Annotated in this window: 60 protein-coding genes (1 of these 60 running past the window's edge); 23 read left to right on the top strand and 37 right to left on the bottom strand. The window is 56.6% G+C overall.

The genetic code is table 11. The features are described 5' to 3' along the window. Positions 1–920, top strand: the 3' portion of a protein-coding gene (locus A4E19_12100; protein ID OQW37912.1) for a hypothetical protein. The gene continues 85 nt to the left of window position 1, outside the view; only the last 920 of its 1,005 coding nucleotides appear in the window; its start codon lies off the left edge, out of view; it ends in the stop codon at positions 918–920. Then, positions 914–1,336 carry a hypothetical protein gene (locus tag A4E19_12095; protein OQW37911.1) on the top strand — a complete coding sequence of 141 codons (423 nt, stop codon included), beginning with the start codon at positions 914–916 and terminating at the stop codon, positions 1,334–1,336. The genes A4E19_12100 and A4E19_12095 overlap by 7 nt, the downstream gene beginning before the upstream one ends. A gap of 93 nt (positions 1,337–1,429) precedes the next feature. On the opposite strand, the gene A4E19_12090 is transcribed toward A4E19_12095, so the two are convergent. Beyond that, positions 1,430–1,609 carry a hypothetical protein gene (locus A4E19_12090; protein ID OQW37910.1) on the bottom strand — a complete coding sequence of 60 codons (180 nt, stop codon included), beginning with the start codon at positions 1,607–1,609 and terminating at the stop codon, positions 1,430–1,432. Between the two features lie 49 nt (positions 1,610–1,658). On the opposite strand from A4E19_12090, the gene A4E19_12085 reads away from it, so the two are divergent. Further along, complete coding sequence (locus A4E19_12085) at positions 1,659–2,090, top strand: hypothetical protein (GenBank protein ID OQW37909.1); 432 nt, start codon at positions 1,659–1,661, stop codon at positions 2,088–2,090. 74 nt (positions 2,091–2,164) lie between these two features. On the opposite strand, the gene A4E19_12080 is transcribed toward A4E19_12085, so the two are convergent. The 5 genes from A4E19_12080 to A4E19_12060 all read right to left on the bottom strand — a co-directional run bounded on the left by A4E19_12080 (position 2,165) and on the right by A4E19_12060 (position 5,924). After that, on the bottom strand, positions 2,165–2,668 hold the full coding sequence (locus A4E19_12080; GenBank protein ID OQW37908.1) for a hypothetical protein: 504 nt from the start codon (positions 2,666–2,668) through the stop codon (positions 2,165–2,167). A 404-nt stretch (positions 2,669–3,072) separates the two neighbouring features. Further along, positions 3,073–3,903 carry an ABC transporter gene (locus A4E19_12075; protein ID OQW37907.1) on the bottom strand — a complete coding sequence of 277 codons (831 nt, stop codon included), beginning with the start codon at positions 3,901–3,903 and terminating at the stop codon, positions 3,073–3,075. Between the two features lie 12 nt (positions 3,904–3,915). Then, positions 3,916–4,707, bottom strand: coding sequence for a hypothetical protein (locus A4E19_12070; GenBank protein ID OQW37906.1), 792 nt, complete (start codon positions 4,705–4,707; stop codon positions 3,916–3,918). A 38-nt stretch (positions 4,708–4,745) separates the two neighbouring features. After that, a complete protein-coding gene (locus tag A4E19_12065) occupies positions 4,746–5,681 on the bottom strand; it encodes a hypothetical protein (GenBank protein ID OQW37905.1) in 936 nt (311 codons plus the stop codon). Between the two features lie 45 nt (positions 5,682–5,726). Then, positions 5,727–5,924 (bottom strand): hypothetical protein, encoded by a 198-nt coding sequence (locus A4E19_12060; GenBank protein ID OQW37904.1) that lies wholly within the window; start codon positions 5,922–5,924, stop codon positions 5,727–5,729. Positions 5,925–6,031: 107 nt separating this feature from the next. On the opposite strand from A4E19_12060, the gene A4E19_12055 reads away from it, so the two are divergent. After that, positions 6,032–7,231: a hypothetical protein gene (locus A4E19_12055; GenBank protein OQW37903.1), complete on the top strand. Its 1,200-nt coding sequence runs from the start codon at positions 6,032–6,034 to the stop codon at positions 7,229–7,231. Then, the gene (locus tag A4E19_12050; protein ID OQW37902.1) at positions 7,228–7,737 is read left to right on the top strand and encodes a hypothetical protein; all 510 of its coding nucleotides are present in this window, start codon (positions 7,228–7,230) and stop codon (positions 7,735–7,737) included. Before A4E19_12055 ends, A4E19_12050 begins: the two co-directional genes overlap by 4 nt. 37 nt (positions 7,738–7,774) lie before the next feature. Here A4E19_12050 and A4E19_12045 read toward each other — a convergent pair whose 3' ends face one another. After that, positions 7,775–8,266, bottom strand: coding sequence for a hypothetical protein (locus A4E19_12045; protein OQW37901.1), 492 nt, complete (start codon positions 8,264–8,266; stop codon positions 7,775–7,777). A 271-nt stretch (positions 8,267–8,537) separates the two neighbouring features. Between A4E19_12045 and A4E19_12040 the strand changes: the two genes are divergently transcribed. Beyond that, positions 8,538–9,329, top strand: a complete 792-nt coding sequence (locus A4E19_12040) for a hypothetical protein (protein OQW37900.1) — start codon at positions 8,538–8,540, stop codon at positions 9,327–9,329. A 40-nt stretch (positions 9,330–9,369) separates the two neighbouring features. On the opposite strand, the gene A4E19_12035 is transcribed toward A4E19_12040, so the two are convergent. Then, positions 9,370–10,287 (bottom strand): hypothetical protein, encoded by a 918-nt coding sequence (locus tag A4E19_12035; protein OQW37899.1) that lies wholly within the window; start codon positions 10,285–10,287, stop codon positions 9,370–9,372. A 1,036-nt stretch (positions 10,288–11,323) separates the two neighbouring features. Between A4E19_12035 and A4E19_12030 the strand changes: the two genes are divergently transcribed. Both A4E19_12030 and A4E19_12025 read left to right on the top strand, forming a co-directional pair. Beyond that, positions 11,324–12,562 carry a hypothetical protein gene (locus A4E19_12030; protein ID OQW37898.1) on the top strand — a complete coding sequence of 413 codons (1,239 nt, stop codon included), beginning with the start codon at positions 11,324–11,326 and terminating at the stop codon, positions 12,560–12,562. Then, positions 12,559–13,191: a hypothetical protein gene (locus tag A4E19_12025; protein OQW37897.1), complete on the top strand. Its 633-nt coding sequence runs from the start codon at positions 12,559–12,561 to the stop codon at positions 13,189–13,191. The genes A4E19_12030 and A4E19_12025 overlap by 4 nt, the downstream gene beginning before the upstream one ends. 126 nt (positions 13,192–13,317) lie before the next feature. On the opposite strand, the gene A4E19_12020 is transcribed toward A4E19_12025, so the two are convergent. From A4E19_12020 to A4E19_12000, 5 genes are read right to left on the bottom strand one after another with little or no spacing between them, the layout of a single operon-like run. Further along, positions 13,318–14,124, bottom strand: coding sequence for a hypothetical protein (locus A4E19_12020; GenBank protein OQW37896.1), 807 nt, complete (start codon positions 14,122–14,124; stop codon positions 13,318–13,320). Between the two features lie 2 nt (positions 14,125–14,126). Further along, positions 14,127–14,444, bottom strand: coding sequence for a hypothetical protein (locus tag A4E19_12015; GenBank protein ID OQW37895.1), 318 nt, complete (start codon positions 14,442–14,444; stop codon positions 14,127–14,129). Then, entirely contained in the window at positions 14,434–15,516 is a 1,083-nt protein-coding gene (locus A4E19_12010; protein ID OQW37894.1) for a hypothetical protein, read from the bottom strand. The genes A4E19_12015 and A4E19_12010 overlap by 11 nt, the downstream gene beginning before the upstream one ends. Next, a complete protein-coding gene (locus A4E19_12005) occupies positions 15,506–16,507 on the bottom strand; it encodes a hypothetical protein (protein ID OQW37893.1) in 1,002 nt (333 codons plus the stop codon). Before A4E19_12005 ends, A4E19_12010 begins: the two co-directional genes overlap by 11 nt. After that, complete coding sequence (locus A4E19_12000; protein OQW37892.1) at positions 16,504–17,670, bottom strand: hypothetical protein; 1,167 nt, start codon at positions 17,668–17,670, stop codon at positions 16,504–16,506. Before A4E19_12000 ends, A4E19_12005 begins: the two co-directional genes overlap by 4 nt. Positions 17,671–17,892: 222 nt before the next feature. Between A4E19_12000 and A4E19_11995 the strand changes: the two genes are divergently transcribed. Next, complete coding sequence (locus tag A4E19_11995; GenBank protein ID OQW37891.1) at positions 17,893–18,444, top strand: hypothetical protein; 552 nt, start codon at positions 17,893–17,895, stop codon at positions 18,442–18,444. A 22-nt stretch (positions 18,445–18,466) separates the two neighbouring features. Here A4E19_11995 and A4E19_11990 read toward each other — a convergent pair whose 3' ends face one another. Further along, positions 18,467–19,222, bottom strand: coding sequence for a 1-(5-phosphoribosyl)-5-amino-4-imidazole-carboxylate carboxylase (locus A4E19_11990; protein OQW37890.1), 756 nt, complete (start codon positions 19,220–19,222; stop codon positions 18,467–18,469). Next, entirely contained in the window at positions 19,219–20,241 is a 1,023-nt protein-coding gene (gpsA, locus tag A4E19_11985) for a glycerol-3-phosphate dehydrogenase (protein ID OQW37889.1), read from the bottom strand. Before gpsA ends, A4E19_11990 begins: the two co-directional genes overlap by 4 nt. Before the next feature lie 248 nt (positions 20,242–20,489). Here gpsA and A4E19_11980 point away from each other — a divergent pair, with 248 nt between their 5' ends. Together A4E19_11980 and A4E19_11975 are read left to right on the top strand one after the other, a co-directional pair. Continuing rightward, positions 20,490–21,221: a hypothetical protein gene (locus A4E19_11980; GenBank protein ID OQW37888.1), complete on the top strand. Its 732-nt coding sequence runs from the start codon at positions 20,490–20,492 to the stop codon at positions 21,219–21,221. A 90-nt stretch (positions 21,222–21,311) separates the two neighbouring features. Beyond that, positions 21,312–21,668 carry a hypothetical protein gene (locus tag A4E19_11975; protein ID OQW37887.1) on the top strand — a complete coding sequence of 119 codons (357 nt, stop codon included), beginning with the start codon at positions 21,312–21,314 and terminating at the stop codon, positions 21,666–21,668. A 68-nt stretch (positions 21,669–21,736) separates the two neighbouring features. Here the strand turns inward: A4E19_11975 and A4E19_11970 are convergent, their stop codons facing one another. Genes A4E19_11970 through A4E19_11960 form a run of 3 tightly spaced genes read right to left on the bottom strand, consistent with a single transcriptional unit; the run spans position 21,737 to position 24,893 of the window. Then, complete coding sequence (locus tag A4E19_11970; GenBank protein ID OQW37886.1) at positions 21,737–22,537, bottom strand: hypothetical protein; 801 nt, start codon at positions 22,535–22,537, stop codon at positions 21,737–21,739. After that, positions 22,534–23,805, bottom strand: coding sequence for a hypothetical protein (locus tag A4E19_11965; GenBank protein ID OQW37885.1), 1,272 nt, complete (start codon positions 23,803–23,805; stop codon positions 22,534–22,536). The genes A4E19_11970 and A4E19_11965 overlap by 4 nt, the downstream gene beginning before the upstream one ends. A 44-nt stretch (positions 23,806–23,849) precedes the next feature. Beyond that, the gene (locus A4E19_11960) at positions 23,850–24,893 is read right to left on the bottom strand and encodes a hypothetical protein (protein OQW37884.1); all 1,044 of its coding nucleotides are present in this window, start codon (positions 24,891–24,893) and stop codon (positions 23,850–23,852) included. A gap of 145 nt (positions 24,894–25,038) precedes the next feature. On the opposite strand from A4E19_11960, the gene A4E19_11955 reads away from it, so the two are divergent. After that, positions 25,039–25,860, top strand: a complete 822-nt coding sequence (locus A4E19_11955; protein ID OQW37883.1) for a hypothetical protein — start codon at positions 25,039–25,041, stop codon at positions 25,858–25,860. A 13-nt stretch (positions 25,861–25,873) separates the two neighbouring features. Here A4E19_11955 and A4E19_11950 read toward each other — a convergent pair whose 3' ends face one another. Further along, on the bottom strand, positions 25,874–26,515 hold the full coding sequence (locus tag A4E19_11950) for a hypothetical protein (protein OQW37882.1): 642 nt from the start codon (positions 26,513–26,515) through the stop codon (positions 25,874–25,876). A gap of 224 nt (positions 26,516–26,739) precedes the next feature. On the opposite strand from A4E19_11950, the gene A4E19_11945 reads away from it, so the two are divergent. Genes A4E19_11945 through A4E19_11935 form a run of 3 tightly spaced genes read left to right on the top strand, consistent with a single transcriptional unit; the run spans position 26,740 to position 31,340 of the window. After that, positions 26,740–27,102, top strand: coding sequence for a hypothetical protein (locus A4E19_11945; GenBank protein OQW37881.1), 363 nt, complete (start codon positions 26,740–26,742; stop codon positions 27,100–27,102). Positions 27,103–27,157: 55 nt separating this feature from the next. Next, positions 27,158–30,556 carry a guanylate cyclase gene (locus A4E19_11940; GenBank protein OQW37880.1) on the top strand — a complete coding sequence of 1,133 codons (3,399 nt, stop codon included), beginning with the start codon at positions 27,158–27,160 and terminating at the stop codon, positions 30,554–30,556. A gap of 28 nt (positions 30,557–30,584) precedes the next feature. After that, on the top strand, positions 30,585–31,340 hold the full coding sequence (locus A4E19_11935) for a hypothetical protein (protein ID OQW37879.1): 756 nt from the start codon (positions 30,585–30,587) through the stop codon (positions 31,338–31,340). 131 nt (positions 31,341–31,471) lie between these two features. Here the strand turns inward: A4E19_11935 and A4E19_11930 are convergent, their stop codons facing one another. The 4 genes from A4E19_11930 to A4E19_11915 all read right to left on the bottom strand — a co-directional run bounded on the left by A4E19_11930 (position 31,472) and on the right by A4E19_11915 (position 34,881). Continuing rightward, on the bottom strand, positions 31,472–32,329 hold the full coding sequence (locus A4E19_11930) for a hypothetical protein (protein OQW37878.1): 858 nt from the start codon (positions 32,327–32,329) through the stop codon (positions 31,472–31,474). A gap of 101 nt (positions 32,330–32,430) precedes the next feature. Next, the gene (locus A4E19_11925) at positions 32,431–33,210 is read right to left on the bottom strand and encodes a hypothetical protein (protein ID OQW37877.1); all 780 of its coding nucleotides are present in this window, start codon (positions 33,208–33,210) and stop codon (positions 32,431–32,433) included. Between the two features lie 9 nt (positions 33,211–33,219). Next, positions 33,220–34,191, bottom strand: a complete 972-nt coding sequence (locus A4E19_11920; protein ID OQW37876.1) for a hypothetical protein — start codon at positions 34,189–34,191, stop codon at positions 33,220–33,222. Next, the gene (locus A4E19_11915; GenBank protein ID OQW37875.1) at positions 34,192–34,881 is read right to left on the bottom strand and encodes a hypothetical protein; all 690 of its coding nucleotides are present in this window, start codon (positions 34,879–34,881) and stop codon (positions 34,192–34,194) included. Positions 34,882–35,101: 220 nt separating this feature from the next. Here A4E19_11915 and A4E19_11910 point away from each other — a divergent pair, with 220 nt between their 5' ends. Further along, entirely contained in the window at positions 35,102–36,193 is a 1,092-nt protein-coding gene (locus A4E19_11910) for a hypothetical protein (protein ID OQW37874.1), read from the top strand. 656 nt (positions 36,194–36,849) lie between these two features. Here the strand turns inward: A4E19_11910 and A4E19_11905 are convergent. The 4 genes from A4E19_11905 to A4E19_11890 all read right to left on the bottom strand — a co-directional run bounded on the left by A4E19_11905 (position 36,850) and on the right by A4E19_11890 (position 39,303). Beyond that, entirely contained in the window at positions 36,850–37,035 is a 186-nt protein-coding gene (locus A4E19_11905) for a hypothetical protein (GenBank protein OQW37873.1), read from the bottom strand. 48 nt (positions 37,036–37,083) lie between these two features. Further along, positions 37,084–37,857 (bottom strand): hypothetical protein, encoded by a 774-nt coding sequence (locus A4E19_11900; protein ID OQW37872.1) that lies wholly within the window; start codon positions 37,855–37,857, stop codon positions 37,084–37,086. 581 nt (positions 37,858–38,438) lie between these two features. Next, on the bottom strand, positions 38,439–38,786 hold the full coding sequence (locus A4E19_11895; protein ID OQW37871.1) for a DNA-binding protein: 348 nt from the start codon (positions 38,784–38,786) through the stop codon (positions 38,439–38,441). A gap of 79 nt (positions 38,787–38,865) precedes the next feature. Continuing rightward, on the bottom strand, positions 38,866–39,303 hold the full coding sequence (locus tag A4E19_11890) for a hypothetical protein (GenBank protein ID OQW37870.1): 438 nt from the start codon (positions 39,301–39,303) through the stop codon (positions 38,866–38,868). A 194-nt stretch (positions 39,304–39,497) separates the two neighbouring features. Here A4E19_11890 and A4E19_11885 point away from each other — a divergent pair, with 194 nt between their 5' ends. Further along, positions 39,498–40,538 carry a hypothetical protein gene (locus tag A4E19_11885; GenBank protein OQW37869.1) on the top strand — a complete coding sequence of 347 codons (1,041 nt, stop codon included), beginning with the start codon at positions 39,498–39,500 and terminating at the stop codon, positions 40,536–40,538. On the opposite strand, the gene A4E19_11880 is transcribed toward A4E19_11885, so the two are convergent. Next, complete coding sequence (locus A4E19_11880) at positions 40,532–41,056, bottom strand: hypothetical protein (protein ID OQW37868.1); 525 nt, start codon at positions 41,054–41,056, stop codon at positions 40,532–40,534. The genes A4E19_11885 and A4E19_11880 overlap by 7 nt on opposite strands. A gap of 23 nt (positions 41,057–41,079) precedes the next feature. Between A4E19_11880 and A4E19_11875 the strand changes: the two genes are divergently transcribed. After that, entirely contained in the window at positions 41,080–41,424 is a 345-nt protein-coding gene (locus A4E19_11875; GenBank protein ID OQW37867.1) for a hypothetical protein, read from the top strand. 151 nt (positions 41,425–41,575) lie between these two features. Here the strand turns inward: A4E19_11875 and A4E19_11870 are convergent, their stop codons facing one another. Beyond that, complete coding sequence (locus A4E19_11870) at positions 41,576–42,193, bottom strand: hypothetical protein (GenBank protein ID OQW37866.1); 618 nt, start codon at positions 42,191–42,193, stop codon at positions 41,576–41,578. A gap of 288 nt (positions 42,194–42,481) precedes the next feature. On the opposite strand from A4E19_11870, the gene A4E19_11865 reads away from it, so the two are divergent. After that, positions 42,482–43,225: a hypothetical protein gene (locus A4E19_11865; protein OQW37865.1), complete on the top strand. Its 744-nt coding sequence runs from the start codon at positions 42,482–42,484 to the stop codon at positions 43,223–43,225. Between the two features lie 24 nt (positions 43,226–43,249). Here the strand turns inward: A4E19_11865 and A4E19_11860 are convergent, their stop codons facing one another. Both A4E19_11860 and A4E19_11855 read right to left on the bottom strand, forming a co-directional pair. After that, positions 43,250–44,095 carry a hypothetical protein gene (locus A4E19_11860; GenBank protein ID OQW37864.1) on the bottom strand — a complete coding sequence of 282 codons (846 nt, stop codon included), beginning with the start codon at positions 44,093–44,095 and terminating at the stop codon, positions 43,250–43,252. A gap of 128 nt (positions 44,096–44,223) precedes the next feature. Beyond that, entirely contained in the window at positions 44,224–44,688 is a 465-nt protein-coding gene (locus A4E19_11855; GenBank protein OQW37863.1) for a hypothetical protein, read from the bottom strand. A gap of 616 nt (positions 44,689–45,304) precedes the next feature. On the opposite strand from A4E19_11855, the gene A4E19_11850 reads away from it, so the two are divergent. The 4 genes from A4E19_11850 to A4E19_11835 all read left to right on the top strand — a co-directional run bounded on the left by A4E19_11850 (position 45,305) and on the right by A4E19_11835 (position 48,747). Next, positions 45,305–45,988: a hypothetical protein gene (locus tag A4E19_11850; protein OQW37862.1), complete on the top strand. Its 684-nt coding sequence runs from the start codon at positions 45,305–45,307 to the stop codon at positions 45,986–45,988. Between the two features lie 103 nt (positions 45,989–46,091). After that, positions 46,092–47,267, top strand: a complete 1,176-nt coding sequence (locus A4E19_11845) for an LL-diaminopimelate aminotransferase (protein OQW37861.1) — start codon at positions 46,092–46,094, stop codon at positions 47,265–47,267. A gap of 80 nt (positions 47,268–47,347) precedes the next feature. Continuing rightward, positions 47,348–47,902, top strand: a complete 555-nt coding sequence (locus tag A4E19_11840; GenBank protein ID OQW37860.1) for a hypothetical protein — start codon at positions 47,348–47,350, stop codon at positions 47,900–47,902. Then, positions 47,899–48,747, top strand: a complete 849-nt coding sequence (locus A4E19_11835) for a pantoate--beta-alanine ligase (protein ID OQW37930.1) — start codon at positions 47,899–47,901, stop codon at positions 48,745–48,747. Before A4E19_11840 ends, A4E19_11835 begins: the two co-directional genes overlap by 4 nt. 126 nt (positions 48,748–48,873) lie before the next feature. Here the strand turns inward: A4E19_11835 and A4E19_11830 are convergent, their stop codons facing one another. The 6 genes from A4E19_11830 to A4E19_11805 form a co-directional block, all read right to left on the bottom strand. After that, on the bottom strand, positions 48,874–49,320 hold the full coding sequence (locus tag A4E19_11830) for a hypothetical protein (protein ID OQW37859.1): 447 nt from the start codon (positions 49,318–49,320) through the stop codon (positions 48,874–48,876). A 62-nt stretch (positions 49,321–49,382) separates the two neighbouring features. After that, positions 49,383–49,814, bottom strand: coding sequence for a hypothetical protein (locus A4E19_11825; GenBank protein ID OQW37858.1), 432 nt, complete (start codon positions 49,812–49,814; stop codon positions 49,383–49,385). Positions 49,815–49,828: 14 nt separating this feature from the next. Further along, entirely contained in the window at positions 49,829–51,196 is a 1,368-nt protein-coding gene (locus A4E19_11820; protein ID OQW37857.1) for a recombinase RmuC, read from the bottom strand. Between the two features lie 124 nt (positions 51,197–51,320). Continuing rightward, entirely contained in the window at positions 51,321–53,957 is a 2,637-nt protein-coding gene (locus A4E19_11815) for a hypothetical protein (protein ID OQW37856.1), read from the bottom strand. Positions 53,958–53,972: 15 nt separating this feature from the next. After that, positions 53,973–55,310, bottom strand: a complete 1,338-nt coding sequence (locus A4E19_11810) for a glycerate kinase (protein OQW37855.1) — start codon at positions 55,308–55,310, stop codon at positions 53,973–53,975. A gap of 11 nt (positions 55,311–55,321) precedes the next feature. After that, on the bottom strand, positions 55,322–56,374 hold the full coding sequence (locus A4E19_11805) for a hypothetical protein (protein OQW37854.1): 1,053 nt from the start codon (positions 56,372–56,374) through the stop codon (positions 55,322–55,324). Positions 56,375–56,480: the final 106 nt, after the last annotated feature.

Raw genomic sequence — 56,480 nt, 5'->3', positions numbered from 1 at the left:
GGTCGGCGTTGCAGCGTTTGATCGAGTTGGGGCGCATCCGTATCAACGAGCAGGTGGTGAAACCGAGCCACAAGATCAAGCCCGGTGATCGGATCACCATGGATGTGCCAAAGCCGGAACCCCTTTTGATCCAGGGTGAGGCGATTCCCTTGGAAGTGCTGTTCGAAGACGATTTCCTCCTGGTCCTGAATAAACCGCCCGGTATTGTCGTCCATCCCGCCCCGGGAAACTGGACCGGCACGCTGGTCAACGCACTGCTCCATCATTTTCAAACGTCAGGCGGAGCGATGTCGACCATCGGGGGGAAGGAACGCCCCGGTCTTGTTCACCGGTTGGACAAGGAAACATCCGGCGTCATGGTGATTACCAAAACCGACTCGACACATCGTGCGCTTGCGGCACAATTCAAGCTCCATACCATCACCCGCGTCTATGAGGCCCTGGTCTGGGGGGTTCCCAAAAAAGCTCGGGGATTGATCGAACTGGCTATTGGCCGGGATATCAAAGACCGGAAGAAATTTTCAGCGAGAACGACCAGCCCCAAGGCATCCGTGACGGAGTACGTGGTGGATCGGCGGTACGGGAAAGTGGCCGCCCATGTGTTGCTCTACCCTCGGACCGGCCGAACTCATCAGCTCAGGGTTCACCTGGCTTCCTTGGGACATCCCATTCTGGGAGATCACACGTACGGCGGGCGAAAGGTTTGTACGATCAACGAATTGGAAATTCCCCGCGTAATGCTCCATGCCAGAACCCTCGGCTTTACGCATCCCGCGACGGGCAAGGCGGAAGACTTCACCAGGTTGGTGCCGAGCGATATGGAGAAGGTGATGCAAGGCCTTGAACAGCTCATCAACCCTGGTAGAAAGAGTTTAGCTGAACCGCCCGCCGGTAGGCACATTATGGAGGACACATGCTGACCGGGGAGCTGCTCGATGCGATCGGTGGTTTGACCGCTCACATCAAGTCGTATGCCGCCAAGCTGCCTGTCGTGGTTCACTTAGGCGCGCTGCCCTCTGGAGTGAAACCGTCCTTCGAGGCGGTGGACAGCTATGAAACCATCGTCACACGTGTCAGAAGCCTGAGTGCCGGAACGCCGTACAAGGCCTTGAATGAATCCTTGGTCTTGTCCTTGGAAGCGTTTGAAATCGGGAACCTCCTCGGGACCATTCAACCGCTTCTCGCTGTTTTGGATCATCTCGAACGGATGCAACGCGATCGAGATATTGAAGTCGGCGGAAGAGACGAAAAGCGTCTCACGGAGTATCGAGTCGCATTACATAAGGTTCTTCCTGGAAATCGGCCGGAATTGGATGGCGCGGGTGGAGGCCTGTAAGTTCTGGTTTTGATGACGAGTGGTGAGTACTTAATTTTTCGGACCGCGCCCGGCCCGTCACTCAAGCGTAGAACACAAAACTGTTTGGGGTGGTCAGTGGCCCATCTTGGGGCCCAACGCGTTCGGGCCTACAGCGACGAGTTTGAAGCGGACCAGGTTTCCACAGTGAGGGCACTTTGCCCGCACGGTCTCCTCGTCGAGTACTTCATACTCGTCGGTCTTCAGCCACATGAGTTGAGAGCACTTTGGACAGGTTCGGACTTGCGTTGCCATCGGTTTCCCCGTACACTTTGTGACAATTCGGGGGATACTCTAGTACAAGATGCCTCCCACCCTCAAGCCCGCTGTCACCTACACTCATCACGAGCCTCCTGACGCGTCCCAACTTCTGCGCCTGTACCAACAGGCCCCATGGGCCAAGGGTCGATCGCTCGAGGACGCCAAAGAAATGCTCCGTCATACCGACGTGACGCTCTGTGCATGGGACGGCGACCATCTCGTGGGGTTTGGACGAGTACTCACCGATTTCATCTATCGCGCGACCATTTGGGATGTGATCGTCGACAGGAGCTATCAAGGTCACGGGGTGGGGACGGAGATCGTCCGCCGCATCCTCACTCATCCGCGCCTCGATCGAGTGGAGCTTTTCTGGCTCTGTACCAGGCGGCCGGGCTTCTATGAAAAACTCGGTTTCAGCTCAAAGGAACAAACAGGCATGGTCTGGAGCCGAAGCAAGAACAGTAAACTGGAATAAGGTATGTCACCCACGAGAGCCAACCCTTCTCTACTCGAAGGCGAAGGGTTGGCCGCAGTGAGTGTCGTGCAGGACTAGAAGAACATTTTTCCACCGAAGAGGAACCCAAACGAAGACGCGTTCCAATCATCATTCCGGCCGCCGGTACCGGTGGTATGGCCGTCGTTTCGTTTGTAAGCCCATTCCACATTGAGAGCGAACCGTTCGTTGAGCTTGTAATCTCCTCCCCAGCCGAGTCGCCAGGCAAACGTATTGCTGGGGCTGATGCGAATCGCCGTATCTTCTCCAAAACTGTTCACGTTCACGCCGAAACTCATATTCACGTATGGAGTGATCCGCCCAAGTTTCACGGGACGCAGTTCCACCGTTGGAAGAACCGAGACCGTGTCTTGATGTCCCAGGTCCACGTCAGGTCGTTCAATACTGACTCCGTGTCGCTCCCATTCGAGCATCATCCCGACCAACAGCCAAGTGTTGAGGCTATACAGACCTTGAAAATTGACCAACGGCCCGATGGAGGTTGAGGTGTTGTCCGAAAGCTGTTGAGTCAACGGGGAAAATCCTGCCCGAAACCCCACTATCCATCGGCCCGGTTCAGTTCCACCGAACTCCTCCGCCAAAGTTGGAGCGGGAAGGGGACTTAATATGGTGAGTACAGTGAGCCATACTCCGATCAATCCCGCTGAGGGCAACTGTCTATGCATGAATCTCCTCCTCTCGTACAATGTGTGCCATGGGTGGGTACAACGGCTCTCACTGATTTCTGCGATCGCGTGCCGCTTCTGGTTTCCAGGACGAACGAATCGTCTCAGAACTTGAAGAGTCTCTACTTTCGATGGCCCAAGCAATGACGGTCCGGCTCTAGGCTGGTTACCCTAGGCGGATCCCACCAACCACAGGCCGACCTACTGGTGGCCAAGACACTTAGACTACCCCATCACGCTAAAGAGCATAGCCTTATTGGAGTGCTGGAGCAAGATACTTAGTGGGAATGGATGAGCTGTGTGCGTCGCAGGCGCTTAGGCGAAAAGAGGACTGCGAGAAAAAAAATGGAGGTCGCGAGCAGTACGATGGCTGGTCCTGAGGGGACATCCAGCACCGCGGAAATCAGGACGCCTGTTATTGAGGTGAGGACACCGATTGACGCCGAGTAAAGAGTCAGTGCCGCGAGACTATGGGTGAGCTGATAGGCCGTCGAAGCGGGAATCAGAATCATCGCAAACACCAAGATCGCGCCGACGGTCTTCAATGAGACCACCACCGTCAAGGCTACAAGCGTCAGGAGGAGAAAAAATATCTGTCGGGCCGGTATGCCCGAGGCTTCGGCCATCTCTTGGTCGAAGGCGATGAAATAGAGTTCTTTTGCAAACAACAGGAGCAGGCCCAACACTAGCACACTCAGCGCTCCGATAATCTGTAATTCCTCTGGAGTGACAGACAGGACGCTGCCGAATAAGTACCCGTACACCTCGGCATTATAGGTCTTCATCAGTCCGATGAAGAGAATGCCCAGTGCCATCGTCGTGGTGTAGAGAATACCGACCGAGACATCCAGCTTCATCCTGCCCCGTTCTTCGACCCAGCCGGTAATCCAGACCGTAGCCAGGCCAAACAGAATGGCCAGCAACAAAGGGGGCCACCCCATCAAGTAGCCGAGAGCCACGCCTGCAAACGCGGCATGCGACGTTCCGGCTCCGACAAACGCCAATCCGCGCAGGACCACAAACACGCCAATAACCGAACAGAGCCCGCCCACCATCGCCGCGGCCAGGAGGGAGCGTTGCATGAAGTCATAGGCGAGGAGATCGAACATGGCCTGATATTCCTAGTGGTGGTGATGGTAGTCTTCGACGATGACGAGATCTTTTTCTGTAATAACAAGGTCTTTGCCGTACACTTGGTGGAGAATTTCTGGCTTGAGGACGTCGGCTGGAGGGCCGGCGGCGTAGAGCTTGGTTTTGAGGAGAACCAATCGATCCACCCGTGAGCGAATCATATTGATATCGTGTGTAATCAGAAGCACCGTCAAGTTCAGCTCGTCGTGGAGGTGTTGGATTAACTCAATGACATTGTGTTGCGTGGTGATATCCAGACCCGTTGTCGGTTCATCCAATATGAGAACCTTAGGTTGCTGTGCCAGAGCCCTGGCAATGAAGACGCGTTGCTGCTGACCGCCGGACAGATGGCCGAGCGCGTGATCGCGGTGCGAATCCATTCCAACTTGGGCCAGGGCTTCCAGCGCGATGTTCTGATCTTTCTTTCCCGGTCGTTTGAACAAGCCCAGCGCTCCGTAACGGCCCATCATCACGGTTTCAAGGACGGTTACCGGAAAATTTCGATCGACGACACCTTTCTGTGGAAGATAGCCGATCTTGGCGCGGTGGTGGCAGCGAAGCTCGTCACAGGCACAGTCGAAGATATGAAGGTGTCCCTCCACGGGAGCGAGCAGTCCCAACACGGCGCGACACAGCGTCGTCTTGCCGGACCCGTTCGGTCCGATGACTCCGATGAACTCGCCCTCGTAAAGGGTCAACGAAATGTCCTGGAGGGCAATGAGTCCGGGGAATCCGAAGGATGCGTGGTCAAAACGGATGATCGGCTCGCGGAGATCTGACACGGAATTTGAGGCTCCTTCCGGGGGTCATCCGAGTAAGGCTACGAGGCTGCTTCCAACGCACCGGCCAATTGGAGCACATTATAGCGGAGCATGTCGAGGTAGGTGTCAGTTCCTGCCACTCCTCCCGGCATCGTCGTCAAGACGACGACATGGGCGTTGGTTTCCTTCGCCAGAAGGTCCGGGAGTCGCTGGCTGAGTTGAATCTCGGACACGACCACCTTGATCTTCTCTTTTCTCATCTTCTCGATGAGGGACTGGAGGTGATGGGCGGAGGGTTCAATGCCGGCCTGGAGATGAATCGTGCCGGCAATATCCAGGCTGAAACGTTTCGCCAAATAGGGCCACGCCGAATGATGGGCGATGAAACGCCGGTCGGGTAGTTGCCGCATGCGCTGGGACAGTTCCTTCCGGACCTGCTCCAGCCGTTGAAGATATGCCGCTTGGTGAGATCGAAATTCAGCTGTATGGCCGGGGTCCACTTCGATGAGCGCATCGGTGATGTGACGCAGCATGATGACGACATTCTCAGGATCCAGCCAAACATGGGGGTTCCCTGCTGCTTCCCCTTCATGATGCGCTCCGTCATGCACATCCGCCTGATCATGAATCAACTCGACTCCTCGAGAAGTCGTGATCACGCGGAGCGATGGGCCTCCCGCGTTCTTCACCAACGACGACACCCAGACTTCGAGTCCCATGCCGATCTCCAACAACAGCCTGGCCTTCCGGACGGCAACCAGATCGGTGGGCTTGGGGGAATAGGTATGTTCATTCTCGTAACCGTTCAACAAAGACGTGACCCGCACATGGGGGCCGCCGACTTGCTCCGCCAAATCCTTAAGAACGGGAATCGTGACCACGACAGGAATCGGACCGCGAACTTCCGCGACGGCCTCCACGGAGAGGAGGAAGCCGACCAGTGCGGCGAGAAGAGGGCAAACCGGCCACTTCCATGCGTGGTTGAGGGAAAACATCGGCGGGGACGGTATCATCCGCATCGTACAGTGTCAACGACATCATCAGGGCTGCTCGATAGCGGGCTGTTGAAACGTCTGTGAGATCCTGACGCGAGAGAAGATTACCCATACAGAAACGCTGTCAGGACGTTCAAAGAGGCCGTCGTTCTCACCCACCCGCGCTGCTCTCGCAGCTCTTGCCCGGTCGTACGTTGAGCCTTTGAGCGATGCGAGAACGCCCCGGGCGGAACTTTTCAACATTCTGTTAGGCCATGGCCATTCGACTCCTTGACCATAGGGCAAAGTTCGATTAGCGTAGCACACCCGGAGCTGAGGCATTCCGGATTACGAGCGAAAGGATACCGGAGATGAATGTCGTCGGATTGATGTCGGGGACGTCGGCCGATGGAGTTGATGCGGCGCTCGTCAGCATCGCCCGCCAAAGAGCCGGTCTTCGAGTCGGGATGGTGGCGTTCCATTCGCTTCCTTATCCACGTTCGCTGCAGCAGCGGATTCTTTCGGCGTCGGTTTCCGGAACGGTGACCGATATTTGCCACCTGAATGCGCTCCTAGGCGAATGGTTCGCCGATGCCGCCTTAGGAGTCATTCGGTCGGCTCAACTGTCTCCGGATGATGTCGACCTGATCGGATCGCATGGCCAAACGGTGCACCACTTGCCGCATGGCATCAAGGATACCGGAGTCGGCGCCATACGATCGACGTTGCAAATCGCTGAACCGGCCGTGATTGCCGAGCGCACGGGTATTACCACCGTGGCCAATTTCAGGCCGCGCGATATTGCTGCCGGCGGGCAAGGAGCGCCGCTTACTCCCGGGGTCCACGCGCTGCTGTTTCGGCATACGCGCCGCGCGCGACTTATCGTGAATCTGGGCGGGATCAGCAACGTCACCTATCTTCCTCGCGGGTCGGATTCGGCGGAACTCGTCGCGTTCGACACAGGCCCGGCGAATATGGTTCTTGACGGACTCATGTCTCGCACCACGAACGGCAGGGCCACGATGGATCGTGAAGGGCGATTGGCGGCCAAGGGACAAGTCGATTCCAGATTGTTAGCCAAACTTCTCGCCCATCCGTATCTTTCCCAGGCACCCCCCAAATCGACAGGACGCGAGGCGTTCGGGGGGAAGATGCTCGATGAGTTACTTCAGTGGCAGCAAACACGTCAATTGTCGATCGAGGATCTTCTCGCTACCTGCAGCCGTTGGACTGCGGAAGCAGTCGGAACAGCCAGACGGTGGATCAAAGGGCGGATCGATGACGTGATCGTGGGCGGAGGCGGTGTGCGAAACCGCGCGATCATGGGACATTTGGCGGACATCTTTGCACCGGTGCCCGTCACGTCATTTGAATCGCACGGTTGGGACAGTAAGGCGTTGGAGTCGGTGGCATTTGCCGTCCTGGCTTATCAGACCGTGATGGAACAGTCCGGGAATGTGCCCTCGGTTACGGGCGCGGCGGCCCCACGGTTATTGGGTTGCATCGTCCCAAGTGGGCCCCGCTGGTTTGAGCGGCTGCGTCCACGCAAAGGCGGCGGCAGGAATAGATGAAGCTTCTTCTGGTCGGCGCGATCGGTCTCGTCGTGATCATCTTGCTTTGGCGGTATCTGACGAAGGCACGTCGAAGAAAGACACACACATTGCCGTTTGCCGTTCCTTCAGGCGTCACCCTCGGTCCAGCTCGGTTGCTTACCGATGAAGAGGTCGCGTTGTATAGCCTTCTGCGAATGGCTGTCCAGGAGCATTACCTTGTGTTCAGTCAGGTGCCGCTATGGTCTTTCGTGTCGGTTGAAGCGGCGGGAAAAATGCGCACCCATATCTTGCGTAAGATTGCGCTCAAGCGGGTCGATTTTGTCTTGGTTCATCCGGGGTCCTGTCGAGTCGAACGAGTCGTACAAATCGAGCGGGATTCAACCCCCTCTCATCAGGATGAACGGCAGTCGGTCATCGAGTCGGTGCTCGAGGCGGCGGGGATCAAACTGACGAAGTTACAACTCAAAAAAACCCATTCGCTGCCAGATCTTACGGCACGCTTGGGGATTACCGCGGAGGAGTGACGAGGCGCTCGACGCTCACTCAAACAAACCCACGGTCCTACGGCGTCTGATTCGGTGAATCTTCGGTGCTTGATGACGCCTCGATGGCTTGGCGAGCCACCTCCGCTTCCGCGCTGTCCGGATATTGATCCACGACCCGGTCGAACATCAACCGTGCCTTCTCGTGGTCGCCCAATTTCGTGTATGTCTGACCGAGCTTCAGCGTGGAAGCCGCCACTTTAGGGCTGAGCGGATAATTTGACACGACATCATAGAACGACTTGAGGGCGTCTCGATATCGTCCCATCCGATATTGACACTCTCCTATCCAATATTGCGCATTAGCTGCCAAGGCGGATTCGCCATGCAGCTCGATGAAGAGTTGGAAACCGGCCATCGCTGCTTTGTAGTCACGGTGCTTAAATTCATCCATGATGCGATCGTATAATCGACGAGTCGTGTCCTGTCGCTGAGTTGGGGCCGCCAAGGATTGGCCGACAGAGAAGAACGTGGATAGGAGCAGGACGATTCCAATACATTTGTGGAGCATAGCGGGCCTCCATCTTCCAATACGGCAATCGAAGGTCTCACGCACGCAATCAGTATGCCAGAGCTCTGAGCATTCACGAATGAGAAACGCTGAAAAAACATGCTTTTGTTCCATCTCAGCGGCAAGCAACTCGCAGGGTCTCTAAGAGCGTGTAGACGAAGACACAGATTTGTACAAAGTGGTTCGATGACCTTAACCGGCTTGTTGCGTCGCAAGATCTCCGCTCTTCGTTCATGCCCAATAGGAGCACGCATCTCCACAGGAGTCCAGGGTGAGTGAAGAGGCCATACCGACGAATCCCTTGGGTGGACGAACCTTGGTTGTCGATCCGGTTGATCCGTGTTGTTATCCGACTCCAAGCGCAGCCTTGAAGGATGTCGGAGAATCGGACCAGGTCTATGTCCGTCCTGGAATCTATGAGGATAAACTGGTCGTGACTCAACGGCCGGTACGGCTGGTCGGTGCCGGCCGGGATAGGGTCCAGATCTTCAGCCGCCGCGGAGGGCCGTTGTATTTACAAGAGGTGCCGGAAGGGTGGATTACCGGCATCACGTTCCGTTATGTCGGCAGCGACCAACATTCGGCTCTCAACATACTCAACTCCACGTGCATGATCACACAGTGCCGAGCAATGGAGGGGATCTTGTCGGGAGTGGTGTTGTATGGACCCGAATGTCGAGTCACATTTTCAGACAACGACGTGTGCCGTAATCGTGAGTCCGGCATTTTCGTCTTTGCCGGGGCTCAACCGCGGGTGGCGGATAATCGCTGCCGTGAGAACCACCATTTTGGCATCGCGGTCCGGGATCCGGGCAGTCGACCTGAACTCGTGCGGAATCTGTGCGAAGAAAATATGCTGAGCGGAATCCTGTTGTTCCAGCATGCCGAAAGTTTGATCGTCGACAATGTCTGTCGGAACAATCAGCACTGGGGCATCCTCATGACACCCGATTCGCATCCCAACCCGACACCGTCGGAGCTTTCTGCGATGAATCGACTCGAGCCGAATCCTGCCGGGGCGTATGCTGTTTCCGATCAACCGCTTTCACAGATCGGTCGATGAGGACGGCCGGACGTCGCAGGGGTGGATGAAGCCGTGAACTTCAGCGAGGGGAGGGTGTCGAATCATCGGGGATGTGAAACTGAAAAGAGCCGCCCCCTTGTTGTTTGGCCCGATACATGGCGACATCGGCGTGTTTCAGGAGCTCATCGACTTCATGATCATCGGTCGGATACACGGTAATGCCGATACTGACTCCGATCACCGCCCTGTGTTCCCCAAGGTGAAACGGATCCCCCAGCGACTTCGTGATGCGCTGCGCGACGATCGTAATATCCTCTTCGCACGTCAGGCCCTCCAGAACAATGGTGAACTCATCTCCTCCCATGCGGGCGACCGTGTCCACCTCGCGGACACACTCTTGCAGTCGTTCCGCGACGGCTTTCAGGAGTTGATCGCCGACATCATGACCCATGGTGTCGTTCACCGGTTTGAACTTATCCAAGTCGAGCAACATGAGACCGAGAGGTTGTTGAAGCCGTTTGCTGCGCGCCATGGCTTGAATGAGGCGATCGCGGAATAGGGTACGGTTCACCAGGCCCGTCAATTGATCATACTGAGCGAGGTAGGTCAGACGCTCTTCCGCCCGTTTGCGTTCGATGGCGTAGCGAATTGATCGGGCCAACAGCTCAGACGGTCCTTGTCCCTTGACGAGATAGTCCTGTGCCCCGTTCTGGACAGCCTGTAGCGCGAGTGTCTGATCGTTGAGTCCGCTCAGCACAATGATCGCGATCCTCGGGTTCGCGACATGCATTTGACGCACCGTCGAGAGTCCGTATCCGTCCGGAAGCGATAAGTCGAGCAGGACGGCATCAAACCGTGCGCGGGCCAGGCGGGTCACAGCGTCGCTGAGGCGGGTCACATGAATGATATCGAATGCTTCCAGGCTCCATTCGGCAAGAATGTCTTGAGTCAGGCGTGCATCGACGTCATTGTCTTCGACCAATAAAACTTTGATCATCGTGCCCTGAACCTGAGCGTTCCCTGAACCCCCTTCCCATCACGACGGCGCACACATCATAAGTATAGCGGAAGACCTTGAATCAACAAGCGAATCAACGAAGTGGCGACATGCACCGACCATAGGCCGAGAGCGTGCGAAACAAGGTTCGTGAGTTTGCCGATGCAGATAAGTCCAAGCGTGAACAAAGCCGCGGCACCATGGAGTATGTGTACAGAGCGCAAGAGGATTGGCGGAAATCTTATCGATCTCAGACCAGCATCCGACCATTGGCATGGAGATCAAGCCGGACGCAGAACATGAAGAAATGCTCGAAGAGTTCAATCATGAGCGGCGCGGGAGAATGCGATGAGTAGGGTAACTGCCGATGGGGCCCTGCTCAGGGCCGATGGCCGCCTCGCAGGCGTACCCCGGCTCAAAGGGCCAGAGTAACGAACGGCCGACGGCGCTTCCCCGGATATGAACATATCGCAATGTCACACCCATGCGAGCGGCCTCGTCCTTCACCGTTTGCGTGCATTCCATCGGTGAATACCCTCGACGCGAAATCAAAAGTGGCTCGCCGGATGCGCTGAAAATGGAGAATTCGCTCGCGCATCCTGTCACCGATAGCAACGCACAGAGCATGTAAGCAGGTCGACCGATCAGGCGCCATAGACCCATTGGAATCCTCCACCTTTCCTCGCATGAAGCGGAAATCGGTTCTCAAGGACAACAAACCATAGCATGAACTGCCTCCTTGAATCGACAGAATGACAGATCGGTCCATGATGCCGCGACAACCAAAGCTTTGGTGACAAAACCGAACTGACGCGGCGTCGATACTTCAGCTACCCTGCCTTCACGACAGTTCCACCGGTTCATGCAGAACTTGCCGCTCCTTCGGCAAGAATTTCCCCTTTCCGCTGGCGCTAGCTCAATCGTGTCGCGATACAAGGCCAATTGTCGAAGCCTTCTTCTGGCACAGAAGTTGAGGGAGACGGCAGTGCTTCACTTTTGGTGAGAAGAGCGTACAGGCCTGCAGCGAGGTCTTCAGATGGATGAAGTGGATTCGTTCACTGCGGTCGGGGAATGGCTCACTCGTGATGTATCGGCTGTCGGTGGGCTTCAAAGTCCGATGCTTAGCTGGATCGGTGCGGCGGGGATCCTCATCCTTTGTCTTTGGCATGGAGGGGTACTCCTCCGAGGCCTGCTGCAGATTGAAGAAACGCTCTTGCGGATCCATTCTTCCGTCTCGCCTCTTGTGCAGGCCCGTCAAAAGGTTTCCCAGGACTGGCTGGCCATCCCGGCTCTCGCGAAAAGACGGGCGCGTCTCGATGCATCGTCGGAGACCCGTCGTGATCTTGACGACTTGCAAGCGCTGGATCGAGTGATACGGTCGGAGCAGGCCTTTGCCAGAGGATGGCTTTCCTATCGCAAGACTCTCACCGTAGAGCAATCGGCATGGTTTCTCGAACCGACCGTCCACAGTCAGCGCTCCGCGAGCGAATTTTTCTCCTTCGAATCCCTTTGCGCCGCCCATCTCAATGTGCGCTTTTATCGACAGTTGCCCGCCTTTCTGACCGGTATGGGATTGATGTTCACGTTTCTTGCTATTCTGATCGGCCTCAGCAAGCTCCATGCGAATGGGTCGGAAATCGAAGGGATTCAAGGATTGATCAACGGACTTTCTGGAAAGTTTGTGACATCCATCGTGGGCTTGGGATGCGCCAATGCTTTCTCTCTTCTCGAACACTGTCTCTGGCACCGGCTGGACAATCGACACCGTGAGTGCCTCTCTCTCCTGGACGAGATGTTTCCTCAAAAAACTGCCGGGCCGCACACTCAGGCGTCTCCATTGCCGAGCGGATCCCCGACGACGATCGTCGCTCCTCTCCAACACGAGACCACACACCAACTCCTCGATATCGTACAGCAACGCCTCGGATCGACCGTCGCGGCGCTGAGCTCCGCCTCAGAGGCGCTTACGGCTCTGAACGCCAAACAGACACCGATGAAGCTCGATGGTCTGTCGACGGAGATCGGTCATGAAGTCCAACGGGCGTTAAGGCCCATGATGAACCCCTTACTGGAGGCCATTCACGATCTCAACCGCTTGATCAAGGAGCCACGCGCTCCGGTGCAGCTGTCTCAATCAGAGATGGAAACGATGATCAATCAGCTCAAGAGCCATGCCTCTGCGACGAATGAACTGGCGCGTCCGTCGAAGAAAGACAGTGAGCCAGGAAAGCCACCCCGTTCCATCTCGATTGAGGTGTCGAGGCGAGAGAAATGAAGTCGGACTCCTCTGAAGATATTCGTGACAGCTCAGCCGTCGTCACGAGTGGGGTTGCGGATCTTATGACCTCCCTCGCCGTCATCTTTATCCTATTGTTCGTGACGTATGTGACTCGTGTTGAAAATGGAAATGTCGATCCAGCCAAGAGCCGCGCCACGCCGATAAACGTAACGGCGAGTTCCGATCCACGTCCGCCAGCACCGGAATTCAAGAAGCCGAACGTCCGCACGATCGTGGTGCCGGATGCGGCGATCACCTTCGAGTTCGGAAAGAGCACGTTGCTGCCAGCCGCCGAAACCTTCCTGTCCGAGGCCATGCCTCACTATGCCTCACTTGCCTGCGGAACAAGTGAGCAGGAAGTAGAGGCCTTTGTCATCGAAGGGTACACCGATGACCTGGGTGACGATATCCGCAACTTGCGACTCAGTCAGGAACGTTCTTTTGCCGTTCTGGCGAAAAGCTTGGAAGTAATTCGCGAGAAGCTGCCATGGGCCTATGAGTGCTTCCTGCAGAAAGCCACTGCGAACGGACGAGGAAAACAGAACCTCTTACGCAATGACGCCGGATATACGGACCGCGATAAGAGCCGACGCGTCGTGTTCAAAATCCACATGCGACCGATATAGGGCCTCCAGTCTTCGCAACGACGGATTTCTGATCGTCAGCATCTCGTATGGCGCACAAGGCGCTGGGTCGCCTCGGATCCAGACTGCGCGCGGCTGATCATATCCGTAGTCTCCCATGGCTGATGTTTAAGAAATCCGTGGGCACATGCGGCGGGCCAGTTCGGCAAACTGCTCGAGAGAAAGAGTTTCCGCGCGGACGGAAGGAGAGAGAGCCAATGTGTCCAACGCTTCTGCCAATAGCTTCTGATCGCATCCTTGATCCTTCAGTGAATTGACCAGCGTCTTTCGGCGGTGCGCAAAGGCGGCTTTTACGAGTGCGGCAAACTTTGGCTCATCCTCGCGGTTCAGCGCTCTCTGATGCTTGGTTTTTAAAAGAACCACGGCAGAACCAACTTCCGGTCTCGGTCTGAAACACTGCGCAGAGACTTGGAACGCTTTCGTGATCTCCGCCCCATACTGCGCCATGACGGAAAGCACTCCGTAGTCGGAGCTGCCGGGTTTGGCAACCAATCGGTCGGCGACTTCGTTTTGCAGCATGAGCACCATGCGGGGGAAGCGGTCGCGCTGATTGAGAAGCCGGAAGAGTAGGGGAGTGGATAAATAATATGGAAGATTGGCGACGACGATGGTGCCGATCGGAAGCTGTTCGATCGGATAGGTCATTGCATCACCGAGGACGAGCGTGAGATTCAAAAACTGGAGCTGTCGTTCGGCCAGGTAGGTGTGGAGTCGTGGATCGATTTCGATTGCCGTTACCTGGCCGGCCGCGCGGCACAGCGCTTCCGTGAGGATGCCACGCCCGGGCCCGATCTCCAACACGGCATCGGCCGGCGTAAGTTCGGCCAGTGCGACGATCTTGCGGACAATGTTCGGGTCGATGAGAAAATTCTGTCCGAGACGTTTGATCGCTGCAGGAGGGAAAGAGGACTCCACCCTCAACTCCCGGTCGAGGGCGGCTGGGCCAGGTGCCCGGCTAATATCTTCAGTGGCGAGCGATAACATTCCACGAGGTCTGTAAACTCTTCGACCAGGTCGTTGGTGAACGACGGTCCCGGTTGGATGCGAGCGAACACCTGTCCTTCCAGAGGGCCGACGGCATCGGTAATCAGCGCGACCGTGCGGGCTTTCCATTTGACTATTCGTTCCGTCCCGGCGACGGTGTTCAGATCTTGAAGAGTCTGTTGAGCAATGGCATCCAGTTCATCCAGCTGCTGCCGAACCACGGTAAGACTTTTCGACGCGTCAGGCGACATGTCCGGCCCGTCCTTTTTTGGCACGAGATGGCGTCATCTTCGTTTGGGCGATCTTGGCGGCCAGCTTGACGGCCTCAATCAGGCTTCCGGGGTCGGCGACGCCCTTGCCGACGATATCGAACGCGGTTCCATGATCCACCGAAGTGCGAATGATGGGCAAGCCCACGGTGAGATTGACGCACGTGCCGAATGCCACGAGTTTCAGGGGAATCAACCCTTGATCATGATAGAGGGCGACGACGCCGTCGTACTGTCCGTTCGCCGCCTTCCCGAATAGGGTATCGGCAGGCAAGGGATCGCTCGCCAGGATGCCCCGCTTTTGGGCGGCACGCGCCGCCGGCAGAATCACACGGGTCTCTTCATCCCCGAACAATCCATGCTCCCCGGCATGTGGGTTCAAGGCCGCCACGCCGATTTTGGGTTTAACCATCCCGAACAACGTCGTGAGTGCCAGGTGTGCCAAGCGAATCCCCCTTTCGACCTTCGCTTGAGTGAGCAGCGACGAGAGATCTCTGATCGCGACATGTGTCGTGACGAACATGATCCGTAACGGTCCGCCCACGATCATCATACCTGACTCGTCGGCTTGCGTGAGGTCGGCCAACAACTCGGTATGGCCCGGGTACCGGCAGCCGGCCATGTTGATGGCTTCTTTGTTGATGGGTGCCGTCACCATGCCTTGGATACAGCCGATCTGAGCCAGTTCGACGGCCTTTTTGATAAAGGCGACCGAAGCGGCGCCGGTCTCCGCCGCGGCAAGCCCGGGCTTGAACGTTCGCAGCGGTGTCTCCAGCGGGTCCAGCACCGGTACTGTCGCCCTAGGTGTCGGCATCGTTTCATGACCATGAACTCGCAGGACGTTCAGGTTGAGCTTCAGCGCCTTGATCGTTCGCGCCATGACGGGAAGTGATCCGATGACGATCGGTCGACACACCTTGTGGAGACTAGGGCTTGAAAGAGCCTTGGCGATGACCTCCGGCCCGATGCCGGCCGGGTCTCCCATTGTGAGACCCAACAAGGGAAGTCGGAGGGATGAGGAGCGCGCGCGAGGTGGTCGTGCTTCAGTTGACATAGAGATGCACCGTATAGCCGATATAGAACAAAGCTCCGGCGGCGAGCAGCCACGGCCGCCAGTGACCTCCGATGAGAATCTGCAAAAGGCAGAGCCCTACCGCCTGCACGGCTAGAATCATGGTCGTCAATGCCGATGGTGCGATGGACCAAGCGGTTCCGATCAATCCCAGCGCAACGGGAAAAGTGCCTTGAAACACCATGGCCCCTGTGACATTGGCCACGGCGAGTCGGTCTTTCTTACGATAGAGCCAGAGAAAGCTGTTGGACATCTCGGGCAGCTCGGTGGCAAGCGGCGCGATGAGCAGTGCCAAAATCAACGGCGACATGGCGAACAGGCCGGCCATCGATTCCGCGGCCGTGACAAACAAATGGGCACCCACTATCAATCCGCCCAGACCCAGGAAAGATTGAAATCCGATCATCGCATACGACGGTATCGCAGCAGTCTTGTCAAAAATGAGCGGCTCCAGTTCACCGCCTTCCTCTCCGCCTGCCGGTGTGAATTTGAGCTTCATGTAGTAAATGTACAAGCAGATCAATACGACGGCCGCGATGAGATGAATGAGTCTGGAGGGCACGAAGGCGCAACCCAACGCGATGAAATATCCGAACATGAAAAACGTGAGATCGGTCAGCACTTCACGATAGTTGAGGTGAAACCGCCCGGTCCGTTTGCCGGCCCGCGCATAGATCAACAAGAGCATGGCCAACATGGGCAGCACCAGCGTGCTGAGCATGAACGGCGCGCCCAAGATCGCGCCTAACCCCACCTCAACCTCCTCCCGGCTTTCGCCGAAAAAAATGGCGATGATCGGGATTGATGTTTCAGGCAAGGTCGTGCCGATGGCGGCAAACACGCTGCCCACGGCCCCCTCGGAAATCCCCAGGCGTTTGCCGAGCCACTCAATGGCATTGGTAAAGAGGGCGCAGCCACCGAGTGTGACCACGACCGAGAGGATAAAGAGAAGCACGTAGTACAGAACGGTCATGCCCGGCCCCGCGTATTCGCGGTTCGTCTCGTACGCCCTTGCCGATAGACGAGCAGGGCCTCTTCCATAATCGTCTTCAAGGGACGACCGGTCCGCTGGGCGACCGTCTTACAGTCCGCATACTCCGGTGCTGCCTTTTCCCAACCGGCACCGACGTCGGCGACCTTCATACGAATCATTCCTCCTTTGGTCGTCACGGGGACAAACCGCCGGGGAAGCACCCGGCGGGTCACCTCTTGAACCCGTATCCCGAGGGTTGAGGTCTCTTGGAACAGAATTTCAAGCACGGCCTCCGTTTGGGGCGGCATCGCAAGGCAGGTCACGACGACTCCAGGCCGACTTTTCTTCATCACCACGGGGGTCAGTGTGACATCGACGGCACCGACGGCAAAGAGTCGTTCCATCACGTGTTCGTAGGCCTGTGGGATAAGGTCATCGAGATTCGTTTCAATCTGCATCATGCGTTCGGTTTGTCGCGTGGGAGACGCAGACGCATTCTGCAGAAATACGCGAAGGGCATTGGGCCATCCGTCCGGATCGCGGTCACCGGCACCGTAGCCGACGGCCATGCTTTTCATCGTCGGCATAGGCCCGAACTCCGATGCCAATGTCCGCAGGAGCGCAACCCCGGTGGGAGTCGCGAGCTCGCAACGGGGGCCGGCGGCAAAGATGGGGATCCCTTTCGCGAGCGCCGCCACCGCCGGCCCGGGAACAGGCAAAAGTCCGTGTGAGGTGTGAATGGACCCCGCCCCGACATTGATGGGGGACGATGTGATGCGAGTGGCGTTCAAGAGATGACAGCCCAGCACGCCTCCGACGACATCGATAAACGAATCCACAACCCCTACTTCGTGAAAATGCACGTCCTTCAGGTCGACTCGATGGGCAAGGCTCTCGGCCTCAGCCAGTCGATCGAACACCGATCGACTACGTTCCTTGACCGGACCAGGCAACGTGCTATCGGCCAAGAGCTTTCGGATGCGAGAAAGGGCCAGCGGTCGTTGAAACCCCTGCTGAACGACCACATCGACCTTGACCGCCGGAAGCGCGCCTCGCTGCACCTCACGCTTTCGTAGCCGGTACCCGTCGAGCGGTAGGCGTTTGAGGCCGTTCACCAAGTCCGTCCATGAGAGCCCGGCGCTCACCAGTGCCCCTAGGACCATGTCTCCACTGACACCGGAGAAACAATCAAAGTGTAAATGCCGACCCACCGAAGTCCTCACTCTTCATGCGCAAAATGACCGGTCATCTTACCGGAGGCGCCGGCGAACGGCAATCGCTGCTTCATTGTCGACGCTTCGTTGACAGCCCGGGGAGCCTATGTTATCCCCCTAACATCGCCGTGAGATTGCAATCGTGCCTCGTGGTGAACGAGCCACCCTTACATGAAAGCGGGTCCGATGTTTTCTATGAAGACGTTCAACCGTCGCGATCGCGAAAAACTCCTCCTCGTGTTCATGGCCGGCTGGGTTTTCTTGAGCGTCGTCTTACCCGCTGACAGCCACTCGAAGGTGAAGCCGCCTCGAGTGCCCAGACCGGAACCGGAGCTCAAGATCGTCAATCTCCATATCGCGCCGATCCCCTATACGTTAGGAAACGGACCGTTGCAGTTTTCCGTGACGGTACAGCTTCCAAGAGAAATCGATAGGGACGTCGTTCTGGAAGTCACCTCGCTCATTAGTTCTCCTTCGAAGACCTCGCTTCGCTTTCTCACGTACCGGCAACCGGTCCACGCTCTCTCCACGGATGACCGTGAAACGGGACGGTCAAAGGCGTCCATCGAGCTGGCATGGGACGGTCAAGATCACCGCAAGCAACAGGCCGGAGTGGGTACCTATACCTATGAGGTGAGGACCAAATTATTGGCCAATGGAGAAAAGGGATTACGCACCGTCATGGTGGCCTGGCCGAAGCGGGGCACACTCGAAGTGAGATAGAGTCCCATGTGTTTTTCCACGCCTAGCTCTTCACCCCCAGCATGTTGATCCGATGCGCGAGGCAGGCCGCGCCGAAGCCGTTGTCGATGTTCATCACTCCCACCCCCGATGCGCAAGAATTGAGCATCGTCAGCAACGCGGCGACTCCTCCGAAACTCGCCCCATAGCCGCGGCTGGTGGGAACGGCAATCACCGGGCAATGGACCAAACCACCCACGACACTCGGCAAGACACCGTCCATGCCGGCCGCGACGATCACGACCTGCGCATCAAACAGTCGCTCTTTCTTTCCAAGCAACCGATGGATTCCCGCGACCCCGACGTCGTACAGCCGCTCGACGCGGCTCCCCATCACGTCCGCGGTCACTCGGGCTTCCTCGGCCACGGGCACGTCCGCCGTTCCCGCGGTCACGACGAGGATATGCCCATGCCGTTTTTGCCGGAGGGGACGAATGGCGACAATGCGCGCATCGGGATAGTACTGTGCTCGCCGATCCAAGCGACGAATAGCACGAGCGACGGATGGGTCGGCGCGAGTGGCGAGAAACGGGCCGTCTTTTTTGATGAGCGCTCGGGCGATGGCGATGATCTGCGCCGTCGTTTTGCCTTCACACAGCACCACTTCGGGGAACCCTTGTCGCAACGACCGATGATGGTCGAGGGAGGCGAAGCCGAGATCTTCAAACGGCAGCGACCGCAAGCGCTGAAGCGCCTGTTCCACCGTCACCTGTCCTTGACGGACCTGCCGCAACAATCGTTCAAGTCCTTCCGGATTCATGTCCATTCCTTTTCCGGTTTTGCATCCCGTTCCATCAAATCACAGACGGCCTTCGAACAGGATTTATTGTCATACAACACGGCATTGATCTCCTGAGTAATGGGCATATCGACCCCATAGCGGCGGGCCAACGTGAGTGCCGCACGTGCCGTCCGAACGCCTTCCGCAACGGCCTGCATTCCGGCCAAAATCGCCTCCAGCTTTTCTCCCTTGCCGAGCCGCACGCCGACCGAATGGTTTCGGCTGAGCGTGCCCGTACAGGTCAGTACCAGATCGCCGACGCCGGAAAGGCCATAGAATGTGCGGGAATCAGCTCCCATGGCCATGCCGAGCCGGATGATTTCCGCCAAGCCACGGGTAATAAGCGCGGCACGGGCATTGAGTCCGAGGTCCAGCCCATCGATCACACCGGCGGCCAGGGCCATGACATTCTTGAGGGCACCGCCAAGTTGGACGCCGATGACGTCCGTATCGGCGTATACTCGAAAGACAGGTGTCATCAATACACTTTGAAATCGCCGTACTAATTGCGCATCACTGCCGGCCAAACAGACGGCCGTGGGTTTTCCGACGCCGAGTTCTGACGCGAAACTTGGTCCGGAGAGTACCATGAGGAAACGGTGCATGGACGGCGGCAACTCATCCTCCATGACTTGGGTCATCAGTTTGGCCGTGTTCTCCTCAATGCCCTTGGTCGCACACACGATTGGAAGGGAATCAGAGAGACAGGGGGCCAATTGTTGCAAGAGGGATCGGGTGAGATGAGAAGGAACCGCAAACAAGACCCCGTCGCGGCTCGTTATGGCCTCACGAAGCGAAGAGGTCGCCGTCAGACTCCGAGGAAGAGGGACGTCTCGGAGAAAGACCGTGTTCTCGTGTGAAAAGTTGATGGCGTCGACGACATCCTGTTCATAGGCCCAGAGCCGAACCTCCAGACCCTTCTCGGCCAAATGCTTGGCCAGGGCTGTGCCCCAGGCTCCAGCCCCAATAACACCGATCTTGTGAATCGTGGTCGGCATACGCAATCCAGCCTCATGGCAAAATCACCACTGCTCCGTTCGGACGCGGATTATAGGAAGGCTCCGAAGAACCTGTCAACGAACCGAGGAACCATCCGTCTGAGTTTCTAAGTCCCCGAGCTCTTCACGGAGGATGAGCTGGCTGCCTGAATGGGCAGCTAACTTCTCTCCCTTCGTCAGATTTCAGAAATGACTTCGCCCTCACCGCGACAAGTCATAGGATAGAAAAAGTAATTCAGAGGTTTCAGATGGAACAGTCGCGCACTACTTTGCTTTGCTCTGGAATCTTCGCAACCACACTCTTGATGGGGTCTTTATTGCTCGCTACTCCGAGCGCCCGTGGAGAAACCTACATAGCCGGGCAATTCGGAGCCTCATTGCCTTTCGGAGGTCTCTCGGGCGGCGAAATCTTTTCCGAATTTCTTCTTCCCGGTACGATACACGGCGAGTTTGAATTATCAACCTCTTTTATGTTTGGCGGTAAAGTAGGGCACTACTTTAATTCTGCCCGCTGGGTTGGCCTAGAGGCGGAAGTGTTCCATGCAACTCCCCACATTGACCAGCAAGTTCATACCTTCCAGAATCCCGCAGTCCCCGGGTTTATAGCAAGCGGAACGTTCCAAGGGGCGAATTTCCGGGTGGTAACTTTGGCTCCATTTAATCTCATGCTTCGTTACCACAAAACTCGGTTGCAGCCCTATGTCGGAGTGGGACCGGGAATTTTCTTTGCACGAATCAAGGGAGAAGGTCTGACACCGGATTCACCGGAATCAACTTCAGACAATGTGAGACTTGGGTTGAATGCAAAGGCCGGCATTCAATACTATGTCACCAAACATCTAACAGCATTCGTAGAATGGAAATTTAATTATGCACACTTCAAATTCGACGAAAATCAAAACCTCTTTCCCTTTCCCTATGGGCTAGACACAACCTACACAATGCATCTTGTTTCTTTCGGTGTTGGATATCACTTCTGATCTGTGATCCTCGATACGCGAATACCACTGGGAAAACCGGTTCCTTTGCTGTAATCTTTCTCTATGCGGTGATCTCTTCTGGGCTTCGTCATGCAATCCTGCGTTGCCTGCAATCGGTCGCAACCGGAGATCAACCGGTTCTGTATTCAATGTGGTCGACGGCTTGGTGGGAACACGGACGGCTCCTTCGCCGCTCGCCCCACTGACTCGGTCCCGGAGCAGCTCAACATCTCCGTGCTCTATGGGATGGTCGTCGTTCTGATCCTCGCCGTCCTGTTCCCTCCATGGGAAACTTCACCGACTCAGACGCCGGAGTTTCTCGGCATGTATTTTATCCTGTCGCCTCCCGCGCCGGATGCCGTCGTGAGCCGCATGCTCCTGACCATTGAGCTCGTCACGATTGCGATCGCCGGTATGTATGGCGCGTTTCTCTTTCGGAAAAAATGACGCATCAGTCGTCATAGATAGAAGGAAATTACAGGGAAAGATGCGTGACACATGACGAACGACGACGTTCAGTCGAGCGCCAAGGTCAGGCATTTGGCAGACCCGCCGGATTTCATGAATTCATCGAGCTGAACCGGATGAGGTTCATATCCTCGCGTTCCGAGCCACGCCTGAGTGACGGGACATCCCGCAGGGATGACGACGTGCTTTCCGATGCAGACGGCGTTGCAAGCGAATTTCAAAGCTTCATCGTCCGGAACTGCGAGGCGCAATTGGTCCGGGATACGCTCCGCGATCGCCGTCTGACCGTAGCGATCGAATGCGGCGGGGTAGTAGAGGAGTTCGCCGCCGCTCAAGGGGCAGAAGCACGTGTCCAAATGATAGAAGCGGCTATCGACGAGTTCGAGCGGAATAATTTCTCGATGAAACCGTTCGCTGAGGATCGGAAACACGCCGATGTCCGAACGTTGTCGGTATCCCCCGAACCAGTACTCCGGGAAGCCCAGGAGATCGCCTGCACCCTCAAAATGAAGCGCCTCTTTGAAAGTCATCACTTCATAGCCGTGTTCGCGAAACCACTGTTCAAAATGGGCCTCCTCTCGCTGCCGCTCAGGATATCGGAAGCGGCTCACGACGGCGGTATGTCCCACCACCACACCGGCATTGGCGGTAAAGACCAAATCGGGTAGTCCGGGTTTGGGAGTCATCCGTTCGAGCACGATGCTCAAATCCTTTTCAAAGACTTTCATCAGTTCATGCCACTGAGTCACCGCCCGCTCATGGTCCACTCGATTGCTGAGTCTCATCCACGGATTGATTTCGTACTCGATGCCGAAATAGTCGGGCGGACAGACGAGGAGTCGGCTCATGACGGCCTCCCTAGCGCTCTGGCCAGTTCCGCCAGAAACGACGCCGCATCCATGACGAGACCGACCGCCTGAAAACTGCCGCGATCCGCCAGCTTGGTCGGGACCGAGGGATTGACGTCCACACACACTGTCGGAACAGTAGCGGGCAGCAGATTGCCGGTCGCCACCGAGTGCAGCGTCGAGGCGACCAGGAGTGCCAGTCCAACCTCGGGGATCAAGGCGCGCATGGCCTGCTGCGCCTGGACGGAATCCGTAATCACTCCCGGCAAAGGACCATCGTCACGAATCGTTCCTGCCATGACCATCGGAACGCCTTGTCGGATACACGCAGCCATGATTCCCCGTTTGATGACTCCCGACGTGACTGCCGTTTCAATGCTGCCGATGGCCCGAATGCGGTTGATGGTCCGCAAGTGATGTTCATGCCCATGTGGGACCGCGCGTCCGGCGGTGAACCCATAACCGAGTGAGGTGCCGAACAGATCGACTTCCATGTCATGGGCTGCCAATGCATTCCCGCAAAACAGGACATGGACAAACCCCTGCTCGATCAACCAGGCGAGTGCATCTCGCCCCCCGGCGTGAATGATGGCGGGTCCTCCCGCCAACAAGACGTGCGAGCCGGACTGGTTCTGCCCATAGCATTCACGCAATTGACGCATGCGAGCTGCGATGTCGGCGATGATGTGACCGTGAGGTCGTTCTGCCGAGACTTGCGACTCCATGAATCCAAAGACGTCCCGTTCGAGCGGCCGTTGAAGAGGGATCACCCGCACCCCCTCCCGGCCGACCACAACCTGATCCCCACGACGAACGTCACCCATCGGTACGGCTTGGGCGGTGCGTTCCTCGTTGACCACAACTACAATGGCGAGATCCATTTCGATTCGATCCACGTCCAGCCATTGCCCATTGACTCGGATCTGCGTGGGCAGATGCGTCGTGGCATAAAAATCTTCGGGTAACACTCCATCGGCAGGCGCGGGGACGGTGCGGCAGTCCGCTTCTCGTTCGATCGAGGCACCGTGTGGTTGGATCGCCTTCAGAATGTCGTCTAAAAGTACTCTCGAGGTGGTTCGGATCCGGATACGAGCATGAGAGGCTTCCTCCCTGGTCTTGCCGATGTGCACGTCCTCAAGGTCGAAGGTGCCTCCCATCATCAGGATGAGGTCCAATACCTTCGCCAGCACGAGAGAATCGATGATATGCCCTTGAAGATAAACGGTGTCCTGGTATTGGTTCATACTCTCGCCCGCATGTGAATCCATTGTACCACCGCTTCGAGGTGGGGGAAGGAAACCAGAGGTTATGACTAAGAATCGGGAGTCGGGGATTTCATCAATTCCCTCAGCACGCTGGTGGCGTAGGCACCGGGAGGTAGGCTAAAGGAGATGGTGAGGATAGAGCCGTTCAGAGACCATTCGAGTTCAGTCAATGGGACACGAAGTGCTCGGCGTTCCCCACGGAATCCACAGGCCTCAGCAGCGGCGACGAGGGTTTCCTTCGTTGCACCCGCTTCGGCGATGACAGCTTCCTCGATTCGACCGGGTTCACCGCTTGCCCACGACACACGCGAGCCGAAGAGGATGCCTGTCGGGCTGACTTCAAAACGATCCGCCCGGGGCTGTTCCTTCTCGGCATCCTCGACTTGAAAGCAGGCTCCATTCTCCAGCTTCATGGCCCAATCGCCGACGAAGACCTTATCGATATGATTGATCCGTCGCGCCAGGATCCGATTGAACAAGAATGATTGGTAGGAGTTGAGATACCAGATGCGTGTGGCGCGATTCATCTTCTCGCGTCGACGCGCATCGTGGAGGAGTGCGGCACCGACTTGGTAATTGTCTCCCGCTTTGCCTTGCCGCTGGGGGCCAAAATAGTTGGGCACGCCCCTTGTGCTCAACGATTGAAGGACGGCCGGTACGGTTGCAACCGCGTGATGGGCGACGTTGCGGATGACTAACCGGAACTGATTGCCGGAATGATGGCCGGTTCGCAGCCGATTGCGATGGCGCCCGAGAATCTGTACGTTGAGGATGGTGCCGTCGATTTGGAGGCGAGAGATCTGATCCGGATGGATTCCTTGCAAGGACACCATCTGAGTCGTGACAGCTCGCGCGTCCTTCAGCCCTGCCACGCCGATGGCCTGTGCTTTGATGCCCAATGATGACGAGAGCCGACGGACCAGCTCCGGAGTGGACAGGCCGCGTTTGGTGATCGTCACATACAAGTGTTCGCCTTCCCCGCAAGGTAGATAGAGCGGTCGTTCTTCAACCTGAAAGTCTTCCGGCTCGGTGCGGATGTGTCCCCCGATTCCAGGCAAATTGCCGGTGAGAAAGGGGTCCATTGGTTGCATCACAGGTATTCCTTCGTTGGACTGAAGAATGTCAGCGGAAATGTATCGTCAAATTTGGTGGAAGACAGGCCCATGATATACTTTTTTCGTCCATGCGAAAACGATCAGGCGAACGACAGGTTGCGGAATGAGTGGGCGACAGACGATGTCATGGCCTGATCGCGTACGATCGCTGATCGGCGCTTGTTTAGGCGAGCTTCTCTATCGCATTTTCAGCCTCGTTCCTCATTGGGAGTGGGGCTTGTCCAACCACGACGTCTCCATTCTAACCCATATCCATCCGTCGCTTGCCGGCCATCGGGCCGTCCATCTGACGGATCTGCACCTGGACCGTTACCATCCGCGGCATGACCGGGTGGTTGAAACGGTGCGAGAACTTCACCCCGATTGGATTTTCATCACGGGAGACCTGCTTAACGTCTCGGAAGGGGTGCCTCATCTCTTTCGCTTTCTCGGACAGCTTCGTGCCATTGCGCCTGTGTACATGACGCTGGGCAATCACGACCATTACAGCGGCGTGCCGGTCGCTCAGTACGCCGAGCTTTCCGATCGGCACAAGATCACGCTCCTGGTAAACCAAAGTGCTGTGATTTCAACTGGAAGAGGCGATCTGGTGATCGCCGGCGTCGACGATCCATCGCTTCATCGGGCGGATCTTCGATGCGTCCCGCCTCGCACCGACTCTAGATTTACATTGCTACTGGCACATGCTCCCAACATTCTCGACTATGTGGAACCCCATCATGCCATTGATTTGATCCTCTGCGGACACAGTCATGGCGGGCAGTGGCGGGTGCCTGGCATCCCCACCTTCTGGTTGCCTCCTGGATGCAGTGGACGTGTGGCAGGTTGGCACGAATCCGGCCGACACAAGCTGTATGTCAACCGTGGGTTGGGTTGGTCCTTCCTCCCATTTCGTTTCAACTGCCGACCCGAGATTGTCGTGATTGAGTGGACACAGGAATAGGCCAAGCATCACGTTACATGATCGTTCCCATCTGTTCCAGCGCTTCCCTGGCCCTGCTTCTGACGGTTTGATCCCAGTCCTGTTCCGCGATCAACTTCAGCCGGTCACGTGTTTCGACTGCTCGGAGTCGCCCTAAGCCTAAGGCGGCGCAGGAACGCACATAGGCATGATCGTCTTCCAGGGCCTTCACCAGCAACGGCACCACTGATTTGTCTTGCAGCGCTCCTAGATGACTGGCGGCCATCCCCCTGATGCGATGCTGCTTGTCGCCTAGCGCTCGTTGCAATGTTGCGGCAAATATCTCCTTCAAGGCTGGCACTGCGGACTCCAAGCCCTCCACGCGATACGCATTCATCTCGAGCAACGCGAACGCCGTGTGCAGCTTCTTGTCTTGCTCGGTTTCTCGCTCAAACAACGTCAGCAGCTTGGCTCGCTCTCGAGATCTTGCCAGGCGGCGAAGGACCGCTCGGATCGAAACCAACAGCAAGAGCGCGAGCACCAGAGCCATCGCCATCATCGGTACAGCCTGATCGACGATATAGTCTTGTGTGTCAGGTGTGAGTCGTTTCCAGACCCAGACCCCGGTTATGATAAAGACGATCAGAATGGCGGGCAGGGCGAGATTTACAGGGCCCTGTTCGTGATGTTTCGTCATGGATGAGGGATCATACGGGCACGATCGATTAACCGTCAACGAACCAGGATGCTCGCGTCGAGCTTCTGCCTTGTCAAGGCGGTTGATGCCCGGGTTACGGTTCGGTGCGTCCGCACTTCATTGACACGCGATTGCGGCGCTGGTCATACTCAAGGTCGAATTTTTGTCGGTGGGGTTCATCACGTTATGGACAGCATCCTCAGAACAGCACCATTCGACGTGTCATGGCGGGCATGGACTGTTCCAAAACGGCAGACTATGCCGTCCAATGGGCCGCTCACTCCGCTGAGCCGTATAGTGCGGATCCGTTCATCGTGCGGGTCATCTCCCATCAACACCCCTCCACCACTGAATTCGGCGCAGCCGAATGCCCCCGGGCTGTCGCTGCCAAGGACGAGTTTCGGAATTTCGTGGGACAGATCGCCGGAGAGTTCGGACATGCCTTCGCCGTTGTTGATCGTGATCCGGCCTGGGCAATCTCCCCCGCCGCCAATTTCAGGACAAGTTCGCTTGTGGAGATGATTCGCCGGACGGCATCTTACGCTCATGATCAGTCAGCGCATCGCCGTTCTGTAAGAGAACGGTAGCTCATCTTCCGAGTCTGCCGCGAATCACGGTTGTACACTTGAGACGACGTTGACCATGGATGATCGCGTCTCCGCATGGCTGGAGAGTCTGGGGCTTGATCGCTACCGAGACACGTTTCAGCAGCATGCCATTACGTGGGATGTCTTGCCTGAGCTGAATGATGAGGACTTGCTCTCAATGGGTGTGTTACTGGGCCATCGCAAAAAGCTCCTGCGTGCCATCGCCCCGTTATCTCAAAGCGGGAAAGACCATCATGCGGTTTCTCCGGCCACGGCCGCTTCACAAGAGATACCACCGTCCTCTTCCGGTCGCGATCAAGCAGAACGACGGCAGCTCACTGTCATGTTTTGTGATCTTGTCGGTTCGACCGCGCTGGCTCGCCGGCTCGATCCTGAAGACCTTCAAGACATTATCCGGCGGTTCTTGGACGCCTGTAGTCAAGCGATCGGTCGATTCAACGGGTACATCGCCAAATATATGGGGGACGGGCTGTTGGTGTATTTCGGGTATCCGCAGGCCCACGAACACGATACCGAACGAGCGATACATGCCGGTTTGGCCATACTTGAATTGGTGAAGGGCCCTTCCCCCGATCGCCCTGCAGCTCAAGAATCTGAAATTGCAGTCCGAATCGGAATTGCGACAGGTCAGGTCATCGTCGGCGAAATTATCGGACAGGACACGGCCAAGGAACGGTCGGTGTTTGGTGAAACTCCGAATCTGGCCGCCCGCCTTCAGGCATTGGCGGAACCTGGTCAATTGATCATCGATTCCGTCACGAAACGTCTGGTGGGCAGTGAGTTCGAGTGCAGGGATCATGGGACGTATGCGCTCAAGGGGTTCGACACCCCTGTTCAGCTCTGGCGCGTGCTCGGGAGTCGAACATCGACGAGCCGGTTCGAGTCGTATCGATCCGGGCGATTAGGCAATTTCGTCGGCAGGGAGCATGAAACGGCGCTTCTTTTGGGCCGCTGGCGCGAAGCCGTCGGTGGTGAAGGCCAGGTCGTGCTTCTCTGCGGCGAGGCCGGTATCGGCAAATCCCGGATCGCAAGCAGTCTGCGTGATCGACTGGCCGATGAGCGGTATCAGACGATCCAATTTCAATGTTCCCCGTACCATACCAATACGGCACTCTATCCGGTGATCAATTGTCTTCGACAGGCCGCCGGACTGACGGGCGAGGACACGCCCCTCGCGCAACGGCAGAAGCTCGACAAACTGGCACTCGACAACGGGACCGACGACCCGGCGACGGTTTTCTTACTGGCCGACCTGCTCTCGATCCGAATCGATGCCCAGCCTCAGCTCAATGTGTCATCTGAAGCACGGAAGCAAATGACCCTTGATGTGCTCGTCCAGTACCTGCGTAGGTCGGCAGAGCGTTGCCCGACCCTTTTCATTGTGGAAGACGCTCATTGGATCGATCCGACCACGATGGACCTCCTGACAAGGATTATTGACCGTATCCAGCAGATGCGGGTGTTGGTGATCATCACCTTTCGACCTGATTTTAAGCCGATGTGGGCCGATTATAGCCATGTGACATTTCTGACGCTGAGTCGGCTTCCCCGTCGGCATAGCGCCGAACTTCTTGCATCGATGACGGGAGGAAAGGCATTCCCGCCGGAAGTGGAACGCGCGATTTTAGCCAAGACCGACGGGGTGCCTTTGTATCTGGAAGAGCTGGCCCAAAGCCTTTTGCAATCCGGAATGCTGGCCGAGGAGAACAATTCTTTCATCTTGAGGGCGCCGTTAAAAGATGTGTCGATTCCCGACAGCCTGCAAGGTTTGCTGATGGAGCGGATCGACCGATTAGGATCGAACAAAGAAATCGTCCAAGTCGGGGCGGCGATAGGGAGAGAATTCGGTTATGAGCTGCTGCGGAGCGTGGTGGACGTAACGGAAAGTCGGTTGAAAAATGCCCTCCGGCTGTTCGTCGACTCCGGTCTCATCTTTCAAGAGGGGATGATACCGGCTGCAAAATTCCAGTTTAAGCATACGCTCCTGCAAGAGGCCGCCTATAGCACGTTGCCGAAGAAGTCGCGTCGCTCTCTCCATGCCCGCATTGCCGAAACCTTGGAGAGCAGGTTCACCGAGCGCGTGAAAGTGGAGCCCGAGCTCTTGGCGTATCATTATGAACAGGCGGGATTGATCGTCCAAGCCGTGGATTATTGGCGTCTTGCAGCCCGGAGAGACGTGGAACGCTCGGCCAATATCGAAGCGCTCAACCATTTTGACCGCGCGCTCAATTTGCTCAAAACTTTGCCCCAAACCCCCGAGCGTCGCGATGTGGAATTGCAACTTCTCATCGCACGTGGTGCTCCCTTGCTGACGTGGAGAGGGTATGCGTCCGACGAAATCGAGCACAATTATCTCAGGGCGCGAAGCCTCTCGCAGGAGGATCCTGCTTCTGAGCAGTATTTTCTCTCCATCTGGGGATTATGGGTGTTCCATCTGGTCAGAGGGCCTCTTGCCAAGGCTTGCGCCCTAGCGGAAGACCTGCTCGCATGGGCGACCCGCCGGCACAACCCGGATCTGCTCATTCGAGCTCACGAGAGTGTGGGATCCACCTATTCCTTTCTTGGGCGATTTGACGAAGCGAAGACTCATCTGCTTGCCGCCAAGGTACTGTACGATCCGGATAGACATCGCTCGCAAGTCTTACCCTACACTCAAGATCCCGGCATAACAGCCAGGGTCATACTGGCCAGAACATTATGGATCCTGGGTGAGATCGACCAGGTCGAAGCGTTGGCGCTGGAGGCCATCGCTATGGCCAGGGCGTTGGGACATCCCTTCACGTTGGCGTTCACCTTGACGACGGTCGCCTGGACCTATTCCACGCTACAAGACACAGATCACACGCTCAATTTCACCGAAGAAGCCATCGCTCTTTCGACGAAATATTCCTTTGAAGTGCCGTTAGCGTGGGCAACGTCTCTGCAAGGCTGGGCCATGGCTGAAAAAGGAGAAGAGGAGGGGCTCGGGAAGCTGGTGAACGGGCTCTCCGCCACGCGAGCAGCCAGAGCGAGCCTCAATAATACCTATACCCTGGCATTATTGGCGGGCGTATATCTGCAGAAAAATCGAATCGAAGAAGGTTTACATGCCGTTAAGGAAGCACAAGAACTTGCGATGACGCAGGGTGAGCGGTGCTGGCACGCGGAACTGTTTCGACTGAACGGCGAATTGTTGCTGAAACAATCCGAACCGTCCGTCTCTGCGGCGGAGCAGTATTTTGCCGACGCTCTAAAGATTGCGCGCGATCAACACGCGATGATGCTTGAACTGAGGGCGGCGACCAGCATGGCCAGACTCTTGATAAAACTGAATCGGCAGGATGCCGCGAAACCGGCCTTGCATTCCATTTGCTCGCGGTTTCCAAAGCAACACTCCAACCCAGGCTTGTTGGAAGCTCAAACCATTCTTGATCAAATCAATGCAACTCCTTAACCATGTGGCTGTATAACACATCCGACTTATGCGTCTGACCATTCTCGGCTCCGGTACCAACGTGCATCCCACCCGCGCGGCCGCCGGATATTTAGCGCGCACGGATCAAAACATTCTGCTGGACTTCGGTCCCCGTACATTGATGAACCTGATCAAGACCGGCGTGGACCGACACCGGATCACGCACGTCTTGTTCTCTCATTTTCACGCGGACCACTTTTCCGACTTCATCACCTTCTTCTTCGATGCGGTGATCTATGCGAAGTACGGAGGAGGGCACCGTCCAGGGATGACCCTCATCGGCCCCAAGGGCACGATCAGGATCTTACGGTCCATCATGCGCAGCTTCCCCAGCTTCTCGCCGGCGCCGTTTCGTGTCACATTCAAGGAGGTATCCGATAGGCCCTTTACGATCGGCGACACTCGTATCGTTCCCGCACCGATCGTCCACGTTCCTGATCTGTCGTCGGTCGGTTATCGAGTCGAATATCGGAGGAAGGCCATGGTGTACTCGGGAGACACACAGTACTGCGATGCCCTCGTTCGGTTGTGCACTGATGCCGATCTGGCGGTGCTTGATTGCTCGTTTCCCGCCAATCGTCCGGGTCCCGCCCATTTGCACGCCGGACAGTGCGGCCAGGTGGCGAAGGAGGCCGGGGTAGGCCAACTCGTCCTGTCGCATTTCTATCCGATAGCGGATCGTTACGACGTCAAAGCTCAAGCGGCGGAGCAGTATGAAGGAAAGATTTGGAAGGGAAAGGATCTTCTGACGATACGCCTCTAGTATCGTCTTCCCGCAAGGCCGTTCGTGGTGAGCCTGTCGAACCATGAACGGAACGACACGAACAGTCACGCCCTTCGACATGCTCAGGGGCAAACGGCCGGTCTCCGGAGTTATGTACACGACATCAGCGATCACAGCCCTTCTTCACGAGGAGCCCCCCCGAGGATTTCAATGAATTTGGTCAGGCGGGCGGTTTTCCCCGCGTCACCTGATTTGGAGTAGATGGCCAAGAGATTCTTAATCATGCGGGACAGAATCGCCCGCACCGGGCTTTTTTGCAGGTACTTGTCATCGAATCCGTACCCGGCCTCGGTCAGAAAGCGGGCGCAGTTTTTTTCGGTCAGCAAGGCTCCACCGTTGAAACAGTCGATGAAAATCTTGTATCGGTCGGACTCGTACTTCACCAAGAAATGTCCCGGCATGCCGATGCCGAACAACGGCAACGCCAAACGTTGTCCGATCAAGAGATAGACCGACGACAAGCTGATGGGGATGCCGACGCGCCGATCCATGACACAATTGAGGTAGCTGTTCTCGACCTCATAGTAGTTTTTCGTGTTCCCTTTGAACCCTTGTTCCGTGAAGAGGTACCGGTTGAGCGCATTGACGGCTTCTTCCCCCGAGGCTCGATAGCCGATTCGTGCTCGAACTTCGCTTGCCATCATGTCCAATTGCGCGCGATAACGGGCGACGTCGAGGGCCGGATAGGCATAGCGGGCAATGAGGAAGGCGCCGGTTTCAAGGTCCATGATCTCATCCTGGAGGGTTGCCAGGTTCGCTAGTTCCTCTTCCAGCTTGCTTCCCCGGATTTCTTCAAGGACGGATGCGATACGATCGGCCATCTCCGGCTGCTCGATTTCAGCCTCCTGGAGGAGGGGAACCGCCGAAGGACCGATATCAATGAGTTTTCCGCTGATGGTGCGGACGATTCGATCGTCCTCGTCGGACAAGAGGCGAATCAGCGCACGAATTTGATTTTCAGGGATCATCTCTACGACTCTCCGTCGACCATGGGCCGATGTCGGCTGTATTGAAGTAATGATCCGACGGATTCCGTCGTCAGTCAAGGGATCGATGGTTCATGATGAGGTTACCCCATAGCTCGGCGGAAGGCTTTGGCCCCGCCGTACAGACACAGGGCATCGAACACGAGCATGACCAAAACCACCATACCGACGTGCGGTAAGGCCTCGGTCCAGCCGGACAAAATCAACGGCCGTACCGCATCGATGGCCCAGGTCATCGGGTTGAATTGCGCGAGAAAACTCATCCATCCCGGCATCGCCGTCAACGGAACCAAGGCGGAGCTGAGGAAGATCATCGGCAGCGAAAGAAATCCCAACACGGAGAAGAAATCACCGTGGCTTTTCACGGAAAAAGCCATGGCCATGGAGATGGCCGTCAGGCCGACTCCGAACATCATGCCGATCAACAAAATCATCGCCACGCCGAGGATGCCCGTCGCGGGATGCACGCCGAACAGGTACGACACCCCGAGAATAACGAGGACCTGCATCGACGTGATGGCCATGACGAAGATGAAACGGCTCAGGATGACGGAGGTCCGATGAATCGGCGTGGACATCAACCGTTCGAGGAACCCGTTTTCCTTGTCGAACAGCAGATCGACACCCCCCGCGAGACCGTTGTTGAGGACCGTCATGACGACGACACCGGCGGCGAGAAAGCTGATGTAGTTGGGTGCCTGCATGACCTGGGTGTCCGCGGCCCGCTGAAACAGGTTTCCAAAGAAGATGAGCCAGAACAACATCGGCTGCACCAGGGTGAACAGCATACTGAACTTTTCACGGCTCAACCGCCGGACCCACCGCATCGTCAACGCGCTGATTTCTTGCCAATAGTGAGACACAGGACTCCTTTACGCCGATTCTATTTCGGGAGGCGATTCCGTGATGGCTCGCCCGGTGTGGGCGATAAACACGTCGTCCAAGCGCGGACGGTTGTACTGAATGAATTCGATGCTGCAACCCAAGCGATTGGCCGAATCCAAAATGGTCGGGAGCGCCTTCTCCGGGGATTCCACCCTGATATCCAATCCTTTCGCCGTCGCCCGCACGGTCTTGATCGCCGGCCGGTCTTTGAGCTCGGACTCCAAGGTGTGAATCCGGTCGGTCTCTTTCAGGGTCAGGGACACAATATCCCCGCCCAGCGCGATTTTTAGTTCGGCCGGAGCGCCCAACGTCTTGATCTTGCCGCCGTCGATAATGGCGAGCCGGTCGCAGAGCTGGTCGGCTTCGTCCAAATAGTTCGTCGTCATCACGACCGTCATGCCACGGGCTTTGAGCATCCGGACGTATTCCCAAATCCGGAGACGGCTTTGGACGTCCAGACCCAGCGTGGGCTCGTCAAGGAACAGAATTTTGGGGTCGGGCAGCAGTCCGCAGGCAATGTCGAGTTTGCGCTTCATGCCCCCGGAATAGGTCTTGGCCGGCCGGTCCGCATGGGCCTCCAGCTCGACCAGTTTGAGCAGCTCGCCGATGCGTGCGGTCGCTTCTTCTTTCGTCAGATGATAAAGCGCTGCGAGCAATTGAAGGTGTTCACGCCCTGTGAGGAACCGGTCGATCGCCCGTTCTTGGGGCACGTAGCCGATCAAGGTCCGGACCTTATCCGCGTCCCGCACCGTGTCGTACCCCATGATGGTCGCCGTGCCCGAGGTCGGGTGCAGCAGGGTGATAAGCGTGCGAAGCGTGGTGCTTTTGCCCGCGCCGTTCGGCCCCAGGAGACCGAAGATCTCTCCGGCGTAGACCTGGAACGAAAGACCGTCGACGGCCGTATGGCTTTCATACGTTTTGCGCAGACTGGTGACGTTGATAGCGATGGTCCGATCCATTCAATCCCAGCCTTTCGTGCCGTGATGCCCGTGCAGCATGAATTGAACCAGATCGTTCAATCGCCGAGCGCGCTGGTGCAGGCCGTCCGCTTCCAGCAAGAATTGTTTTTCCAAGGGTGTACAGTCCAAATAAGTCGAGAGGGTATTGACCAAGACTTCATCACTGACTTCTTCGCGAAAGAATCCTTGCCACGCCGCGCTGTCCTCTCTGGCTTCGAGATACCGTCCCAGCACGTCGATCAGCGAACGCCGGACATCTTTCGTCAACCCTTCGTCGGAGCGCATGGGGGTGACGCGAATCGTCGCTTCGCGATAGGGCTTGTCGAAGTGTTCTTCGGCCACCTCGCACCGTTCGAGACCTTGCAGCAAGATGTTGGAGCGACCGTCCGGCAGCGGTTGCACGCTTACGATCCGTCCGATGCAGAGCGCGGGATAGATCTCGGGGTTCCCGTAGTACTCCGGTTCCCATCCTTCTTTCAGCAGTGCCATGGCAATGCATTGACCGCCCATCGTCACATCGGCGACCATTCGGCGATAGCGCGGTTCGAAAATGTGGAGCGGCAGGTACGTCTTGGGAAAAAAGACGACATTGGGCAACGGGAACACCGGAAGGCGACTGGGAATGGGAAACGGCTCGACATGCTTGGACGGACTCCGGTCGGACGGCCCTCGCTCACGATCAGTCTGCATGGCTCACGATAGCTGAGACTTGTGAAAATTGTCAACGCTGTGCGTGAGGCGTCGGGTCCGTGGGAAATGCAAAACTCCGCTCTCAGACAGTCGATTGGTTCATGGGTGTGGCGCGTGTTATAACCGATGCCATGGGCCGAGCAGCCGGCTTCCCCCGGCTCTCTCCGGATGAACCCTCGCGGCGAGGTACGGTGTGACAGACTGGCCACGAATCTGCTTTTTGGTCGCGCTCTTGCTGAGTGCGGGTCTTCCCATGGCGCTCGGCGCGACTCCAACCGTCTTTCAGCCGGCCACGGCGGGCTATCGGTACGAATTTCCCAGAGACCATGGCTCCCACCCGGGTTACCGAACCGAGTGGTGGTACTACACGGGCCATCTGCGGTCAAAAAAAGGCCGGTCATTCGGCTTTGAGTTGACCTTCTTCCGTCGGGGGGTGCCGCCGGAGGACATCAAAACCGTGCCGTCGAAATGGTCGATCAGCCATTTGTATCTGGCCCATTTCGCCGTGACGGACATCACCGGGAAGCGGTTTCATTTTTCGGAAAAGTTCAGTCGGGAGGGATTGGGGAAGGCGGGGGCCGATGAGTCGCGACTTCATGTCTGGATCGATGATTGGCGCGCCGAGGCCGCCACGAATCCACCCGGCACGCACACCCTGGTCGCCAAAGACGCGACCCATGCCCTCGCTCTCACCCTTCAACCGGCCAAGCCGCTCGTGACGCACGGGGCGGCCGGGATCAGCCGAAAAGGGAAAGAGGCGGGGCAAGCGTCCCATTACTATTCCTTCACCAGACTGACTACGATAGGGACCCTGACGATCGAGGGCGAGCAATTCGAGGTGACCGGCCTCACCTGGATGGACCATGAATTTGGATCGGCCGAACTCGGGGCGGACCAAGTCGGCTGGGACTGGTTCAGCATCCAGTTAGAAGACGACACCGAGCTCATGTTGTATCGGATGCGGCGGAAAGACGGCTCGTCCGATATGGCCTCGAGCGGGACGGCCGTGTCACCGGATGGACGCGCACGACATCTGGAGGTCACCGACTTTCAAATCGAATCAAGCGGAACCTGGACCAGCCCCGAGAGCAAGGCGACCTATCCCAGCCGATGGCAATTGACGTTCCCGTCGCTCGACCTGGTGTTGGATGTCACGCCCTTGCTTGCCGACCAGGAATTGCGCACCTCTCGCAGTACCAAGGTTTCCTATTGGGAAGGGGCGGTGGCGGTGACCGGGACCAAACAAGGCCGGCCGGTGAAAGGTCAAGGCTACGTGGAGCTGACCGGCTACGCTGACCGGCTCAGGATGTAGCGGACACGGCGCGTGCGTTCGTGTCCGGCGATATTCAGCTCGATGCTGTATAGTTCATACCGACTCAAGTATTGAACAGAACCACCTGTGGACTTTTGCCACCGGGAGAATCTCTTCGGGTCTTGCCCCAATTTTCTTCGAAAAACTTCCTGCCATAAAATTTTTGGCGATAAGATGAACGACTTACTCGGCGGGTGAGCGCCGGCCTGGCGTAGACAATCACCTGCGAGAACCGGCTACTCCCGCCTCGAGAAGTTCGCACCGGTATCCTCAACCAACATAGGTCTGATGCATCAGGACCACCTTCAACAAAAAGGAGGACGCCATGAATAAGCTCTGGTTGTATGTCGGTGGGATTATTGCCGGAACGGCGGTGTTGATTTATGCCGTGCTCACCACGGTGAGCAGCACGAACCCTCCGTCCAGTGACCTGAGGGCGGCGTACGAGCAGTCTAAGAAATGAGTCGTCGTTGGGTGTGTTGAGATGATGCACTAACGGCCTGTAGGGTTTGAGTGTCCTCCATCACTCGGGAGTGGGCGCCTAAAAGGGAGTGTTTGTGCGTTCCGCATATCATGAACCTGCCACGTGCGAGGGAGTTATTGGCTGCACGTGGCAGGTTTCCTAAGTAAGGTAGGGGGTTTCAACCCTTCAGGAGTCACTCCCATCCGAGAGTCTCTCGCTTTCCGTTCAAACCGGTAGAATCGAGCGAAGATCCAAGGGGCCATACCAGAGCCAACTGAGCAAGGAAGAAAAAGAACGACCGGACGAGCATCAAGATATTCAAGCACAGCGGCAAGAATCGCGACAGCCTGACACCATCCGAGAACCAGTCGCATCCCATTCTTTGATGGATATCTGACTCGCTCCCCCAGGCAACGCAGCGGTATGGTCAGAGCACACCAGCCATAAGCCCAATCCCGACCACAATCAACAGAGCCGAAACAATCAGCTGAACCGATCGGAGGGTGACTTTCTTCAGCACTTTAGATCCGACGTAGGCTCCGATAAAGGCAGACACACTGGCACCAATAACAAGCGGCCACTCAACGGCTTCCCCATGAGCCGATATTCCTACGCCATAGATGACCATGCGGGACAGATCGACCATGACGGCGAGGACCACTCCCGTGGCGACAAACGCTTCTTTCTCCAGACCCGCCTTAATCAAGAACATGCTGCGAAAGGCGCCTTGATGTCCTGACAGTCCGCCGAAAAACCCGCTGATGACGCCGCCGAGCGGAAGCCATTTACGATCGAGTGTCATCTTGGAGAATGTTGGAAAGAGCTCCAGAGCAACGAAGGAAACAATGAGCACGCCGATGACCAACTTGAGGACCGACACCTGGCGGATGTTTCCAAACGCGTGGTATTCGTAGATCGGGTCGAGCTCACCCAGATACGTCAGCACTGCCGCCCCGGCAAAAGCTGCCACGATCGCAGGTAATCCGAACTTCAGCAGAATAGAGCGATCCGCTTTTCGTCCAAGCAACCCAATCTTGAAAAGGTTATTCGCCAGATGGACCATGGCCGTCATGGCAATCGCCAGATCCAGAGGGAAGAAAAGGGCGACGACCGGCATGAGCAGCGTGCCGAGACCGAAGCCTGAAAACAGCGTGAGGGCTGAGGCAAGTAACGCTGCGATGCAGACTATAACGAGGGTCACTTCACTGGTCGGCTCCGGCCGCTTGAGGGGCGTGTATGCTTGCGTGTTTCATTTACTCTCTCAAGGGATTTTTAGGACGCCGTTAGATTTCCATTTCCAGCGCCATGAAAAGACAACATTATCCAGTGAGATGATGTCACCTCAACCATTCACATCCAATGTGGACGTCACCATACCGAGTCAACTCCAGACTCCAGAGTGTTGCGTAGATGCTCATGATGACTAGGGTGTCTAAGGACTCTACCTAAGGTCGGTCTGAAGCAACTGTTAGGCATGAACTGAGACACCATCGTGGTCTAGCATCATCCTGATCACTGTCGCAGTTGGCGCAAGCTTACGAAGAACAGAACCTAAGTCCTCGGCAGCTCGAGCGCCGAGTAGAATTCTCCGAATACGGCCCGCAACGGGAAAGTATGGTTCGTTACTGAATACGCGGTGCTCACACTCATATTGCCAATGCCGAGTCTTGCAAGACAACACCTCTTCGGGTGTGGCACCACCTATAATCCCCGTGCCCCATTCTTGTAGAGTCTCAACGTACGAGACCGGACGGTTTGCGGTGTTCGACACAGCACGACGACTCATGCGACGTGGAGAAGGAACTCAACTTTCACTGAGTCGAACGGGAATGTCACTCGACCATCATCGACACGGTCAAGCACACCGGCTTTCAATAGTGCCGTCACGTCAGTGTGGACGGCCTTCACATCTCGCCGTACACGACGCGCCACTTCGCGAATCGACAAAGGGCCGGCTCCGCACATGGCTTTCAGTAATTGCCAGCGCTTGGCCGTCAGGACTTTCCAAAGGAGTTCCGGAGTAGCAAAGCTAATCCGGGCAGCCTTCTCTCCCTTCACGGATTTCCAGACTCGGATAAAATCTGCCATCGCTTCGTTAGAGGAGCGAACATCAAGAACGACGGTTTTCACGATTCCACCTCATCATGTCACGTTGAAGTCGGCTGATTCAAACTAAAGTCAAGTTGGCTATCTGCATTGTCATAACTGCTTAATCATGCTGAGCCACCACTGTAACGGGATTAGGGAATACAATCTCAATCCTTTCTGTCGGAACGGTCGACCAATATTCCTCTGCATATCTCGGCATCACATCAAGCATATGTTGGTTAACAGGCGCTACTCTTGTGTAGTTGCCGCGATGAATAGCAACGCCATCGGTTTCGGCTTCCACCTCGTAGACCAGGCCTGTCAATGCGAGATTATTTTTGTACCAAAGGGCCTCTTCAGAAGTTTCGAGAAGAAAGACTGCCTTCAGGCGACTTGGTTTCTCAGGGTACTTGGATTTTCGTATCTCCTCCAAGACATACTCTCTAAACAAGACATCATTTGCTTGTAAATAGACCCGAAGAATGCGACCCCAATTGCCAGGCAAGATAACACTGCCTGGACTAAGAAGAATGGGCGCAACATGGAAGAATTTCGGCATTGAATCCCAATTGAGCTAAAGCGATGGCATTGTCGTCATTTTCTGAGAATGTGTCAAACTTGCTTTGTGAAGACGCCCTTTTAAACGACTTTATGACCGTATTCTGACCATGGCCGAGAACCAAATGGCGAAGACGTTTCGGTCTGCGATCTCTTGACTCCCTACTTCTAGCTGTGTTTAGGTCTGCCGCCACTATGTGCCCTCTACATTCTTTTCGGCTGCTCTTCATTAGCATTCTGCTCATCGTGTTCAGTGTGACTGGCTGCCAAAAGGACAGCGAGTCGATCGTCTCGATCGCGCTCCATCCGACCAACGCAAACATCCTCTACGTGGCCACGAATGATGCCGTCTACAAGTCCCGCGACGGCGGAGGAACCTGGGAGCGGTTCCCGAGTTTCAGCGCGCGCCGGGTCACGACGCTGGCGATCGATCCGCTGCTTCCGGCCACGATCTATGCAGGCACGATGGGGGATGCGGTCTACAAGAGCCCGGACGGCGGCCAACATTGGCTGCCGCATAATGTCGGACTCAAGGAACATGTCTCGTTCGTGAATCAGTTCGTGTTTCATCCGGTCTTGAACGAGAAAATCTACATCGCCACGACGGTGGGCGCGTTCTACACGAAGGACGCGGGCCGCGAATGGGAAGAACGGATGAACGGCATGAAGGAAGTGCACATTGTAACCTCCATTGCCATCAATCCCAAGGACCCCACCATCCTGTTCGGCGGGACGACGGGCGGGATGTATCGCTCGGACGACGGGGCGATGTCTTGGAAACGAATCAACAACGGACTGATTCCCGAGAGCGAGTTGATGGCGTCGATGGCGCTGGGCGTGAATGCCATTGAAATCGAACGGACGAATCCCGACGTCGTCTACGCCGGCACGACGAAGGGGCTGTTTCGCACGACAAACAAAGGCGAAGGGTGGGAGCGGATCGGCCAATCGGTGCCCGATCCTTTCGTCAGCGGCATTCTGCTCCACCCCACCGATGCGTCACAGCTCTATATCGGCGGGCCGAAAGGGGTGTGGAAAAGTTCGGATGGTGGGAAGACCTGGCAGGCGATGAATCAAGGCATTGCGACGCTGAACATACGCGCCCTGGCCATGGATATGAAGAACCCGCGGATCCTCTACGCCGGTACCAACGGCAGCGGGCTCTATCGCTCCACCGATGCCGGCGCGACGTGGACGGCGGTACCGCTCACAGCCGCGCCGGTTTCGAGTCAATAATTGCTTTTGGCGCCGCCATCCCCATGTTGATAACGGCTGCTATAGGAGACCATGCGGTCCGAGAGTGCTTTCCACTCGTCGGCGGTCATCTGATCCTTCATCTTGAACCGGAGGCTCAGGACCCGGGCCGCGCTCTGCGCCCGCTGAATGTTCGCCTCGTTCACGATTTTGGAAAATTCGTCGGGTGTCGCCGTGTAGCTCGTGTTCAAGGTGTAGAGCTGCCGATGATAGGCCCGTTCCTGCTCACGGCTCTCCTTGAGCTCCTTGATGATGTCCCCGACGAATGCATTCACTCGCTTCGCCTTCTCGGGATCCTGCACGGTCCGATTGATCAGCCCTTCCATGTCTTGTTGGCCTTTCTGCCAGTACGCGTCGCTTTTGCCGCCGCCCATCATGCCGTGATGGTGGTGATGGGATGAGCAGCCGGCCAATACGACGAATGTCCCCAGTACAAGCAGCCCTTTGAACGTTCGCTTCATACAGTCCTCCATGGAAAAGTTGTCACGCGGTTTCGTCATGCCGTATCATCGTCAGACATACCATGCCGGACCCTTCCTCGACCACACCCGATCGATTCTCAACCCTCAAAGCCGAATTCCGTCATCACCTCGAACGGTTCTATGCCGGACTTCAACTCGCGCCCCCGTATGAAAGTGTGGAGAAAGCCATCCGCACGTTGACGACCATGGTACATGGGCTTTCGATCGAAGAACAAACTCGCCTCATGGCCGACTCGGGCTTGCGATGGCAACAGTTCCGATTGGCCTTTGAGGCATCAGGCCTCCCCAAAAAGCATCGAGGGATCATCGCCGGCCTCGCTCGTAATCGGTCGGCCCTGAACTTACCGGCCGAATATGATCACTTCTTGAACTTGTTTCTTGCGTAACAGGATGTTGAAAAACGTCCGCCAGCGGCGTTCTCACATCGCTCAGAGGCTCAACGTACGACCCCGAGTACGCCTCGCCACTTCGCTCGCTGCGGCCTTGCTGGACGGCCCTTTTGAACATCCTGTTAAGAAAGAACTCGTCGGCGGCGAGTTAGGAAGAGGTGGGGGGCGCAATGGCATTTCGCAGTTCCTCATAGACTGTCATGAGCCGGCCGTCTTCGAGCCGATAGGCAAAGGCCACCGTGACGAGTCCGAAGGCCAACACTAGGGCGGCCAGGGCGACGACTGCGATGCCAGTAAGGGTTCCTCCCAGCGAAGAAAAACCTCCATCCATGGCATACTGCACCACGAAGGTCAGGGACCCAAACACCACGAGCGCAAACCACAGGAGCGTGATGAGGGCTGACGACCAGGGCATGCGTTTGATACACAGCGTGTCCAGCGAGTGGTCTTGCGGGGTCAGACGGATCAGCCCTTTCACCGGCCAGGCGGTCCGGAACCCTAACGAGAACAGTCGATACCGCGGGCGGATCGCAATCTGGGCGGACTGTGGAGAAAACCAGGCGACTCCGTGAGGAAGCATCAGCAGGCCTTCAGGAGTGAACCGATTCGCCAGCGTGGCGAGCGTAATTTCAGGCCACTGATCCGGTTTTTTGGCGACACGGCATCCGTACCGAACGGCATCCGGGGTCAGGCGAAGAAAATATAACCAGTCACCGACGATCAGTCCGATGAACAAGACTCCCGCGAAGAGACCGGCCAGTATCATGGGAGGTAGCTATCACATAGGAACGAGCCGTGAATCAAGGAGGGAGACGAAGTCACTCCCAGTTCCCCTGGGACCGATGCAGGTATTTCCGTCTCGGTCCCCCAAGAATCTGTTGACTCATGAAGAGGAGTTTGGCTAGAGTACGCCGGATTACGTTCCCGGGCGGGCCTTGCACCACGTGAATTTCCCGCCTCAATTTTTTCCCCGCGTCGTCATGGCGGTCTACGGCCTCGAAACAGGGGGCTGGAATGCGCAACAGGCGTCTCGTGCGAAGTATGGGAGGAAAGCATGGATCCCCACAAGATTGAGCGTGTGTACACCTCCTATGCGGGGTTTTACGACAAAGTTTTTGGAAAGGTCTTCCATGAAGGGCGTGAATCGGCGATCCGCAATCTGAATGTCCAACCTGATGAACAGATTTTGGAAGTCGGGGTCGGGACCGGGCTGGCCCTTCCAATGTACCCGCGACATTGCCGGATTGTCGGGATCGATCTGTCCGAAGGGATGCTGGCCAAAGCCAAGGAAAAGGCCGAAGCCCACCACCTCGATCACGTTCAACTGCATCGCATGGACGCGGGAGCCATGGAGTTCAATGATGACAGCTTTGATACGGTGGTGGCTGCTTATGTCGTCACGGCGGTTCCCGACTATCGGAAGGTCGTCAACGAGATGATTCGTGTCTGCCGTCCGGGGGGTCGTATCATCATGCTGAACCACTTCAGCAACGGCAACAAGGTAATTGCCGCCGTGGAAAAAGTGATTTCTCCGCTGACCAAACATCTCGGCTGGCGGACGGACTTATCGCTGAATACCGTGTTGGAGGGAACGTCCTTGCAGATTGCGCGAAAGCAAAGCGTCAATCCGTTACGGTTTTGGGCCCTGGTGGAGTGTATCAACGGCAAGGGCACGCCGAGCGGCGGGAACACCGCGGCGCACAGCGTTGCAGGTTATGTAAACGGCACCGGTGTCGCCGGCTTTGCAAACGGGAACGGGAACGGCAACGGACATTATTCTCCGGAACACGCGCACTGATCAGCGTTCTCCTCTTCCCGCGGCTCACCCACCCTGTCGGGTATGATGCTCCCGAATCAACCAACTCTCCCATTCTCGGCCTGGGATGATGGTTGTGCCGACGAGGCAATCACCGGCAAAATGTTGGGTAATTCGATCGGCTAAGACTTCAAGCATCCGGCTCATCCGACGATCCTGTATCCCAGACACCCGCACCATGAGACCGAAGCCATTCCCCTCCGGTGGATCATAGGCCATGACATGGACCAGGGTGTCATCGTGGACCCTGGTGTCTCCAGTCGGAATCAGATCGCCTTCCCATTGCACCGCCGGATGAATCGCCACGGTCCGTCGTGTTTCACGCCACATACACGGCAGACCCGCTTGATCCAACTCGTGCAACAACCATTGCACCGAGGGACCTTTTCCAGTTCGGCCCTGGAACGTCCACCGAGCGAGTTCAGCCGCCTGGTCGGCCGTCATGAACGGCGTGGCGATCTCATCCAAATGAGCCTCCTCGCACACGACATACAGCTCTCCCTGGGGATCAAACCAAAAACGAAGTTTTCCCGCGCTGAATTCCGCTTGAATAACGCCCAGAGCGGAACAATCCGCGCCGTCCTGTTCGAAGATGGAAAAGTCCGTCACGCCGATCATGGTGAGTTTGGCCACTCGCCCCATGCCGCGGACTTCGTATCGAACGGTGACCGAGACGGTGGTGCCGGCCGGCACGTCCCGTCCGGATCCCTCGTCGAAGAGACGGCGTTTGGACATGTGTACGTCGGTGACATATCCTGAGCGGAAACCGCTCGTATGCCCGATCAGCCACCGTAGATCTTCAGCGGTTTTGATCGAAGGTTTCACGATGCCGATTTTAGCGCAGACATCCATTCACTGCCAGGCTTACGAAGGTATCCAGCTCGATTCCACGGCCAAAGTCGAGAAAACGGCGGTGGTGTTTGTTAGGCTCGCATGAACCTTCCTTGCACGACGCGGAACCCTCGCGGAGGAATGGGTTCTTAGGCGGAGAGGACACGCACGAATAGGTCCGGATGTTCCGGCGTGATCAGCCAGGGTCGGTCGTTCTTCTGCTGGATCCACACAAACCCATCGGTGCGTGAGACGTACATCCGTACGAGGCCATACCGCTTCGTCCACAGCCAGCCAAAACCGCCGCCGAGTCCTCCGGCTCCTATTCTCATGCCCCATCCGATTTCTTGTCGCAACTTCTTTGGATCGAGGAGTCGAACCCCCGAAATACTGTTACGGCGAATCTCCCGACGTTTCAAAGGCCAAACGACTTCGATCGATCGCTCACGGAGGATGAAGCAGGTCGGCCGAAAACGAAGCCAAATCCATAGATAGGTGGCGGTCACAATCAAACATGGAGCGACAAGGACTCGTGCCCCCGCCATCGTTGCGACCAAAAAGCCGACCGGTAAGGCCAGAAGCGCCAGAGTGACGAACAGAATGACTGGAGACATGGGGGCGAGACGAAATGTCCTGGCGGCAGCGTAGTTACTCATGGGTCGGCACAGGTCAAGCGAGAAGTCCAAACTAAGCCAAGCGCGAAGCTTTAGGTCTTGAGGAGATTCCTTTGATACACTGCCAAGTCGTTTGAAGAGAAGCAACAGAAAGTCACTTCTGGGACGGTGTGAAATTTCGCCATCGTGGCACGAACCGAAGCAATCGTCACTCTGGCGGCAAGGTCGATCGGTAGTTGCCGGTGCTGATCTTCGATTACCATTCAAGACAGCGGCGATCGCAGGATGACAGCAAGCCCGTTCGTCGCCCAGGCCATCTCATCAGCCGGACCAACGGCATGGATCATGTACCGCGAGGAGCTGCCATTCTCGTGCCATGAGGGACTCCAACTAAAACAACGAGGGTTTATCGACGAGTCTACGTGCATGGGCCTCTCCTTCCCGGGTGAGGTATGTGGAGCTGTACACATCACCCGACTATCGACTGCCGACCTTCAGAGTTCATAAGATCCACGGCATCGAAACTTGTGACCTTCCGCCTAAAAACAAACTCCTCATTTTATTCTTCACCGCGTTCGGTATATAAAAGCCATAGTTTCTCGGAAAGGAGGTGCCAATGCATGCAGTGTGCCTTCAACATGTTCCTTTTGAAGGCCCGGGCGCATTTGCAACGGCTCTCGCCAGGCGCGGTGTGAGGCTCGACTCAGTGCTTGTCCCGAAAGAGGGTCTGCCCAAAAATGCGGGTGACTTGTTGATCGTGATGGGCGGGCCGATGTCGGTGAACGATTCCGACAAGTGGATTGCCGAGGAGACCGCCTTTATCAGATCAGTGCTGCTTGCCGGTCAACCCATGATCGGGGTGTGCTTGGGGAGTCAGCTCATGGCGAAGGCCCTCGGCGCAACCGTGCGCCCAGGCCAAGCATTGGAAATCGGAATGACGCCCATAGGGTTAACCGAAGAAGGGAAGAAGGATCCGGTGTTTGGAGCCGACCCTCAGTCGTTCAGTGTCTTCGAATGGCACGGAGAAATATTCGATTTACCCGAAGACTGTGTGCCGCTGGCCGGCTCCGATGTCGCGGCTTTGCAGGCGTTTCGGTACGGAGATTGCGCCTATGGCCTTCTGTTCCATTTGGAAATGGAGGAAGGCGGGATCGATTCGCTCTGTCGCGAATGTGCGCCCGACTTGACCAAGGCTCGCCTGACCGCACAGGGAGTTAAATCAACGGCACTGCCACAGCTCCCGCGGCTCCATCAAACGGCTGATCGATTGATCGGCCACCTGCTGCAATCCGGTCGTTGATTACCGGTTCATTCCTGAAGTAGTCTTCTCCATCCGGCGCCTCTCGGCATGGGGGCACCATGTCAAGCCGGCCCGCTGATTGACGAAAGGAGTGTAATCGACCATGGGTGCTTTCCCGATCGAAGTTGCCACGCGTATTAAGACACTGCCTCCCTATTTGTTCGCCGCGATCGATAAAATGAAGCAAGAGGCCATCGCACGTGGAGCTGACATTATCAATCTCGGCATCGGCGACCCCGATTTGCCGACGCCGATGCCGATCATCGAGCGTCTGGCGAACGCGGCCAAGGATCCCAAACATCATCAATATCCCTCCTATGAAGGCATGTTGTCCTTCAGAAAAGCCGTGGCCGGCTGGTATAAGCGCCGATTCAATGTGACGCTCGACCCGACGAACGAAGTCCTCACGCTGATCGGGTCGAAGGAGGGCATCGGGCATATTCATCTGGCCTTTGTCGATCCGGGGGATGTCGTTCTGGTTCCAAGCCCTGGTTATCCGGTGTATCCGGTCGGGACAAGCTTTTGCGGCGGGCAGTCGCACATCATGCCGCTGACAAAAGCCAACGGTTTCCTTCCCGATCTCGACGCGATCCCGAAGGAGGTAGCCCAAAATGCCAAGCTGATGTGGCTCAACTCTCCGAACAACCCCACCTCGGTGGTAATGACGAAGGACTATTTCAAGCGTGTGGTCGAGTTCGCACAGGAGAACCAGGTGATCGTGTGCCACGATGCCGCCTATTCCGAGGTGTACTATGACGGGCGTCGTCCGGTGAGTTTCATGGAGGTCGAGGGAGCCAAGGAGGTCGGCGTTGAGTTCCATTCGCTCTCCAAGACATACAATATGACGGGTTGGCGACTCGGCTTTGTCGTGGGCAACAAGGATGTCCTGGCCGGTCTTGGCAAGGTGAAGAGCAATCTGGACTCCGGTTGTTTCGAGGCGGTTCAAGAGGCAGGTATTACCGCCCTGAACCTTGACGACTCGGTGACCGACAGTCTGAGAAAAACCTACCAGGATCGTCGGGACACGCTTATTCCAGGTCTCAAGCGTCTCGGCTTGGAGGTCGATCCCCCACCCGCGGCGTTTTACGTGTGGGTGACGGTACCGAAGGGTTATACGTCGACGTCGTTTACCGCCCATCTGTTGGAGAAGGCCGGCATCGTGACGACGCCCGGCAACGGGTTTGGAGCGCCCGGAGAGGGATATATCCGCATGACGCTGTGCACCTCCAAAGAACGGTTGGCGGAAGCGGTCGAGCGAATCAAGAAGGCAGGCTTTTGACCATGTCGTTCGTTAAGCGTCGTTCGCAGCCGGCGCCTTCGTTTTGACGATGCACGAATAACGCTTCGCGAGATACGCGCATGAAAGAGACGGTCTTCATCGGATTCGGATCGAATGTAGGCGATCGAGTCGATTTCTGCGATCGAGCGGTCACGTTGCTCAGTCTCCTGCCACATTCTCGGCTGACGGGTGTCTCGCTGTTGTATGAGACCGAACCGATTCGGGATCGGACCGACCCAGGCGAGGCTTGGTTCCTGAATGGAGTAGTTCAGCTTGAAACGGCCATCGCTCCGCGCAGTCTCCTGACGACACTCCAAGAAATCGAACGTTCTCTCGGGCGGGATGATGACAACCGGTCCGGTCCTCGCACGATGGACCTTGACATGCTCTTTTATGGTGAGCGTGTCATTAAGGAACCCGGCTTGACCATTCCCCATCCTCGTCTCCATCAGCGACGATTTGTCCTTATGCCCATGAATGAACTTGACCCGTTGTGGGTCCATCCCACGCTCAAACAGTCGATGGCGCAGTTATTAACGGATGTCCAAGACTGGTCTGAAGTGCGTCTTCTCTTTCCTCAGCCTTCCACGAGATACGGCTCACGCCCTGCTTGCAGCTCACCATCCGGCTCATGAAGATCATTCGCTCACCGGCAGCCATGGCAGCCTGGAGCGAGGCACTGAGACGTGAAGGCGTCACGATCGGGTTTGTCCCGACGATGGGTGCGCTGCATGACGGGCATCGATCGCTGATTCGTGAAGCACGATTACGGTGCGATGCGCTGGTGGTGAGTATTTTTGTCAATCCTGCACAATTCGGACCCCAGGAAGACCTCGTCAAGTATCCCCGCCCCATTGTGCGCGACAGAGCGGTATGCCGACAGGAAGGAGTCGACGTCTGTTTTGAACCGACCGTGGAGGCGATGTACCCGAGCGGATTTCAAACCAGGGTGACCCTTCCGGCCATTGCACGCCGGTGGGAAGGGGAAGCACGCCCGCATCATTTTCCCGGTGTTGCGACCGTCGTGACGAAGCTTTTCGGAATCGTCCGTCCTCAGATCGCGCTCTTTGGACAGAAAGACTTTCAGCAATCAGCACTCATCCGGCAGTTGATCAAGGATTTGAACCTGGGGGTGGAGATTATCGTGCATCCGACCGTGCGGGAAAAGGATGGATTAGCGATGAGCTCACGCAATGTCTATCTCTCGCCGGATGAACGACGTCGAGCTGTGACGCTGTACAAGAGCCTGAAAACAGGAGCCGAGGCGATTCGAAGAGGCGTGGCTGATGGAACGGCAATTCAGGAGGCGATGGTTCAGGTCGTCAAAGGCGAACCTGCCATGACCGCCGATTATTTGGCGGTGTGCGATCCGATTACTCTCGAGCCACTCTCCACGGTGGCGGGTAAGGCGTTGTTGCTCGGAGCGGTTCGTATCGGAGCAGTTCGGCTCATTGATAATATTCTCGTCTCCGCGAAATAAGCTCAGTCTCGTCATTATGTGAACGTATGCGACGGGCCTCACTCCTTGCTAAGGCGGAATGGTTTGTCTTGCTGAAACTCCTCCAACGGCCTTCCTAGACGGCTTTTTCAGTGCGGCCAGGCGGTTTCACGACAAGAGATTTTGATGCAGGCTCTGTCCTACCAGTAAGCTGAGGATCACCTGACTGAGGCGGTTTTTGTCATCCGCCACCATTTCGAGGAACCGGATGCCCATCGATTCCGGACGCGACGAACAGACCATGGCCGTTTCAATCTTGATAGGCTCTTCGTCGGAAGCCGGTTTGATGACCAGCTCGATAAAAGTCCCTTGCGGTAAGGAGGTCGTCGTTTCCAATGTGCAACCTCCCATGGAAATATCCGTCACACGATTATCCATTCGCATGGCATTCTCCGTGCGAAGGTTGGCCCGGAGCGACACGGGTAAGCGTTTATATTGTCGGCGATCCGCGACGGAGGTTTGACCGGGGACCTGATTGCGATAGGCACGAAAGCGCCTGGTGCAGAGTTGGCACCGAAATGAAAAGATCCTGAAGCGATTCACAATTCGCTCCAAGGTCCCCTCGTCATGGACGACTCGGACGAAGGGTGTTCCGCAACTTGGACAGTGTGGGTCTCTCATGAACTCCGGGGCACACCGGCGGCCTCGTGCACAGACAGCTGTCCCGCCGACCGATGCTCCCGCTGGATCTCCAAAATCGATTCGATATCGGCCGGTGAGTACGTGGGTGGCTTCACCCATTTCCCATCGGCCCGCTTGTACCCGCCGATCTTGCTCAGGTTGGAGCGGTGCACTTCTTGGAACACCGGTTCCATATCGATTCCATAGGACACCGCGGTTCCATAAACCACATAGAGAAGGTCCGCCATTTCTTTGGCGATCGCGGCCAGATTGCCGGCGGCCATTGCGTCCTTCAATTCATCGAACTCTTCTTGAATGAGGCGAACACGAAGTTGTTTCGTGTCCTCATTCAGATCGGTCGGAGTGCGCTGTGCCAAAATCTCGAACTTGCTGTGAAATGCTTCGACCATGGCCTGTTCGTCAGTCATGCCGGCTCCTTCATTCATTCGATGTCAAACGACAACGTCTTACGTGGAATAACTTCCGTCGGTTCCAACGCCATAATGTCCCGATCCGACGAGACTCCCAATTCTTTGAAGCGCCGCGCTGCGGGAAGGATGCGCGTCTCCAGAGAACCGACGGCGCGATTATACGCGGACACGCTTTTCCCGAGCGCCTGTCCGACATCGTTCATATGTTCAGCCAGCACCGCCATGCGCTCGTACAATTCCTTGCCCAACCGACCGGCTTCTTCCGCATGGGCCGTCATGCGTTCTTGGCGCCAGCCATACGCGACTGCGCGGAGTAACGCGATGAGCGTCGCGGGGGTGGCCAACACGATTCCGTTGGCAAATCCTTCTTCAATAAGGCGGGGGTTGTGGTCCAGCGCCGCTCCGAGGAATTGTTCCCCGGGCAGAAACAACACGACGAACTCCGGTGCGCGGTCGAACTGAGTCCAGTACGCTTTCAACGACAATTCGTCCATGCGACTCTTGACCTGAGCGGCATGGCGACGCAGGGCGTCCGTCTGTTGCGCTTCAGTCTGAGCTTCATGAGCCTCCAGGTAGGCGGAGAGCACCGTCTTCGCATCCACGATGATTTGTCGCTCTCCGGGCAACTGTACGATCATATCGGGTCGAAACCGCCCCTCGTCACCTGTCACGGAGTGCTGCTCGACGAAATCACAATGATCGACCATCCCGGCGAGTTCGGCGACCCGCTTCAACGTCAACTCGCCCCATTGACCCCGTACGGTCGGAGCCCGCAGAGCTTTCACCAGGTTTCCGGTCTCCTGCTGCAACCGTTGCTGCGATTCCGCCAACGATCGTAGATGTTGATCCAATCCCCCGTAGGCGGATTGCCGGGACTGTTCCAACAGTCGCAACTGTTCATCATAGCGTTGAAGCGACTCTTGGAGCGGGCGGACTAGCGCATCGACGGCCTGCTGCCGCTGTGCCAAGTCGCTGTCCGCTTTGATATGGAGAGTTTCAAACGATACGGCGGCGAGCTTCAAGAAGGTCTCGTTGTTGTGTTTCAATGCCTCGCCGGAGAGCGTTTGAAACGCACCCAGGAGTTCCTGCCTCGTGTGGTCGATCAGGGCTTTCTGGTCCAGCAGTTGTCGGGCCGTATCCTCCAGACGGGTTTCCGCCGTCACTCGAGCCTGTTGAGCCTCCGCCCATGCTCGTTGGGCAGATGAAAGAGCTTCGTGCTCGCTTTCGAGTCGCATTCGTAGCTCGTCCACGGTGGCTTCAGCTCGCTGAGCCGGAGGTCGCAAGCGGCTGGTGACCCATAGACCGATCAAGAGGCCGCCGCAAAACAGCCCCACACCAAAGGCTACAAGAATGGCAGCCATATCAGTCACATCAGTCATCGCATAGCCTGCATGGAGGGCGGTGTAGTGAACACTGCATATAGTGTGAAGTGCTGATAATTTAAAGCAGAGTACGCAAGGGATTGAAAAAGATCAAGGAGCAGAAGGCCCCAATCAATCAGCTCTATCCGTCAGCGGATTGTGAGGATGGCCCTATACGGATGGTCCCTGAGTCGGCGTCCATTGCTATACGCTGTCCATCGGTAAGCCGGGCCATGGCGCCTTCAACGTTGGCGATCGTCGGTAGTCCGTATTCTCGAGCGATGATGGCTCCATGAGAGAGAGTGCCGCCCATTTCCGCGATCAGACCACCGGCAAGGCCGAAGAGCGGAGCCAGCCCGGGGTCGATCACCGGGACGACAAGAATTTCCCCCGCCATGACCTTACCCCAATCTTCAACCGAGCGAATCACTCGAACCGGGCCAGTTACGGTTCCGATGCTGATCGGCATGCCTGACAAGAGATCGCCCCCGGCGGATTTTTCCGATGCCCTCGCCTGCTCGCTCGCAGTTTGCCAGTCGCGAATCGTGTCCGGCACCTCGATCGCCGCATTGCGTGCTCGCTCGCTTCTCCTGGCCTGGATCACAGCCGTCCAGTCGCGGGTGCTTCCGGCGAGCAGGTCGGCCCGATCCTTGATCGTCAAAAAAAAGATGTCGTCCACCTGATGAAGCAGCCCCCGTTCGACCAAACGCTCTCCGACGCGTATCAACAGGGTACGGATGGCGGTCGAGTAATACATCAAATGATGTCGGTTGGCTTCGCGCAGCGAGAAGAAACGGCAGAGCCTTCGGTAACACCACAGGAAGACGATCCATCTGTGATAACGCCAGCCGATGCGTTGCTTGATCCGAGTCAGTGCGTCGGTTTTCGCAGTTCCCTGACGTAAGAGAATGTGTTGTCGTGAAGGAGAGGCGGACATGAGCTGGATACGCACGATAGCCAGAATCGATTCCGGATTGTCGGCCAGACGCGGAGACATGACGTCCGATTCACCGATCGCGCGGTGCCCATAGTCATCCAAATAACCGTTGAAAACTCGAAGGAAATGCGTGCCGGCCAGAGCCACACGAAACGCCGAAGAGTCCCATGGTTCGGATGTGAGAAAAGCGTTCGTCCTCGGTTCGTCTCGGGCGATGTCCGTCAGCTCCGCGAGTCGGAGGATCTGTTGCGCGCTGATGACGGTCCCTTGTCCTTGGAGCGCGGCGTTCAACAAGCCCCTCCAGTCCGTGCCGAGCCAACGAGGAAGGAATTGGCTGAAGAGCTGCAGACATTGTCCGACTCCCGCGGCGATGCCGAACGTCACCTCCCGCCCTTCCAACCAGGGACCGAGCTTGTCGAGTTCGGTCACGAGTTCTTCCAAGGACAGGTGCAGAATGCGCTCACGGCGATACGTCATGGCCAAGTGTTTCATTTCCTGAAACAGGTGCGGACCAGAGCGTTCAACTCGTCGCATCTCCGCCCACATCATCCACAAGGCTCGGAGAAATGCCACCCCGTTGAGCGGTCGTACCGGTGGGATGGTATGCAGTGGTTCACCGCCCATCTGTTCGGCATTCAGCGACGGATCTCCATGCAGTTGGGCGATCAAGATATGAAATAGGGTGACGTTCATGTACGGGCGTCCCTTCAGCACGCGAACTGATGAGAGACCGTCGGGAATACGGCAACCAAACCTTCGATAGTGAGCGAGGATATAACGCTCCATGAACTGTTCGAGAAACGAGAGACTCAGCAGACTCGGGAGTTCCGGCATCGTCTCCTTGAAATTGGCACGCGACCACTCGCAGTCATCGTTGGTGAAATCGGTTGAAGGACGGACAGCGGTAATCGGCCTGGCCTGCACGAGCCAGAGTTGTGTGGCGTCGAATACCCATTCGAGGTCCATCGGGTGTCCGAAGGCCTGCTCGACTTGTTTGGTGATCAGGGCAAGGGAAAAGACTTGATCATCCGTCAGCGACGGACGGACTTGACCCGCTTCATCGAGCCGATCGGTGCGCAGGCCTCTCTCGGAAATCATCAGACGTTCAAACTTGTGAGCGAGACTGCGTGAGCGAATGCAGATAGGTTGTCCCTGGTCGGTCATCTCCACGACATACTGATCCGGCTCAACCCTTCCATCGACCAGCGGCGCAGCGAGACCAGGTACGGCGTTGATCGTGACATGATTCCATCGCCCGGTCACAGGATGTATTGAATAGGCGACTCCGGCCGATCGTGCATCGACCATCGGTTGGATGATCACTGCCATTCTGGGAGGAGGTGCCTGATTCCGGTGAGCCGTGTAGCCCACCACCCGTTCCTCCCACAGCGATGCCCAAAGGTCCTTCAGTGCCGAGTCGATTTCAGAAGAACACATACCCAGGTGCGTGCGATAGAGTCCCGCAAAACTGGCGTGAGCCGTATCCTCGTTCGTGACCGATGATCGAACGGCCCAGCGTGTGGCTGATGGTTGATTGAGTGTTTGGAGTGCCGTCTGCCATCGGAAGGCTAGATGGGATGTCTCTAGTTGTCTGATGCGATTCCGGCAGTCGGCCAAGGCCGACGTGCGTTCGTTTCCTTCCAGCGCTCCGACCTTCTGCCACTCCTCTTCCTCTCTAAACCCTGACGCATGCAGAGTGTGCGCATAGGCCTCTGTCGTGACGCAGAATCCTTCAGGAACGGCAAAGCCGGCGGCGATGAGCCCAGCGAGTCCAACGGCCTTTCCGCCAGTGAGTGTGACATCGCTGCAGTGAGACAGCGGAAGGATCAAGGGACGGTGCATAAGGCGGCATAGTAGCTAGAGCAGGAGGACCAGGTAAAGGTCATTGACGTTCGTGCCGGTAGGACCGGTATGGATGTGACATCCAAGGGCCTTTAAGGCAGGGTAGGTATTGTGGTGATTGAGAAACGAATGCAGATCAATGCCGAGTTTTTTTGCTCGGGCGACGGTGTTGCCGCTGACAATCGCTCCGGCTGCATCGGTGGGTCCGTCTGTTCCGTCGGTGCCCAGTGCCACGACCCATGTGTTGAGGAGGCCGGTAATCTCACATGCCGCCGCCGCGGCAAACTCTTGGGCCCGTCCGCCTTTTCCTCGGCCTGTGACCGTCACCGTGGTTTCGCCTCCCGCGATGAGACAGCAGGGGCGCTTCAAGAGACTATGTCGTTCCGTGATTGTCTTGGCAATGCCGGTCAACTGCTTCGCTGCCACACGTGCCTCTCCGATGATAGGGTCCGAAACGATCGTGGTGCGGAGACCGGCTTGCTGTGCGGCACGTGCGACCGCTTCCAGCAGGATCCGATTATTACCGATGATGTGATGCTGTACTGAGCGCAACCGTGGCGAACCGGGCTTCTGAGTCTCAGGGGCTTTTCCTCGTCGCCCACGGTCCAAGTAGCGGCGGACGGACGCCGGTATGGCAGGCCAGCATCCATATCGCTGCAACACTTCCACGGCATCTGCAAAGGTCGATGGATCGCCGGCTGTCGGCCCGGAGCCGATGGAACCGAGATCATCGCCGATGACGTCTGAGAGAATGAGCGTGATGATCCGCCCTCGAGTGGATCCCGCCAGTCCACCGCCTTTGATCAAGGACAGATGCTTTCGAACGACATTGACCTCATTGATGGCTGCTCCGCTGCGGAGCAGCAGGCGCGTCGTACGTTGCTTATCAGCCAGTGTTACGCCTGCGACCGGAGCCGGTAGGAGGCTCGATGCACCTCCTGACACGAGAACGATCAACAGATCTCGCGGTTTCAGATGTTGTATGAAATTCAGGAGCCGCTGGGTCGCGTGAATGCCGGCGCGATTGGGTATTGGGTGACCGGCTTCGAGCACGGCGATCCGCTTGGTGGCGAGCCTGTGACCTGTCTTGACGATGACGAGTCCCCCTTCCAGCCTTTCCCCAAGGACTGCCTCCAATGCCTGCGCCATCCTTGCGGACGCCTTGCCGGCACCGACGGCTATCACACGGTCGATCCGCGAAAGATCATAAATGTTATGACCCACTCGCAAAGAATGTCTCTTGAGCGAGACGCTTCGAAGCAGGGCCTGGTAGGGGTCCGCCGCCTCCAGCCCCGCGGCAATCAGTTTCCGAAGAAGTGGCGGCGCAGGGAAAGCGGGCAATTGAAGTGCCATTGACGAGAAGATTAAGGAGCAGCCATTTCTTGTTTGAAGCACCGATTGGGGCAGCTCTGACGAGGAATTCGAATGTGATAGGTCCCGCGAGGGAGGACATCCTTTTTAAATTCAGGATTCAGCATCTTGAGTTCAAGCAGATAGGTGCCGAATTCCTCGGCGATCGAGGTCAGCGCGCGCTGGGATTCCTTGACGTTGACCGTGATAGTTTCAGTCTCAAGCGGCATATAGAGGTCTTTCTTGGTCAGCCCAAGATACTTCTCCGGCTGAGAATAGATTTCCTTCGCGGCGATGATACGAGGAACATACCGCATGGTCTCACGAGGGCCATGCATCTTCCAATAGTCGGTAATTTTTTGCTCCTTGAGCAGTTTGCGGACCCGTTCCTCACCCGCGTTGTAGGAGGCCATCGCCAAGAACCAATCATTGTCCTGAAAGTCCTTCAGGTACTTGAGGTACTTTACCGCCGCTTCAGTCGACATTTCGAGATTCCGACGTTCATCCCTAACGGCGTCGCTCTTCAAACGATACCGGCGACCAGTGGAGGGGATGAATTGCCAGGGGCCGGATGCCTTCGCTCTCGAGTAGGCGGCTGAAATGCATTTGCTTTCGACGAGCAACATGTACTTGAGATCATCAGGCAAACCGGCATCGGCCAACTGTTTTTCTGCTGGAGGAAAACAACGTCCGGTGCGTTTGGCGAGGATGATACTCTCACCTTGATCTTCCAAGAATTGATAAAATTCATATTCGATCCGTTCTCTCACTTGCCAGTTATCCAACGGGACCGGCATTCCGGCAAATGTGATCTTGTCTGGCAGCTTGAATGAACTCAAAAAGAACCGCTCTCCATCGCGTTTGATTTCCGGCAGAATGACAAGCCGGTCTTCCGGTTCGGACTGCAAATCGAGCAGGTCCGGTAATAGGAGATCCTTTTCACCGTAGGATTTTTGGGCGCCATTATCCCCCGATTCCGACGTGGCCAGAACCGGAGAGCTCATGGACAGGATAAAAATAGCGATTCCGACCGCAGAAAACACGGACTGCCAACCACGAATCATCATGCTCCAACTCCTCTAGGACATCCGGGGCACGCCTTCATAAAACGCGGGGTTATGCTAACAGTCCATTGAAACGGGTGATGTCAAGCCGCGTGTGTAAATTGACGAA

Source organism: Nitrospira sp. SG-bin1 (assembly GCA_002083365.1).
Lineage (GTDB): Bacteria > Nitrospirota > Nitrospiria > Nitrospirales > Nitrospiraceae > Nitrospira_D.
The sequence above is the reverse complement of the archived record's forward strand: the minus strand, read 5'-3'. Positions and strand labels throughout refer to the sequence as shown.

What these genes read in the sequence shown, in the direction of transcription:
- A4E19_12095 (OQW37911.1), top strand. Translation starts at nt 914, where the DNA reads ATGCTGACCGGGGAGCTGCTCGATGCGATCGGTGGTTTGACCGCTCAC.
- A4E19_12090 (OQW37910.1), bottom strand. Translation starts at nt 1,609, where the DNA reads ATGGCAACGCAAGTCCGAACCTGTCCAAAGTGCTCTCAACTCATGTGG.
- A4E19_12085 (OQW37909.1), top strand. Translation starts at nt 1,659, where the DNA reads ATGCCTCCCACCCTCAAGCCCGCTGTCACCTACACTCATCACGAGCCT.
- A4E19_12075 (OQW37907.1), bottom strand. Translation starts at nt 3,903, where the DNA reads ATGTTCGATCTCCTCGCCTATGACTTCATGCAACGCTCCCTCCTGGCC.
- A4E19_12065 (OQW37905.1), bottom strand. Translation starts at nt 5,681, where the DNA reads ATGTTTTCCCTCAACCACGCATGGAAGTGGCCGGTTTGCCCTCTTCTC.
- A4E19_12060 (OQW37904.1), bottom strand. Translation starts at nt 5,924, where the DNA reads ATGTTGAAAAGTTCCGCCCGGGGCGTTCTCGCATCGCTCAAAGGCTCA.
- A4E19_12055 (OQW37903.1), top strand. Translation starts at nt 6,032, where the DNA reads ATGAATGTCGTCGGATTGATGTCGGGGACGTCGGCCGATGGAGTTGAT.
- A4E19_12050 (OQW37902.1), top strand. Translation starts at nt 7,228, where the DNA reads ATGAAGCTTCTTCTGGTCGGCGCGATCGGTCTCGTCGTGATCATCTTG.
- A4E19_12045 (OQW37901.1), bottom strand. Translation starts at nt 8,266, where the DNA reads ATGCTCCACAAATGTATTGGAATCGTCCTGCTCCTATCCACGTTCTTC.
- A4E19_12035 (OQW37899.1), bottom strand. Translation starts at nt 10,287, where the DNA reads ATGATCAAAGTTTTATTGGTCGAAGACAATGACGTCGATGCACGCCTG.
- A4E19_12030 (OQW37898.1), top strand. Translation starts at nt 11,324, where the DNA reads ATGGATGAAGTGGATTCGTTCACTGCGGTCGGGGAATGGCTCACTCGT.
- A4E19_12025 (OQW37897.1), top strand. Translation starts at nt 12,559, where the DNA reads ATGAAGTCGGACTCCTCTGAAGATATTCGTGACAGCTCAGCCGTCGTC.
- A4E19_12015 (OQW37895.1), bottom strand. Translation starts at nt 14,444, where the DNA reads ATGTCGCCTGACGCGTCGAAAAGTCTTACCGTGGTTCGGCAGCAGCTG.
- A4E19_12010 (OQW37894.1), bottom strand. Translation starts at nt 15,516, where the DNA reads ATGTCAACTGAAGCACGACCACCTCGCGCGCGCTCCTCATCCCTCCGA.
- A4E19_12005 (OQW37893.1), bottom strand. Translation starts at nt 16,507, where the DNA reads ATGACCGTTCTGTACTACGTGCTTCTCTTTATCCTCTCGGTCGTGGTC.
- A4E19_12000 (OQW37892.1), bottom strand. Translation starts at nt 17,670, where the DNA reads ATGGTCCTAGGGGCACTGGTGAGCGCCGGGCTCTCATGGACGGACTTG.
- A4E19_11995 (OQW37891.1), top strand. Translation starts at nt 17,893, where the DNA reads ATGAAAGCGGGTCCGATGTTTTCTATGAAGACGTTCAACCGTCGCGAT.
- A4E19_11990 (OQW37890.1), bottom strand. Translation starts at nt 19,222, where the DNA reads ATGAATCCGGAAGGACTTGAACGATTGTTGCGGCAGGTCCGTCAAGGA.
- gpsA (OQW37889.1), bottom strand. Translation starts at nt 20,241, where the DNA reads ATGCCGACCACGATTCACAAGATCGGTGTTATTGGGGCTGGAGCCTGG.
- A4E19_11980 (OQW37888.1), top strand. Translation starts at nt 20,490, where the DNA reads ATGGAACAGTCGCGCACTACTTTGCTTTGCTCTGGAATCTTCGCAACC.
- A4E19_11975 (OQW37887.1), top strand. Translation starts at nt 21,312, where the DNA reads ATGCAATCCTGCGTTGCCTGCAATCGGTCGCAACCGGAGATCAACCGG.
- A4E19_11970 (OQW37886.1), bottom strand. Translation starts at nt 22,537, where the DNA reads ATGAGCCGACTCCTCGTCTGTCCGCCCGACTATTTCGGCATCGAGTAC.
- A4E19_11965 (OQW37885.1), bottom strand. Translation starts at nt 23,805, where the DNA reads ATGGATTCACATGCGGGCGAGAGTATGAACCAATACCAGGACACCGTT.
- A4E19_11960 (OQW37884.1), bottom strand. Translation starts at nt 24,893, where the DNA reads ATGCAACCAATGGACCCCTTTCTCACCGGCAATTTGCCTGGAATCGGG.
- A4E19_11955 (OQW37883.1), top strand. Translation starts at nt 25,039, where the DNA reads ATGTCATGGCCTGATCGCGTACGATCGCTGATCGGCGCTTGTTTAGGC.
- A4E19_11950 (OQW37882.1), bottom strand. Translation starts at nt 26,515, where the DNA reads ATGACGAAACATCACGAACAGGGCCCTGTAAATCTCGCCCTGCCCGCC.
- A4E19_11945 (OQW37881.1), top strand. Translation starts at nt 26,740, where the DNA reads ATGGCGGGCATGGACTGTTCCAAAACGGCAGACTATGCCGTCCAATGG.
- A4E19_11940 (OQW37880.1), top strand. Translation starts at nt 27,158, where the DNA reads ATGGATGATCGCGTCTCCGCATGGCTGGAGAGTCTGGGGCTTGATCGC.
- A4E19_11935 (OQW37879.1), top strand. Translation starts at nt 30,585, where the DNA reads ATGCGTCTGACCATTCTCGGCTCCGGTACCAACGTGCATCCCACCCGC.
- A4E19_11930 (OQW37878.1), bottom strand. Translation starts at nt 32,329, where the DNA reads ATGATCCCTGAAAATCAAATTCGTGCGCTGATTCGCCTCTTGTCCGAC.
- A4E19_11920 (OQW37876.1), bottom strand. Translation starts at nt 34,191, where the DNA reads ATGGATCGGACCATCGCTATCAACGTCACCAGTCTGCGCAAAACGTAT.
- A4E19_11915 (OQW37875.1), bottom strand. Translation starts at nt 34,881, where the DNA reads ATGCAGACTGATCGTGAGCGAGGGCCGTCCGACCGGAGTCCGTCCAAG.
- A4E19_11905 (OQW37873.1), bottom strand. Translation starts at nt 37,035, where the DNA reads ATGGGATGCGACTGGTTCTCGGATGGTGTCAGGCTGTCGCGATTCTTG.
- A4E19_11890 (OQW37870.1), bottom strand. Translation starts at nt 39,303, where the DNA reads ATGCCGAAATTCTTCCATGTTGCGCCCATTCTTCTTAGTCCAGGCAGT.
- A4E19_11885 (OQW37869.1), top strand. Translation starts at nt 39,498, where the DNA reads ATGTGCCCTCTACATTCTTTTCGGCTGCTCTTCATTAGCATTCTGCTC.
- A4E19_11880 (OQW37868.1), bottom strand. Translation starts at nt 41,056, where the DNA reads ATGACGAAACCGCGTGACAACTTTTCCATGGAGGACTGTATGAAGCGA.
- A4E19_11875 (OQW37867.1), top strand. Translation starts at nt 41,080, where the DNA reads ATGCCGGACCCTTCCTCGACCACACCCGATCGATTCTCAACCCTCAAA.
- A4E19_11870 (OQW37866.1), bottom strand. Translation starts at nt 42,193, where the DNA reads ATGATACTGGCCGGTCTCTTCGCGGGAGTCTTGTTCATCGGACTGATC.
- A4E19_11865 (OQW37865.1), top strand. Translation starts at nt 42,482, where the DNA reads ATGGATCCCCACAAGATTGAGCGTGTGTACACCTCCTATGCGGGGTTT.
- A4E19_11860 (OQW37864.1), bottom strand. Translation starts at nt 44,095, where the DNA reads ATGGATGTCTGCGCTAAAATCGGCATCGTGAAACCTTCGATCAAAACC.
- A4E19_11855 (OQW37863.1), bottom strand. Translation starts at nt 44,688, where the DNA reads ATGTCTCCAGTCATTCTGTTCGTCACTCTGGCGCTTCTGGCCTTACCG.
- A4E19_11850 (OQW37862.1), top strand. Translation starts at nt 45,305, where the DNA reads ATGCATGCAGTGTGCCTTCAACATGTTCCTTTTGAAGGCCCGGGCGCA.
- A4E19_11845 (OQW37861.1), top strand. Translation starts at nt 46,092, where the DNA reads ATGGGTGCTTTCCCGATCGAAGTTGCCACGCGTATTAAGACACTGCCT.
- A4E19_11840 (OQW37860.1), top strand. Translation starts at nt 47,348, where the DNA reads ATGAAAGAGACGGTCTTCATCGGATTCGGATCGAATGTAGGCGATCGA.
- A4E19_11835 (OQW37930.1), top strand. Translation starts at nt 47,899, where the DNA reads ATGAAGATCATTCGCTCACCGGCAGCCATGGCAGCCTGGAGCGAGGCA.
- A4E19_11825 (OQW37858.1), bottom strand. Translation starts at nt 49,814, where the DNA reads ATGACTGACGAACAGGCCATGGTCGAAGCATTTCACAGCAAGTTCGAG.
- A4E19_11820 (OQW37857.1), bottom strand. Translation starts at nt 51,196, where the DNA reads ATGACTGATGTGACTGATATGGCTGCCATTCTTGTAGCCTTTGGTGTG.
- A4E19_11815 (OQW37856.1), bottom strand. Translation starts at nt 53,957, where the DNA reads ATGCACCGTCCCTTGATCCTTCCGCTGTCTCACTGCAGCGATGTCACA.
- A4E19_11810 (OQW37855.1), bottom strand. Translation starts at nt 55,310, where the DNA reads ATGGCACTTCAATTGCCCGCTTTCCCTGCGCCGCCACTTCTTCGGAAA.
- A4E19_11805 (OQW37854.1), bottom strand. Translation starts at nt 56,374, where the DNA reads ATGATGATTCGTGGTTGGCAGTCCGTGTTTTCTGCGGTCGGAATCGCT.